This is a genomic window from Pseudomonas sp. LF-5, from assembly GCF_037626295.1.
GTDB classification, from domain to species: domain Bacteria; phylum Pseudomonadota; class Gammaproteobacteria; order Pseudomonadales; family Pseudomonadaceae; genus Aquipseudomonas; species Aquipseudomonas monsensis.
Genome location: NZ_JARKMT010000009.1, coordinates 169,665 through 224,397 on the forward strand (window position 1 = coordinate 169,665; position 54,733 = coordinate 224,397).

General features: G+C 60.4%; 39 protein-coding genes and 2 pseudogenes (1 of these 41 running past the window's edge). 21 read left to right on the forward strand and 20 right to left on the reverse strand.

Annotated elements, in window-relative coordinates:
- Window positions 1-675 carry the 3' portion of an OprD family porin gene (locus PseuLF5_RS22440; RefSeq protein ID WP_150774433.1) on the forward strand. 672 nt of this gene lie to the left of the window's left edge, so only the last 675 of its 1,347 coding nucleotides appear in the window; the start codon falls outside the window, past its left edge; its stop codon occupies window positions 673-675.
- A gap of 119 nt (window positions 676-794) precedes the next feature.
- Here the strand turns inward: PseuLF5_RS22440 and PseuLF5_RS22445 are convergent, their stop codons facing one another.
- Both PseuLF5_RS22445 and PseuLF5_RS22450 read right to left on the reverse strand, forming a co-directional pair.
- The gene (locus PseuLF5_RS22445) at window positions 795-1,637 is read right to left on the reverse strand and encodes a mechanosensitive ion channel family protein (protein WP_123467226.1); all 843 of its coding nucleotides are present in this window, start codon (window positions 1,635-1,637) and stop codon (window positions 795-797) included.
- A 139-nt stretch (window positions 1,638-1,776) separates the two neighbouring features.
- Window positions 1,777-2,262 (reverse strand): YajQ family cyclic di-GMP-binding protein, encoded by a 486-nt coding sequence (locus PseuLF5_RS22450; protein WP_003227548.1) that lies wholly within the window; start codon window positions 2,260-2,262, stop codon window positions 1,777-1,779.
- Between the two features lie 140 nt (window positions 2,263-2,402).
- On the opposite strand from PseuLF5_RS22450, the gene PseuLF5_RS22455 reads away from it, so the two are divergent.
- From PseuLF5_RS22455 to PseuLF5_RS22465, 3 genes are read left to right on the forward strand one after another with little or no spacing between them, the layout of a single operon-like run.
- Window positions 2,403-3,320 (forward strand): putative 2-dehydropantoate 2-reductase, encoded by a 918-nt coding sequence (locus PseuLF5_RS22455; protein WP_340134774.1) that lies wholly within the window; start codon window positions 2,403-2,405, stop codon window positions 3,318-3,320.
- A 45-nt stretch (window positions 3,321-3,365) separates the two neighbouring features.
- Window positions 3,366-5,402: a sensor histidine kinase gene (locus tag PseuLF5_RS22460; RefSeq protein WP_123467230.1), complete on the forward strand. Its 2,037-nt coding sequence runs from the start codon at window positions 3,366-3,368 to the stop codon at window positions 5,400-5,402.
- Between the two features lie 3 nt (window positions 5,403-5,405).
- The gene (locus PseuLF5_RS22465; protein ID WP_340134775.1) at window positions 5,406-5,990 is read left to right on the forward strand and encodes a cob(I)yrinic acid a,c-diamide adenosyltransferase; all 585 of its coding nucleotides are present in this window, start codon (window positions 5,406-5,408) and stop codon (window positions 5,988-5,990) included.
- Window positions 5,991-6,103: 113 nt separating this feature from the next.
- On the opposite strand, the gene PseuLF5_RS22470 is transcribed toward PseuLF5_RS22465, so the two are convergent.
- From PseuLF5_RS22470 to secA, 4 genes are all read right to left on the reverse strand, one after another.
- A complete protein-coding gene (locus PseuLF5_RS22470; protein ID WP_267798965.1) occupies window positions 6,104-7,051 on the reverse strand; it encodes a Nudix family hydrolase in 948 nt (315 codons plus the stop codon).
- Window positions 7,048-7,680, reverse strand: coding sequence for a glutathione S-transferase family protein (locus tag PseuLF5_RS22475; RefSeq protein WP_222832195.1), 633 nt, complete (start codon window positions 7,678-7,680; stop codon window positions 7,048-7,050). The genes PseuLF5_RS22470 and PseuLF5_RS22475 overlap by 4 nt, the downstream gene beginning before the upstream one ends.
- A 179-nt stretch (window positions 7,681-7,859) precedes the next feature.
- Window positions 7,860-9,077, reverse strand: coding sequence for a bifunctional glutamate N-acetyltransferase/amino-acid acetyltransferase ArgJ (gene argJ, locus PseuLF5_RS22480; protein ID WP_128614079.1), 1,218 nt, complete (start codon window positions 9,075-9,077; stop codon window positions 7,860-7,862).
- Window positions 9,078-9,199: 122 nt separating this feature from the next.
- Window positions 9,200-11,938 (reverse strand): preprotein translocase subunit SecA, encoded by a 2,739-nt coding sequence (gene secA / locus PseuLF5_RS22485; protein WP_123467241.1) that lies wholly within the window; start codon window positions 11,936-11,938, stop codon window positions 9,200-9,202.
- 309 nt (window positions 11,939-12,247) lie between these two features.
- Here secA and PseuLF5_RS22490 point away from each other — a divergent pair, with 309 nt between their 5' ends.
- A complete protein-coding gene (locus tag PseuLF5_RS22490; RefSeq protein ID WP_123467243.1) occupies window positions 12,248-12,703 on the forward strand; it encodes a DUF721 domain-containing protein in 456 nt (151 codons plus the stop codon).
- A 76-nt stretch (window positions 12,704-12,779) separates the two neighbouring features.
- Here the strand turns inward: PseuLF5_RS22490 and PseuLF5_RS22495 are convergent, their stop codons facing one another.
- The gene (locus PseuLF5_RS22495; RefSeq protein WP_123467320.1) at window positions 12,780-14,267 is read right to left on the reverse strand and encodes a helicase HerA-like domain-containing protein; all 1,488 of its coding nucleotides are present in this window, start codon (window positions 14,265-14,267) and stop codon (window positions 12,780-12,782) included.
- A 188-nt stretch (window positions 14,268-14,455) separates the two neighbouring features.
- On the opposite strand from PseuLF5_RS22495, the pseudogene PseuLF5_RS28335 reads away from it, so the two are divergent.
- The 5 genes and pseudogenes from PseuLF5_RS28335 to PseuLF5_RS22515 all read left to right on the forward strand — a co-directional run.
- A pseudogene (locus PseuLF5_RS28335) lies at window positions 14,456-15,487 on the forward strand (cache domain-containing protein); the annotation flags it as partial.
- Window positions 15,488-15,580: 93 nt separating this feature from the next.
- Window positions 15,581-16,345 (forward strand): methyl-accepting chemotaxis protein, encoded by a 765-nt coding sequence (locus PseuLF5_RS28340; protein WP_371043227.1) that lies wholly within the window; start codon window positions 15,581-15,583, stop codon window positions 16,343-16,345.
- A 207-nt stretch (window positions 16,346-16,552) separates the two neighbouring features.
- Entirely contained in the window at window positions 16,553-17,665 is a 1,113-nt protein-coding gene (locus PseuLF5_RS22505; protein WP_429540503.1) for a glycosyltransferase family 4 protein, read from the forward strand.
- Window positions 17,658-18,434 carry a DUF2334 domain-containing protein gene (locus tag PseuLF5_RS22510; protein WP_340134776.1) on the forward strand — a complete coding sequence of 259 codons (777 nt, stop codon included), beginning with the start codon at window positions 17,658-17,660 and terminating at the stop codon, window positions 18,432-18,434. The genes PseuLF5_RS22505 and PseuLF5_RS22510 overlap by 8 nt, the downstream gene beginning before the upstream one ends.
- The gene (locus PseuLF5_RS22515) at window positions 18,431-19,426 is read left to right on the forward strand and encodes a lysylphosphatidylglycerol synthase transmembrane domain-containing protein (protein WP_340134777.1); all 996 of its coding nucleotides are present in this window, start codon (window positions 18,431-18,433) and stop codon (window positions 19,424-19,426) included. The genes PseuLF5_RS22510 and PseuLF5_RS22515 overlap by 4 nt, the downstream gene beginning before the upstream one ends.
- A 29-nt stretch (window positions 19,427-19,455) precedes the next feature.
- Here PseuLF5_RS22515 and PseuLF5_RS22520 read toward each other — a convergent pair whose 3' ends face one another.
- Window positions 19,456-19,632, reverse strand: a complete 177-nt coding sequence (locus PseuLF5_RS22520; protein WP_186748189.1) for a hypothetical protein — start codon at window positions 19,630-19,632, stop codon at window positions 19,456-19,458.
- A 102-nt stretch (window positions 19,633-19,734) separates the two neighbouring features.
- Window positions 19,735-20,583: a formyltetrahydrofolate deformylase gene (purU, locus tag PseuLF5_RS22525; protein ID WP_123467252.1), complete on the reverse strand. Its 849-nt coding sequence runs from the start codon at window positions 20,581-20,583 to the stop codon at window positions 19,735-19,737.
- A 336-nt stretch (window positions 20,584-20,919) separates the two neighbouring features.
- Between purU and mvaT the strand changes: the two genes are divergently transcribed.
- The gene (gene mvaT, locus PseuLF5_RS22530; RefSeq protein ID WP_038366705.1) at window positions 20,920-21,297 is read left to right on the forward strand and encodes a histone-like nucleoid-structuring protein MvaT; all 378 of its coding nucleotides are present in this window, start codon (window positions 20,920-20,922) and stop codon (window positions 21,295-21,297) included.
- A gap of 97 nt (window positions 21,298-21,394) precedes the next feature.
- On the opposite strand, the gene sbcB is transcribed toward mvaT, so the two are convergent.
- A complete protein-coding gene (gene sbcB / locus PseuLF5_RS22535; RefSeq protein WP_340134778.1) occupies window positions 21,395-22,825 on the reverse strand; it encodes an exodeoxyribonuclease I in 1,431 nt (476 codons plus the stop codon).
- Window positions 22,826-23,006: 181 nt separating this feature from the next.
- Here sbcB and PseuLF5_RS22540 point away from each other — a divergent pair, with 181 nt between their 5' ends.
- Genes PseuLF5_RS22540 through PseuLF5_RS22565 form a run of 6 tightly spaced genes read left to right on the forward strand, consistent with a single transcriptional unit; the run spans window position 23,007 to window position 29,726 of the window.
- Window positions 23,007-23,732: an RDD family protein gene (locus PseuLF5_RS22540; protein ID WP_340134779.1), complete on the forward strand. Its 726-nt coding sequence runs from the start codon at window positions 23,007-23,009 to the stop codon at window positions 23,730-23,732.
- Window positions 23,729-24,706, forward strand: a complete 978-nt coding sequence (locus PseuLF5_RS22545; protein ID WP_340134780.1) for a stage II sporulation protein M — start codon at window positions 23,729-23,731, stop codon at window positions 24,704-24,706. Before PseuLF5_RS22540 ends, PseuLF5_RS22545 begins: the two co-directional genes overlap by 4 nt.
- Window positions 24,693-26,240 (forward strand): DUF4129 domain-containing protein, encoded by a 1,548-nt coding sequence (locus tag PseuLF5_RS22550; RefSeq protein ID WP_340134781.1) that lies wholly within the window; start codon window positions 24,693-24,695, stop codon window positions 26,238-26,240. Before PseuLF5_RS22545 ends, PseuLF5_RS22550 begins: the two co-directional genes overlap by 14 nt.
- Window positions 26,237-27,400, forward strand: coding sequence for a DUF4350 domain-containing protein (locus tag PseuLF5_RS22555; RefSeq protein WP_340134782.1), 1,164 nt, complete (start codon window positions 26,237-26,239; stop codon window positions 27,398-27,400). The genes PseuLF5_RS22550 and PseuLF5_RS22555 overlap by 4 nt, the downstream gene beginning before the upstream one ends.
- On the forward strand, window positions 27,397-28,398 hold the full coding sequence (locus PseuLF5_RS22560) for an AAA family ATPase (protein WP_123467264.1): 1,002 nt from the start codon (window positions 27,397-27,399) through the stop codon (window positions 28,396-28,398). Before PseuLF5_RS22555 ends, PseuLF5_RS22560 begins: the two co-directional genes overlap by 4 nt.
- The gene (locus PseuLF5_RS22565) at window positions 28,395-29,726 is read left to right on the forward strand and encodes a DUF58 domain-containing protein (RefSeq protein ID WP_186748183.1); all 1,332 of its coding nucleotides are present in this window, start codon (window positions 28,395-28,397) and stop codon (window positions 29,724-29,726) included. Before PseuLF5_RS22560 ends, PseuLF5_RS22565 begins: the two co-directional genes overlap by 4 nt.
- Before the next feature lie 17 nt (window positions 29,727-29,743).
- On the opposite strand, the gene PseuLF5_RS22570 is transcribed toward PseuLF5_RS22565, so the two are convergent.
- From PseuLF5_RS22570 to PseuLF5_RS22585, 4 genes are all read right to left on the reverse strand, one after another.
- Complete coding sequence (locus PseuLF5_RS22570; RefSeq protein ID WP_340134783.1) at window positions 29,744-33,775, reverse strand: hypothetical protein; 4,032 nt, start codon at window positions 33,773-33,775, stop codon at window positions 29,744-29,746.
- A complete protein-coding gene (locus PseuLF5_RS22575; protein ID WP_340134784.1) occupies window positions 33,768-37,847 on the reverse strand; it encodes a Tc toxin subunit A-related protein in 4,080 nt (1,359 codons plus the stop codon). The genes PseuLF5_RS22570 and PseuLF5_RS22575 overlap by 8 nt, the downstream gene beginning before the upstream one ends.
- Before the next feature lie 49 nt (window positions 37,848-37,896).
- Complete coding sequence (locus PseuLF5_RS22580; protein ID WP_340134785.1) at window positions 37,897-41,553, reverse strand: Tc toxin subunit A; 3,657 nt, start codon at window positions 41,551-41,553, stop codon at window positions 37,897-37,899.
- 150 nt (window positions 41,554-41,703) lie between these two features.
- Window positions 41,704-44,841: a hypothetical protein gene (locus tag PseuLF5_RS22585; protein ID WP_340134786.1), complete on the reverse strand. Its 3,138-nt coding sequence runs from the start codon at window positions 44,839-44,841 to the stop codon at window positions 41,704-41,706.
- Between the two features lie 455 nt (window positions 44,842-45,296).
- On the opposite strand from PseuLF5_RS22585, the gene PseuLF5_RS22590 reads away from it, so the two are divergent.
- A complete protein-coding gene (locus tag PseuLF5_RS22590) occupies window positions 45,297-45,665 on the forward strand; it encodes a DUF6124 family protein (RefSeq protein ID WP_123467276.1) in 369 nt (122 codons plus the stop codon).
- A 146-nt stretch (window positions 45,666-45,811) separates the two neighbouring features.
- Here PseuLF5_RS22590 and PseuLF5_RS22595 read toward each other — a convergent pair whose 3' ends face one another.
- Complete coding sequence (locus PseuLF5_RS22595) at window positions 45,812-46,171, reverse strand: PilZ domain-containing protein (RefSeq protein ID WP_123467324.1); 360 nt, start codon at window positions 46,169-46,171, stop codon at window positions 45,812-45,814.
- 233 nt (window positions 46,172-46,404) lie between these two features.
- Window positions 46,405-46,791 carry a tetratricopeptide repeat protein gene (locus PseuLF5_RS22600; protein WP_123467278.1) on the reverse strand — a complete coding sequence of 129 codons (387 nt, stop codon included), beginning with the start codon at window positions 46,789-46,791 and terminating at the stop codon, window positions 46,405-46,407.
- A gap of 173 nt (window positions 46,792-46,964) precedes the next feature.
- Between PseuLF5_RS22600 and pyk the strand changes: the two genes are divergently transcribed.
- The 3 genes from pyk to PseuLF5_RS22615 all read left to right on the forward strand — a co-directional run bounded on the left by pyk (window position 46,965) and on the right by PseuLF5_RS22615 (window position 51,294).
- On the forward strand, window positions 46,965-48,416 hold the full coding sequence (pyk, locus tag PseuLF5_RS22605) for a pyruvate kinase (protein ID WP_123467280.1): 1,452 nt from the start codon (window positions 46,965-46,967) through the stop codon (window positions 48,414-48,416).
- Between the two features lie 240 nt (window positions 48,417-48,656).
- The gene (locus PseuLF5_RS22610) at window positions 48,657-49,940 is read left to right on the forward strand and encodes a hypothetical protein (protein ID WP_340134787.1); all 1,284 of its coding nucleotides are present in this window, start codon (window positions 48,657-48,659) and stop codon (window positions 49,938-49,940) included.
- Window positions 49,941-49,971: 31 nt separating this feature from the next.
- The gene (locus PseuLF5_RS22615) at window positions 49,972-51,294 is read left to right on the forward strand and encodes a hypothetical protein (protein WP_340134788.1); all 1,323 of its coding nucleotides are present in this window, start codon (window positions 49,972-49,974) and stop codon (window positions 51,292-51,294) included.
- A 96-nt stretch (window positions 51,295-51,390) separates the two neighbouring features.
- Here the strand turns inward: PseuLF5_RS22615 and PseuLF5_RS22620 are convergent, their stop codons facing one another.
- The 4 genes and pseudogenes from PseuLF5_RS22620 to PseuLF5_RS28345 form a co-directional block, all read right to left on the reverse strand.
- The gene (locus tag PseuLF5_RS22620; RefSeq protein WP_128613705.1) at window positions 51,391-52,140 is read right to left on the reverse strand and encodes an enoyl-CoA hydratase-related protein; all 750 of its coding nucleotides are present in this window, start codon (window positions 52,138-52,140) and stop codon (window positions 51,391-51,393) included.
- Window positions 52,141-52,346: 206 nt separating this feature from the next.
- Window positions 52,347-53,282: an iron-sulfur-binding ferredoxin reductase gene (locus PseuLF5_RS22625; protein WP_123467288.1), complete on the reverse strand. Its 936-nt coding sequence runs from the start codon at window positions 53,280-53,282 to the stop codon at window positions 52,347-52,349.
- Window positions 53,275-54,381: a GGDEF domain-containing protein gene (locus tag PseuLF5_RS22630; RefSeq protein WP_128613703.1), complete on the reverse strand. Its 1,107-nt coding sequence runs from the start codon at window positions 54,379-54,381 to the stop codon at window positions 53,275-53,277. Before PseuLF5_RS22630 ends, PseuLF5_RS22625 begins: the two co-directional genes overlap by 8 nt.
- Before the next feature lie 210 nt (window positions 54,382-54,591).
- Window positions 54,592-54,733: pseudogene (locus PseuLF5_RS28345) on the reverse strand (IS481 family transposase); the annotation flags it as partial.

A 54,733-nucleotide genomic window follows, 5' to 3' on the forward strand; every position in this document is an offset into this window, starting at 1 on the left:
GAGAACCTGAGCGTCTCGCTCTACGGTTCGAAGTTCAAGGATATCTGGAACCAGTACTACAGCAACGTGAACCTCACCACCCCGATCAGTGGTGACACTTCGCTGAACACCGACTTCAATATCTACCGCACCACTGACAGTGGCGATTCCAAAGCCGGTGACATCAGCAACACCACGTTCTCTCTGGCAACTGCGCTCTCGTTCCTGAAAGCACACACCGTGACTCTGGCCTTCCAGAAGGTCAATGGTGATACGCCGTTCGACTACGTCGGCGTGGGTGACAACAACCGTGGTGGCGACTCGATCTTCCTGGCTAACTCCATCCAGTACTCCGACTTCAACGGCCCTAACGAAAAATCTGCACAGATTCGTTACGACCTGAAAATGGCCGAGTACGGCGTTCCGGGCCTGAGCTTCATGACCCGTTACGTAAAAGGTTGGGACATCGACGGCACCAAAATGGACGCCAGCAGCCCATACAACTCTTACGGTTACGGCGAAGATGGCAAGCATCACGAAACCAACCTTGAAGCCAAATACGTAGTTCAGGCCGGCCCTGCCAAAGACCTGTCCTTCCGTATTCGTCAAGCATGGCACCGTGGCAACGCCGACCAGGCTGAAGGCGATATCAACGAGTTCCGCCTGATCGTCGACTACCCACTGTCGATCTTGTAATCGCCAAACACTAGTTTGCGGTAACAACAAAAAGGCCCATCTTGCGATGGGCCTTTTTTATTACCTGTCACTTGCAATAGTTGCCTGACCGACAAGTCAGGCAATTAATTAGCAACCTATCATTGTGTTGCCGATTCCTGCACAACGCGGATCACGCGTTGCGGAAAAGGAATATCAATGCCGGCAGTCTTTAAACGATCACGCGACTGTTCGTTAAACATGAACAGCACATCCCAGTAGTCTGCGGTTTTCACCCAGACACGCAGGGATACAGTGATTGAACTGTCACCCAGTGTCGAAATCACGGCTTGCGGCGCAGGATCCTGCAGCACACGCTCATCTTTGGCCAGATCCAGCAGCACCTGACGGGCCTTTTGCAGATCGGCTTCGTAATCGACACCCACATCGAACACCACTTTGCGGGTTGGCTGACGATTGGTGTTGGTGATGATGCCGTTCGACAGGTTGCCATTCGGCACGATGATGGTCTTGTTGTCGCCGGTACGCAGCACGGTGTGGAAAATCTGGATGCTGTCGACCGTACCCGACACGCCCTGCGCTTCGATCCAGTCACCGATGCGGAACGGGCGGAACAGCAGAATCAGCACGCCGCCGGCGAAGTTCGCCAGGCTGCCTTGCAATGCCAGACCGATGGCCAGGCCCGCCGCACCAATCGCGGCAACGAACGAGGTGGTTTCAACACCGATCATCGAGGCCACGCTGACGATCAGCAACACCTTGAGAATGATGTTCGCCAGGCTGCTGATGAAGCCTTGCAGCGCTAGGTCAGCATTGCGCAGGGCCAGCAGACCGCCGAGCTTTTGCGTGACCTTGTTGATCAGCCACCAGCCGATCGCCAGGGTAATCACCGCCAGTAACACGCGGCTGCCGTATTCCATGATCATCGGAATCCACGCTTGGGATGCCTTGACCAGGTTGTCTACCTCAGCATTCAAATCCATCTTCTATCTCCTGATTTCCGGCTACCCGGCCTGTAAAAAATCAACGGCAGAAAGACTGAACCTGTTGGGGCTCAATCGTTTCTGCCGCTGCTGGGCCCTCGGACGTTGAAAACGCCGAGAGGTTCCCCGACCGGAAAGCTTAGTCGCGGAAATTGTTGAATTGCAGTGGCATGCCGAATTCCTTGGCACGCAGGGCCGCGATGGCTTCCTGCAGGTCGTCGCGCTTCTTGCCGGTAACACGCACCTGCTCGCCCTGGATGGCGGCCTGAACCTTGAGCTTGGCGTCCTTGATGTGCGCGACGATCTTCTTCGCCAGCTCCTTGTCGATGCCTTCCTTGAGGATGGCGTCCTGCTTCATCAGCTTGCCCGAGGCGTAAGCGTCTTTGACTTCCAGGCACTGCACATCAATCTTGCGCTTGGTCAGGGCCAGCTTCAGGATCTCGATCATCGCTTCCAGCTGGAACCCGGCTTCAGCGGTCAGGTTGACGGTCAGGTCCTTTTCCTTGAACTCGAAGCTGCCTTTGCCTTTCAGGTCATAACGACGATCGAGTTCCTTCACGGCGTTCTCGACCGCGTTGGTCAGCTCGTGTTTGTCCAGTTCGGATACCACGTCGAACGACGGCATGTAATCTCTCCAATAAAAAGGCGCGCCCGATGAGGATGGAGCGCGCTTGGCTTGCGGTTAAAATCGGGCTCATTATAACGGGTCTTTTCCCACCGATACGGCGAGCCTTGCATGCCAGTACCTTACCGAGTGAAAAACTGATGTCCACCCCCTGGCACGTTCTCGGCGCCGGCAGCCTCGGCACGCTATGGGCCACCCGCCTGGCCCGGGCGGGGCTGGCGGTGCGGCTGATCGTGCGTGATACCGAGCGTTTGCGCAGCTATAACGCAGCCGGCGGCCTGACGCTGGTCGAACACGGCGAAGCCAACACCTATGCCGTCCCCGCGCAAACGACCGACGACCCAGAGCCGATCCGCCGCCTGCTCGTGGCGTGCAAGGCATACGACGCCGAAAACGCCGTCGCCGGCCTCGCTTCACGCCTGACAGCCGACGCTGAACTGATCTTGCTGCAAAACGGCCTCGGCAGTCAGGACGCCGTCGCCAACCGCGTCCCGCAGGCACGCTGCATCAGCGCCTCGAGCACCGAAGGCGCCTTTCGCGACGGCGACTGGCGGGTGGTGTTTGCCGGTCACGGCTACACCTGGCTCGGCGACGTCGCGCATGCGGTGGCGCCGATCTGGCTGGATGATCTGGACGCGGCGAAAATCCCTCATGAGTGGAGCACCGATATCCTCACCCGGCTGTGGCGCAAGCTGGCGCTCAACTGTGCGATCAACCCGCTGACCGTGCTGCATGACTGCCGTAACGGTGGATTGCAGGCGCATCACTGTGAAGTCGCTATCCTGTGCGCGGAACTGACCGAGTTACTGCAGCGCTGCGGCCAACCGGCAGCGGCAGACAACCTGCAACAGGAAGTCGAGCGGGTGATCCTGGCCACCGCGGCCAATTACTCTTCGATGTATCAGGACGTGGCCAGCCGGCGCCGTACCGAAATCAGTTATCTATTGGGCCACGCCTGCAAAGTTGCCACGCGCCATCAACTGCACTTGCCCCATCTCAATCAGTTGCAAGTGCGCCTGGTCGCTCATCTGCACAGCCTTGGATTGCCCAGCGACTGAGCACCCGCTACGCTGACCGCTTGTTCCTTTGCTGCGATTACTCTGATGCCATTGCGCCAGCGCCTTGAAAACCTGCCGGTCGGCCAGAAACTGCTGGCCGCCCTGCTGGTGCTGTTGACCACTGTCCTGCTGGTTGCCAACCTGACGTTCATCAGTGCCGCCTACTACATCTCCCAGGAAAGCATGGCGCCGCAGGCACTGCAGACCATCGGCCGGCTGATTTCCAACCCCAGCCTGGTGTCACAAGCCCTGGAATCGCCGCAAAGCGCCGAGCGCCTGCTCAAGGAACTCGACAGCTATTCTCCACTGCGCGCCGCCGCGCTGTATGACGGCAAAGGCGAACGGCTCGCGCAGATGCAACGCGGCGACAAACTCAACTTGCCGGAACGTTACCGGCACATCGAAGCCTGGCAACTCACCGAGTTTCGCAGTAACCAGTTGATCACCCTGCCCCGCCCCGGTACCGCACCGGGCCATTTGCTACTGGTCGCGAGCAGCGAGCTGCCGATGGCGTTCTACACTGGCACGTTGACCGCGAGCCTCGGCATCCTGATCTTCAGTGTGCTGCTGTGGCTGGTGATTGCCCGGCAGATCAAACGCCTGATCACCCATCCGATTCATCAACTTGAAGAGTTGTCGCGCCAGGTGACCCGCGAGGAAAACTATGCCCTGCGCGCCTCACGGGGCAACCACGACGAAATCGGCAGCCTCGCGGAAGCGTTCAACACCATGCTGTCGCGCATCGAAGCCCGTGAGCAACAGCTCAAGCGTGCGCGCGATGACTCGCAAGCCGCCTACGATCAGGCGCAGGGGCTTGCCGAGGAAACCCGCCACACCAACCGCAAACTGGAACTGGAAGTCCAGGTGCGCAGCAAGATCGAGAAGAAGCTCACCGGCTTCCAGAATTACCTCAACAGCATCATCGACTCGATGCCCTCGGCACTGATCGCCCTCGACGAACAGCTTTATGTCACCCAGTGGAACCAGGAGGCCAGTGCGCTTTCCGGTACGCGCCTGGACGAAGCGCTGAACCAGCCGATCTTCCTCGCGTTCGAGCCACTCAAGCCATTTCTGCCACAACTCAAGCAGACTGTGGAAGAACACACCGTGGCGAAAATCGAGCGGGTGACCTGGTTCAAGGACGACGAACCCAAGCATTACGCCCTGACCTTCTACCCATTGATGGGCGGCGCCGGGCGTGGCGTGGTGATCCGTATCGACGACATCACCCAGCGCCTGTCGCTGGAAGAGATGATGGTGCAGTCGGAAAAAATGCTTTCGGTCGGTGGACTTGCCGCTGGCATGGCTCACGAAATCAACAACCCGCTGGGGGCGATCCTGCACAACGTGCAGAACATTCGTCGGCGGCTGTCGGCGGACCTGCCGAAGAACCTCGAAACCGCCGAGCAACTGGGCATCGATCTGGACACGGTCAATCGTTACTTGCAGGGCCGGGAGGTCCCGCAGTTGCTCGACGGCATTCAACAGGCCGGCGCACGGGCCGCGAAGATCGTCACCCATATGCTCAGCTTCAGCCGTCGCAGCACCCGGCAAATGGCGCCATGCGATCTGCCGGCGCTGATTGATCAGGCCGTGGAAATCGCCGGCAACGACTTCGACCTGGCCATCGGCTTCGACTTCAAGGGGCAAGCAATCATCCGTCAATTCGACCCGGCCCTCGGTCCGGTGCCAGGCACCGCCAACGAGCTGGAGCAAGTGTTGCTCAACCTGCTGAAAAACGCCGCGCAGGCCATTCACCAGCGCGAAGATGACAGCGAGCCCGGGCGGATCATCCTGCGCACCCGGCTCAATCCGCCGTGGGCCGAGATTCAGGTCGAAGACAACGGGATCGGCATGAGCGAGAGCGTGCGCAAACGCACGTTCGAGCCGTTCTTCACCACCAAGGAAATCGGCCAAGGCACGGGGCTGGGTTTGTCGGTGTCGTATTTCATCATCACCAACAACCACAAAGGCCAGATGGAAGTGCAATCGGCGCCCGGCCAGGGTACCTGCTTCACCCTGCGCCTGCCGCTGACGCAACCTGCGCCGATAGCGGCCGAAAACAATCAACTACCGAGGTAAAGCATGGGCTTTCGCTTGTCGAAGATTTACACCCGCACCGGCGACACAGGCGAAACTGGTCTGGGCGATGGACGTCGCGTGCCCAAGGATCATCCGCGGATCGAGGCGATTGGCGAAGTCGATACGCTGAACAGTCAGCTCGGCGTGCTGCTGGCCGGGTTGCTGGCCGAGCGCGAGGCCTGTCCGGGGCTGAATGAGCTGATCGAAGTGTTGGCGCCTTGTCAGCACCGGCTGTTCGATCTCGGCGGCGAGCTGGCGATGCCGGAATATCAGGCGTTGAATACGGCGGAAATCCAGCGTCTGGAAGCAGCGATTGATGCGTGGAATGAAGAATTGGGGCCGCTGGAGAACTTCATACTGCCCGGCGGTTCACTGCTGATTGCTCAGGCGCATGTGTGCCGGAGCCTGGCGCGCAGTGCCGAGCGCCGTTGTCAGCATTTGAATGCGCTTGAGCCGTTGGCCGGGGTCGGCCTGGCGTATATCAATCGGTTGTCGGATTTGTTGTTCGTCGCGGCCAGGTTGATTGCGCGGCGGCAGGGGATTGCGGAGATTTTGTGGCAGCCGGCGGTAAAACCTGCAGAAAAGTAGCGTCTGACAGGCCGCCTTCGCGAGCAAGCTCGCTCCCACAGTTGATTCGGTTCATCCAGTTGGAATGCAGTCAAATGTGGGAGCGAGCTTGCTCGCGAAGAGGCCAGCAGCCGTTACAGAGAATCCGGCCAGAACGCGCGAATCCCCGCCACGCCTTGTGCACCGACGCCCCAGGCTTTTTCGCGCTCAGCCGGGCCAACCCCACCCAACAGAAACACCGGCTTGCTGAAGCCGTCGATCAACGTCGACGCTTGCTCCCAGCCCAATGGCTGCGCATCCGGATGGGTCAAGGTCGGCTGCACCGGCGACAACGTGACGAAGTCCACGCCCATCTGCTCGGCCAGTGCCAGTTCTTCAGCGCTGTGGCACGACGCCGCCAGCCAGCGCTCCGCCGGCAACGGCCGCCCCGCCGCCGCGTATTTACGCAATTGCGCGGCCGTGATGTGCCAACCGGCGGACGGGAAATCGCCGAGCCACTCGAACGGCCCCTTGATCATCAACTGCGCCTTGCCGGCACACAGACCGGCCGCGTCCACCGCCAGATCGCGATACTTGGGGTCATAGCCGTTCGGTGCGCGCAACTGGATCAACTTGATCCCGCCGGCAATCGCTTTCTGGATGCCGCGTAACAAGGCCGGGGCTTCCAGGTCTTCCGGAGTGATCAAATAGTCGCCCGGTAAACGCGCCGCCGCGACGATCGGCTGATTGGCGGCGGGAAACTCATAGTCCACCAGCTCCTTCGCGGTGACCCAGGCCAGCGGCTGACCTTCGGCACCGTGGGGTTCGCCGCTGAAGCTCGACACTTCCCAGACATCCAGCAACACCTGCTTGTCGGGATAGTCGTGGTGAACCTTGATCAGTGGACGGGCAGCACCGACGACAATGCCCAACTCTTCGTGCAGCTCACGGGCCAGCGCGGTTTCCACCGACTCGTCGGCCTCGACCTTGCCGCCGGGAAACTCCCACAAGCCACCCTGATGCTGGGTGTCGGCACGGCGGGCGATGAGAACTTTGCCGCTGTCGTCACGAATGACGGCGGCGGCGACGTGTACGCGTTTCACGGATTCAACTCCTCCAGTCCAGCCTTTTGCCACGCCTTGAAGGCCGGCCATTGGTAGACGGTTTCAACATAGGCTTCGTCGGCCGCTGGCAGCTTGACCTGATAGGTGCGCAGGCGCACGGCAATCGGCGCGAAGAAGGCATCGGCCAGACTCACCCGACCAAACAGGTACGGCCCGCTCTCGGTGGCAGCAGCACGGCATTCGGCCCACAGCGCGAGCATGCGTTCGATATCGACCTTGACCTCTGGCGGCACCGGGTTCAACGGTGCGTCGTGGCTGAGGTTGAACGGCATGTGATTGCGCATGGCGAAGAAGCCGCTGTGCATTTGTGCGCAGGCGGATCGTGCCTGGGCGCGGGCGAATATATCTGTCGGCCAGAGTTGCTCGGACGGAAACTGCTCGGCGAGGTACTCGGCGATGGCTAATGAGTCAGCGATGGTGCCGCGCGAGGTTTGCAGCAGCGGGACCTTGGCGGTCGGCGAGTGCTTGAGCAGCAGCGCGCGGGTGTCGGGCTTGCCGAGTTTGATCAGTTCTTCGCTGTAGGGTGCGCCGGTCAGTTCAACGGCCAGGGCGGCGCGCAGGGACCAGGAGGAAAGCAGTTTGTCGCCGATGATCAGGTGCAGGGACATGGGTGTGGCGCCTTTTCGTCAGAGGAAGCTTCTAAACTTGTCGAGTCTGAACCATCGCTTTCGCGAGCAAGCTCGCTCCCACAGGTTCTTGGGTGTACACAGCATGTGTGAACGGCCGAAACCACTGTGGGAGCGAGCTTGCTCGCGAAGAGGCCGACAGCCCGCCCCCACCTTTTAGATCAAGTGCGGTATTCAGCGTTGATCTTCACGTATTCATGCGACAGGTCGGTGGTCCAGATGGTTTCGCTGCAATCACCGCGACCCAGCTCGATGCGGATGGTGATTTCTTCCTGCTGCATCACCGCCGAACCCTGCGCCTCAGTGTAGGTGCTTGCGCGGGCGCCACGGCTGGCGATGCACACGTCACCGAGGAACACGTCGATCTTGCTCACGTCCAGATCCGGCACACCGGCACGGCCGACAGCGGCCAGGATACGGCCCCAGTTCGGGTCGGAGGCGAACAGTGCGGTCTTGATCAGCGGCGAATGCGCCACGGTGTAGCCGACGTCCAGGCATTCCTGGTGATTGCCGCCGCCGTTGACTTCAACAGTGACGAACTTGGTCGCGCCTTCGCCGTCACGCACGATGGCCTGGGCCACGTCCATGCACACTTCGAACACCGCTTGCTTCAACTTGTTGAACAGCTCGCCTTCAGCGCGAGTGATTTCCGGCAGCGCAGCCTTGCCGGTGGCAATCAGCATGCAGCAGTCGTTGGTCGAGGTGTCGCCGTCGATGGTGATGCGGTTGAACGACTTGTTGGCGCCGTCGAGCATCAGGTTGTGCAATACATCACGGGAGACTTTGGCGTCGGTGGCGATGTAGCCGAGCATGGTCGCCATGTTCGGGCGGATCATGCCCGCACCTTTGCTGATACCGGTCACGGTGATGGTCACGCCATCATGCTGGAACTGGCGGCTGGCACCCTTGGGCAGGGTGTCGGTGGTCATGATGCCGGTGGCTGCGGCTTCCCAGTTGTTTTCCGACAGGTCGTCCAGCGCCGCTTGCAAGGCGCCTTCGATCTTCTCGACCGGCAGTGGCTCGCCGATCACACCGGTGGAGTACGGCAGGATCTGGCTGGCATCGACACCGGTCAGCTCGGCGAGCTTCGCCGTGGTGCGCTCGGCCGCAGCCAGGCCCGGCTCACCGGTACCGGCATTGGCGTTGCCGGTGTTGGTCAGCAGGTAGCGCACAGCGTTGTGCACACGTTGTTTCGCCAGGATCACCGGCGCCGCACAAAAGGCGTTCAGGGTGAACACGCCCGCCACCGTAGAGCCTTCGGCGCAACGCATCACCACCACATCCTTGCGCCCCGGGCGCTTGATGCCGGCCGAGGCGATACCGAGTTCAAAACCGGCAACCGGGTGCAACGTTGGCAAAGGACCAAGACCAACAGCCATGAATGCGCTCCTTACTCAATGATGTCAGCACCGCCAATCGTAGGGACGGTGGCTTGAATGGCAAAACGCCGCGACGGCAGGAGCCGGTCGCGGCGCGGGTATTTCAGCGATTGAAACGGGTTTTACTGGATCTGCCCGTGGCAATGCTTGAATTTCTTGCCCGAACCGCAGTAGCACAGTTCGTTGCGGCCCAGCTTCTGCTCGTTGCGAACCGGGGCAGTGGCGAGGGCGACATCGACCTCTTCACCGACCAGGGCTTCCGGCTGGTCCAGGCCCGGGGCTTCGGCGTGTTCGAACTGCATGCGGGCGGCCAGTGCTTCGGCCTCCTCACGCAGGCGTTGTTCTTCGGCTTCCGGATCTTCGCGGCGGACCTGAACGTGCGACAACACACGGATCGAGTCACGCTTGATCGAATCCAGCAGCTCGGAGAACAGCGTGAACGACTCGCGCTTGTATTCCTGCTTCGGGTTCTTCTGGGCGTAGCCACGCAGGTGGATGCCGTGACGCAGGTGATCCATGGTCGACAGGTGGTCTTTCCACAGATCGTCCAGTACGCGCAGAACGATTTGTTTCTCGAAAGAGCGCAGTGCGTCGGCACCGGCCTGGTCTTCTTTCTCGTTGTACGCGGCGATCAGCTCCTGCATCAGCTTCTCGCGCAGGGTTTCTTCGTACAGGTGATCGTCTTCGTCAAGCCACTGCTGGATCGGCAGTTTCACGCCGAAATCGCTGGCAATCGAGGCTTCCAGACCGGCGACGTCCCACTGCTCTGGCAGCGATTGCGGCGGAATGTGGGCACTGACGGTGGCGTTGAGCACGTCCTGACGGAAATCGGCGATGGTTTCACCGATGTTGTCAGCGGCCAGCAACGTGTTACGCATGTGATAGATCACTTTACGCTGTTCGTTGTTGACGTCGTCGAACTCGAGCAGTTGCTTGCGGATGTCGAAGTTGCGGCCTTCAACCTTGCGCTGCGCCTTCTCGATCGCGTTGGTCACCATGCGGTGCTCGATCGCTTCGCCCGGCTGCATGCCCAGGGCCTTCATGAAGTTCTTCACCCGGTCAGAGGCGAAGATGCGCATCAGGCTGTCTTCCAGCGACAGGTAGAAGCGGCTGGAACCGGCATCGCCCTGACGGCCGGCACGGCCACGCAGCTGGTTGTCGATACGACGGGATTCGTGGCGCTCGGACGCGATCACCTGCAGACCGCCGGATTCCAGCACTTGCTGGTGGCGCTTCTGCCAGTCGGCCTTGATCTGCGCGATCTGCTCGGGGGTCGGGTTCTCCAGCGACGCGACTTCCACTTCCCAGTTACCGCCCAACAGGATGTCGGTACCACGACCGGCCATGTTGGTGGCGATGGTCAGGGCGCCCGGACGACCGGCCTGTGCGATGATCTCGGCTTCTTTTTCGTGGAACTTGGCGTTCAGAACCTTGTGTTCGATGCCTTCCTTCACGAGCAATGCGGACATGTGCTCGGAGGTTTCGATGGTGGCAGTACCCACCAGCACCGGACGACCGGCGGCCATGCTTTCCTTGATGTCCGCCACGATCGCCGCGTACTTCTCTTCGGCGGTGAGGAACACCAGGTCGTTGAAGTCCTTACGCGCCAACGGCTTGTTCGGCGGAATGACCATGACTTCCAGACCATAGATCTGGTGGAATTCGAACGCTTCGGTGTCGGCGGTACCGGTCATGCCGGACAGCTTGGTGTACAGACGGAAGTAGTTCTGGAACGTAGTCGAGGCCAGGGTCTGGCTTTCGGCCTGGATGTTCAGACCTTCCTTGGCTTCGATAGCCTGGTGCAGGCCTTCGGACAGACGACGGCCCGGCATGGTACGACCGGTGTGTTCGTCGACCAGCACGACCTGACCGTCCTGCACGATGTATTCAATGTTGCGGTTGAACAGCTTGTGCGCACGCAGACCGGCATACACGTGGGTCAGCAGGCCCAGGTTGTGTGCCGAGTACAGGCTTTCGCCTTCAGCCAGCAGGCCGACGCGGGTGAGCATGTCTTCGATGAACTGGTGACCGGCTTCGTTGAGCTCGACCTGGCGGGTCTTCTCGTCAACGGTGTAGTGGCCGGCCTTGGTGACTTCGCCTTCGACTTCTTCGACGTGCAGTTCCAGCTGCGGGATCAGTTTATTGATCTCCATGTACAGCTTGGAACTGTCCTCGGCCTGACCGGAGATGATCAGCGGGGTACGCGCTTCGTCGATGAGGATGGAGTCGACTTCGTCGATCACGGCAAAATTGAGTTCGCGCTGGAATTTTTCTTCCATGCTGAACGCCATGTTGTCGCGCAGGTAGTCGAACCCGAATTCGTTGTTGGTGCCGTAGGTGATGTCGGCGGCGTAGGCGGCGCGCTTCTCTTCCGGCGGCTGGAACGGCGTCACGACGCCGACGGTCAGGCCGAGGAATTCATACAGCGGACGCATCCAGTTGGCGTCACGACGGGCCAGATAGTCGTTCACCGTCACCACGTGCACGCCCTTGCCGGACAGCGCGTTGAGGTAAACACCCAGGGTCGCCACGAGGGTTTTACCCTCACCGGTACGCATTTCGGCAATCTTGCCTTCGTGCAGGGTCATGCCACCGACGAGCTGTACGTCGAAGTGGCGCATGCCCATGACGCGCTTGCCGGCTTCGCGGGCGACCGCAAAGGCTTCTGGCAGCAGCTTGTCGAGGGTTTCCCCTTTGGCGATGCGGGCCTTGAACTCGGCGGTCTTGGCACGCAATTGATCGTCCGAAAGGGCCACCATTTGCTCTTCGAAGGCATTGACGAGCTGCACCGTCTTGAGCATGCGTTTGACTTCACGCTCGTTCTTGCTTCCAAAAAGTTTCTTTAACAAAGGCGCAAACATATCGGCAGGATCTTCCACACTAAAGGGATGGAGGGCGGCCCCGTGAGCGTCGCCCGTGCAGCCCTCATGGCCGCATGCGAACGAGCATTCTACCCGGAAACGGAAGTGAGGAAAGTGGCGATGTTCCACGATGCTGGCACTGCGCTTTGACGGGGCTCACTTAAGATAGGGGCTTTTTGCTCAACTTCAACCCGTACAGGAAAGAAGTTAGTCGTTGATTTAATGGGTAAAGCAGGGACAAAAGCAATGGGCGAGTGATTTTGCCGCTTTCTGCTACCATGGCGTTTCTGTTACTTCAGGTGTTCGATCATGGCATTCCGCCCTCTTACGGCCAGAGCACCCGCCGTTCTGCTGCGCGAAGCCAAGCCGCTCAAAGCCATTCTCGGCCATGCCCAACGTCTGGGGCATCTGCAACGCTTGCTCGAAAGCCAACTGCAACCCGCCGCCCGCGAACATTGTCATGTGGCGTCCTGGCGTGAAGGCAGTCTGTTGCTGATTGTCACCGACGGCCATTGGGCCACCCGTCTGCGTTATCAGCAGAAACGCTTGCAGCGGCAATTGCAGATGTTCGACGAGTTCGCCAGCCTGACGCGCATTCTGTTCAAGGTGCAGCCGCCTACCGTGCAGCGCGGGGCGACCGGACATACGATGGATTTGTCGACGGATGCGGCGGCGACCATTCAGGCCACGGCCGACGGGATCAGTGATCCGGGGCTGCGGGCGGCACTGGAACGGCTGGCGGCGCACGCTAAAGACAAGTCCTGAAATCTATCTGAACGTGGGCGCAGATCCAATGTGGGAGCAGCCTCGCTCCCACATTTAGCTCGCCGGCAAAGAATGGTCAGCGGCGTTTGCTGCCTCCAAGCAAAGAGCCCATCAAGCCGCGCACCAGTTGTTTACCCAAATTATTGGCCGCCTGGCGCATGGCGGATTTCAACGCCTGCCCGGCCGCCGTCCCGAGAAACTCCCCGGCCCTGTCGGCAAGACTCGGCTCTTCGGGCACCGGCTTACCTGCCGGGACCTCAGTTTCTGGCGCCAGCCCCTTGCGCCCCATCAGAATTTCATACGCCGACTCGCGGTCGATCGGTTTGTCATACCGGCCCTTGAACGGCGACCCGGCGATCAATACCGTGCGTTCGGTTTCGCTCAGCGGCCCGATCCGCGACTGCGGCGGCGCCACCAGGACGCGCTGGACCATTTCCGGCGTACCTTTTTCCGTCAGCGTGCCGACCAGCGCCTCGCCGATGCCAAGCTCCGTCAACACCGCCAGGCTGTCGAATGCCGGGTTCGGCCGGAAGCCATCGGCCACTGCCCGCAGGGATTTCTGCTCCTTGGCGGTGAACGCACGTAAACCGTGCTGAACGCGCAGACCCAGCTGCGCCAACACGTCATCCGGCAAGTCCGCCGGCGACTGGGTCACAAAGTACACGCCGACGCCTTTCGAACGAATCAGCCGCACCACTTGCTCCAGGCGCTCCTGCAAGGCCTTGGGCGTGTCACCGAACAGCAAGTGCGCCTCATCGAAGAACAAGGCCAGCAGGGGTTTATCGGCATCGCCGCGCTCCGGCAACTGCTCGAACAGCTCGGCCAGCAGCCACAACAGGAAGGTCGCGTAGACCTTCGGTGCTTCATGCACCAGGCGACTGGCGTCCAGCAGGTGAATGCGTCCACGGCCGTCGGCGGTCGGTTGCAGAATGTCTTCGAGTTGCAGCGCCGGCTCGCCAAACAGCGCCTCGGCGCCCTGCTGTTCGAGGATCGCCAGTCGCCGCAACAGCGCCTGACTGGAACCGGTGGTCATCAGCGCCGCGTCTTCGCCAAGCAGTTGCGGATTGTCCTTGAGGTGGTTAAGCAGGGCCTTGAGGTCCTTCAAGTCCAGCAGCAACAGCCCTTCGCGGTCTGCGACCTTGAACGCGGCATACAGCGCCGACTGCTGGCTGTCGGTGAGTTCCAGCAGGCTGCCGATCAACAGCGGACCCATTTCGCTCAGTGTGGTGCGCAACGGATGACCGGACTCGCCGTGGATGTCCCACAACGTTACCGGGTAAGCCTTGGGCTGGTAATTGAGCCACGGCATGCCGGCAATACGCTCGGCGACCTTGCCCTGAGGGTTGCCAGCGGCGCCAAGGCCGCACAGATCACCCTTGATGTCGGCGGCAAACACCGCCACGCCGGCGTCGCTGAACGCTTCGGCAAGGCGCTGCAAGGTGACGGTTTTACCCGTACCGGTGGCGCCGGCGACGAGCCCGTGGCGGTTCGCCAGGCGCATGGCCTGCCCCACCTGCTGTCCTGTGAGTTCGGCACCGATTACGAGTTGCGAGGAGTCAGGCATTTTGTCACCCAATGGTTAATCTTTGATTCTGCATGGCCGATAAACAGAGGTGAGAGCCCGATCACAAGTCGGGCCGGACATTTCCCTAAGGAGAGACGGAAATATCAGCTTACTTTCACCCTTGCCCATTACGCGCGCTTCTATAAAAGCACGCCCTGGACATTAAGACCTTAGCGGAACCCCAAGCCATGAACAAAAATCTGCGCTTCAGCCATAAAATTTTGCTTGCCGCCGCCCTCATCGTCATCGCCGCCTTCGCCTCGTTCACGCTGTACAACGACTGGCTCCAGCGCAACGCGATCCGCGATGACCTGAAGAACTATCTCAACGAGATGGGCGAAGTCACTGCCGGCAATATCCAGACCTGGCTCAACGGCCGCATCCTGCTGATCGAAAACGCCGCCCAGAACATCGCCATCAACCCCGAGTCCGCCAACGTCGCCAGCCTGCTGGAACAGAAAACCCTGACGTCGACGTTCATGGCCACCTATCTGGGTGACGCCACCGGTCACTTCACCATTCGCCCGGATACGAAGATGCCGGACGGTTTCGACCCTCGGGTTCGTCCCTGGTACAAGGGCGCCGAGAGCAGCAGCACCTCGACCCTGACCGAACCGTACATCGACGCGGCCACCGGCCAGTTGATCATTTCCATCGCCACCGCCTCGAAGAAGGCCGGCCAGAGCGTTGGCGTGGTCGGCGGCGACCTGAGCCTGCAATCGCTGGTCGACACCCTCGCCGCGCGGGATTTCGACGGCATGGGTTATGTGTTCCTGGTCAGCTCGGACGGCAAGATCCTCGTGCACCCGGACAAGGCACTGGTGATGAAATCACTGAAGGAAGCCTATCCCCAGGACACCCCGCGCATCAGCGGCGATTTCAGTGAAGTCACCGTCGATGGCAAGACCCGTATCGTGACCTTCGCGCCAATCAAAGGCCTGCCGTCGGTGAACTGGTACATCGGCCTATCGGTGGACAAGGACAAAGCCTTCGCCATGCTCAGCCAGTTCCGCACCTCGGCGGTGATTGCGACCGTCATTGCGGTAGCGATCATCATCGCCCTGCTCGGCATGCTGATCCGCCTGCTGATCCAGCCGCTGCACGTCATGACCCGCGCCATGGAAGACATCGCCGACGGCGAAGGCGACCTGACCAAACGGCTGACCATCGTCAATCACGATGAATTCGGTGTGCTGGGTACGGCGTTCAACCGTTTCGTCGAGCGTATTCATGGCTCGATCCGCGAAGTGTCGTCGGCCACCGGACAGGTCAACGAAGTCGCGTTGCGCGTGGTCGCGGCGTCGAATTCGTCGATGTACAACTCCGATCAACAGGCTTCGCGCACCAGCAGCGTAGCCGCCGCGATCAACCAGCTCGGCGCCGCCGCCCAGGAAATCGCCCGCAACGCCGCGCAAGCCTCGAACCAGGCCAGCGACGCCCGTGGCCTCGCCGAAGACGGCCAACAAGTGGTCGATCGCAGCATCAAGGCAATGAATCAGCTGTCGAGCATGCTCAGCGCCTCGAGCAGCAACATCGAGTCGCTGAACAGCAAAACCGTGAACATCGGTCAGATTCTCGAAGTGATCACCAGCATTTCCCAGCAAACCAACCTGCTGGCGCTCAACGCCGCGATCGAAGCGGCGCGTGCCGGTGAGGCCGGCCGTGGCTTTGCCGTGGTGGCGGATGAAGTGCGCAACCTGGCGCACCGCACCCAGGAATCGGCGCAACAGGTGCAGACCATGATCGAGGAGCTGCAAGTCGGTGCCCGCGAATCGGTGAGCACCATGAGCGACAGCCAGCGCCACAGTCAGGACAGCGTCGAGATTGCCAACCTCGCCGGGGAGCGCCTGAACAGCGTGACTCAGCGCATTGGCGAGATCGACGGGATGAACCAGTCGGTGGCCACGGCGACCGAGGAGCAGACGGCGGTGGTGGAGTCGATCAACGTCGATATCACCGAGATCAACACGCTGAACCAGGAAGGCGTGGAAAACCTGCAGGCAACGTTGCGCGCCTGTTCCGATCTGGAACAACAGGCTTCGCGGTTGAAGCAACTGGTCGGCAGTTTCCGCATCTAGCGTCTGCACGCCCCTCATCGCCAGCAGGCTGGCTCACACATGGGAGCTGCGTTATCGCAAATCCCTGTGGAAACCCGCCTGCCAGCGATTACGGACCGCAAAACACGGCAAAACTTCACTAACCGCCCCACCGCGCAATCCCGACCGAACATCTATTCTTGATAAAGGTCAACCAAGGGAGTACCACGCAGCGGAGGGACAGTCACCGTGCACATCGCCGACATCACCATGTTCTACGCCCCGGCCAGCGGCGGCGTGCGGACTTATCTGGATGCCAAACACCGCCGGCTGGGCGTTAAACCTGCAACTCGCCACAGCCTGCTGATCCCTGGCGCCCACTTCAGTGAACACGATGGTGTTTACACGGTTCCCGCCCCCGCTCTGCCCTTTGGCAAAGGCTATCGTTTCCCGGTGCGGCTGGCGCCGTGGCGCAACGTCCTGCAGGATTTGCAGCCCGATCTGATCGAAGTGGGCGATCCGTATCTGACCGCCTGGGCTGCCCTGGATGCGCGGCGGCAACTGGATGTGCCGGTGATCGGCTTTTATCACTCGGACCTGCCACTGCTGGTCAGCAACCGCATGGGCCATTGGGTCACGCCGAATATCGAAGCCTATGTCACCCGGCTCTATGGCAACTTCGACCGGGTCCTGGCGCCGAGTCAGGTGATGGCCGACAAACTCATCGGCCTTGGTGTGCGCAATGTGTTCGTGCAACCGCTGGGCGTCGATTTGCAAACCTTCCATCCTGACGCCCGCGACCCCGGACTGCGCGCAGAACTGGGCATCGGTGGGGACACTCGCCTGTTGATCTTCGCCGGGCGCGGCTCGAAAGAAAAAAACCTGCCGATCCTGCTCAAATGCATGCAGCGCCTGGGCCCACGCTATCACTTGTTGCTGGTCGGCTCGTCAATGCCCGCCGGGGTGCCAGACAACGTCAGCGTGATCGACAGCTTCTGCCCGGCGGCGACCGTCGCGCGCCTGATGGCCAGCGCCGATGCGCTGTTGCATGCCGGCGATCAGGAAACCTTCGGTCTGGTGATCCTTGAAGCCATGGCCTGTGGCATTCCGGTGGTGGCCGTGGCGGCCGGCGCTTTCACAGAGATCGTCAGCGAATCCTGCGGCCTGCTCTGTGCACCGAATGACCCGCAAGCCATGGCCAATGCCGTGCGCGAGCTGTTCAGTCGCGGCGCTGAAAAGCTCGGTCAGCAGGCACGCCAGCATGTAGAGCGGCATTACGCCTGGGACACGGTGGTCGACAGCCTGCTCGGCCACTATCACGCCGTGCTCGGCCACGCGCTGCCCAAGGTTGCCAATGGCTGAGCCACTGAATCGTCCCGCCGTGTTACTGGTGCTGCACGACGTGGCACCGCAAACATGGGCGGACTACCAAGCGTTTGTCGAAGCCGTCGACGCCATGGGTGACGTGCCGATGACTTGGCTGGTCGTGCCGGATTTTCACCGCCGTAACGCGCTCGACGCCCATCCGGAGTTCTGTCGCTTGCTCAGCGAACGCGTTGCCCGTGGCGATGAACTGGCCCTGCACGGCTATTTCCATGACGACCAGGAACCCGGCCCGAGCACGCCGCGCGACTGGTTCATGCGTCGTCTCTACACCCATGAGGGCGAGTTCTATCAGTTGCCACACGAGGCCGCCCTCGCCCGCCTGCATGCCGGCATTGCAACGTTCCAACGCCACGATTGGCCGCTGCACGGTTTTGTCGCCCCGGCGTGGCTGATGAGCGACGGCACCCGTCAGGCCTTGCGCGAATTGCCGCTGAGCTACACCAGTGATCCGCAACATCTCTATCGGTTGCCGGATTTCACCCCCATCGCTGCCCCGGGGCTGGTCTGGAGCGCGCGCAGTGCCTGGCGTCGGGGCGTGTCAAAAATAGTCAGTGCCCAGCGCGAACAGCGCTGGCGCCAGGCACCGGTGATTCGTCTAGGCTTGCACCCGGTGGACATGCGCCACCCCTTCTCTCGGGATTACTGGCTGCACACCCTTGAACGACTGCTGGCTGAAGGACGAGTGCCAATGACCAAGATCGACTGGCTGACGCAACAGCGCCAGTGCCTGGAGCACGCCGCATGAGCCGCGGCATTCTGTTGTTGATCGGTCTGCTCGCGGCGCTGCTGATCCCTGTCGTGCTTGGCGGCAGCGACACCTGGGCGCGCCTGCAAAGCTTTCCGCTGAACTGGTTGCTGATTATGTTCGGCATGATTCTGCTGTGCTGGGGGATCAACACCCTGCGCCTGAGGCTGTTGCTCGACGATCAACGGGAGCGCGTCACACCGCTGAAGAGTCTGGGGGTGGTGATGGCCGCCGAATTCGCCTACTGCGCCACCCCCGGCGGCAGCGGCGGACCGCTGACGATCATGGCGCTGCTGGCCCGCTGCGGGGTGCGCCCGGCCCGTGGCAGCGCGGTGTTTGCCATGGATCAGTTGAGCGACTTGCTGTTTTTTCTCTGCGCCCTGAGCGCGATTCTGATCTACGCGTTGTTTCAGCACCTCAGCGATCGCCTGGAGTGGCTGCTGATCGTCAGCGCGGTTTCCCTGTTCGGCGGCCTGCTCAGTTGCGTCGTCCTGGCGCGCTACCATCGCCGCTTGATTCGCCTGAGCGGACGCCTGCTCGCCGGCATGAATGTTCAGCACCGTACGCGCCGGCGCTGGGCGCGCAAACTCCTGCACTTTCTCGCGGCGTTCATCGACACGCTGAAACTGCCGACACAGACCTTGATCAAGGTTTTTGCCCTGACCTGCGTGCATTGGCTGCTGCGCTACAGCGTGCTGTATCTGGCCCTGCGCGGGCTGGGCGCGGACCTGCAGTGGGCGTGGAGCTTTCTGGTGCAGATGCTGTCGCTGGGTGCCGGGCAGTTCAGCCTGTTACCCGGCGGCGCGGGCGCTGCGGAGTTGACCTCGGCGGCACTGTTGACGCCCATGGTCGGCAAATCCACCGCCGCGGCAGCGATCCTGATCTGGCGGGTGGTGACGTATTACTTCTATTTGCTGGTGGGTGGGCCGGTGTTTCTGTTGATGTTGGGGCGGCCGCTGTTGCGCAAATTGATGAAGGTGTCGCAGACGTAAAAAGATCACAGACTTCGGCAGTGATCTTTTCAGCGTCTGGAATCTGAATCGTCGGATTCTTCCTTTAACTGCTCCCACAACTCGGCAGCCCCGGGAAACTCCGTACCATCCTCCGGGCTCATATCCTCCGGGTCATAGCGGCTCAGACAACCTTCGCCCAATGTGGCGGGCGCTTTGGAAGTGGCTTTGTCCAGTGGATCGCTCATCAGCATGTCCTCGGGTCGGAAACGGCGAAGGGGCCTGAATGAAGAAGGGCCTGAGCGATTGAACGCCCAGGCCCTTCAGAATTCAAGCGCACGTGCGTTCGATCAGAACACCACGGTCTTGTTGCCGTGCACCAGCACGCGATCTTCGAGGTGATAACGCAAGCCACGGGCCAGCACCATCTTCTCGACATCGCGACCGAAACGCACCATGTCTTCGATGCTGTCGCTGTGGCTGACACGGACCACGTCCTGCTCGATGATCGGGCCGGCATCCAGCTCTTCGGTCACGTAGTGGCAGGTCGCACCGATCAGTTTCACCCCACGCAGGGAAGCCTGGTGGTACGGCTTGGCACCGACGAACGATGGCAGGAAGCTGTGGTGAATGTTGATCACCTTGTGCGCATATTCGCGGCACAGCTCCGGCGGCAGAATCTGCATGTAGCGCGCCAGCACCACCACCTCGGCATCGTGCTGTTTGACCAGGCGCGACACTTCGGCGAACGCCGGTTGCTTGTCCTGCGGATTGACCGGGACATGGTAATAAGGAATGCCGTGCCACTCGACCATGCTGCGCAGGTCATCGTGGTTGGAAATCACGCAAGAGATTTCGCAGTCCAGTTCATCGCTGTGCCAGCGGTGCAGCAGGTCGGCCAGGCAGTGGGATTCGCGGCTGGCCATGAGCACCACGCGCTTTTTCTGCTCGGTGTCGGTGATGCGCCAGTCCATCGAGAACTCTTCGGCGATTGGCGCAAACTTCTCGCGCAATACTTCAATACCGAAGGGCAGCGAATCGGCACGAATTTCGTGACGCATGAAAAACCAACCGATCTGATTGTCGGAGTGGTGGCTCGCTTCAGTGATCCAGCCGTTGTGGGACGCCAGAAAGTTACTGACTTTGGCAACGATGCCAACGCGGTCCGGGCAAGAGATCACCAGCCGATAGGTGCGCATGAGGGGGAAACTCCAGAACTTCGCAAAGGCCGCCATTCTAGCGACTGCGCAGGAAAACTGCAGTATTGATGACCGTTACCGTGGCTGCCGCTGCGAATTACGGCTTTTTGGCGGAATGATTCGTCAGGACAGTGGCGCGCCGATGGCCTGATTGATCAGGCAACTGTGAATATCTGTGATGACTGCATCACACTATTTAACGGGGCATTCAATTTATCGCTAACTCTTGTAACTAAATTAAATAAAAAGCCCGGTTAAATGTTTACTTGATGAAACAGCCTGACTATTATTGCCGCACTGTCCCCTGTCATTCAGCACTCTACTAAGGTAGTAATCATGTCCTTGATCAACGAATATCGCGCCACCGAAGAAGCAATCAAAGAGCTGCAAGCCCGTTTGAAGAACCTGTCGCAAGACGACAAACTGCAAGCCGAGCTGGAATTCGAAGGCAAACTGCGCACCCTGATGGGCGAATACTCCAAATCCCTGCGCGACATCATCGCACTGCTGGATCCGGATGCAAAAACCAAGGCACCACGTGGCGGTGCAGTAAAAACTACTGGCACCAAGCGTGCACGCAAAGTTAAACAATACAAAAACCCGCACAATGGCGAAGTCATCGAAACCAAAGGTGGCAACCACAAAACTCTGAAAGAGTGGAAAGCCAAGTGGGGCGGCGACGTGGTTGAAGGTTGGGCTACCCTGCTGGGCTAAGCCGCAACGCCTTCGCAGAGCAATCCGCGAAAAAAACAACGCCAGCGAATGCTGGCGTTTTTTTATGTGCGTTTTTCAGAGCCGGCCATGTTCGTTTTCAAAGATCCAAACGTTTGCGTAATGCCTGGACATAATTCTGCCATTGATTGAGCACCTCTTTCTGACTCGCCGTCGCACTATGCATCCATTCGCCGGCCGCCTCTGTAAAAGATGCCAAGGTATTCGGAGCGCCCCATTCCGGCGCAGACAAACGCTGCTGACAAAATATCCGCCAGCGTTCTTGCTCTTCAGAATTCAACGTATCGGGAAAGTTGCGCGCTCGATATCGAAAGAGCAATTCGGGCAAACGTTCATCATCGAAAGGCCATTGCTCTTGCGCTAGTTGAGCAGGGTCAGCGCTTCTGACTTGCTCACATAGACGTCGATCGCGGTCACCGATAAATCCGTCGTACAACTGTTGCTCCGGATCTTCGCTGGGGATGAAATCTTCGCTGGCATAAATGGCCGCGACTTTATCTTTCCAAACTTGTTGTGCGTCAGTTAGTCGCAGTGCTCGTGCCTGATACAACGCCATGTCCAGCCCCAGACGCTGCAGATCTTCGCCACGCAACACCGCCAGGGGCGCGACCACCGGGCAACGATTGATGTGAATCAGCTTGAGCGGCACCGGCAGTTGGCCTTCGGGCAAATCGTCACGACGGGTGTACAGCCGCTGGCGCAGGGTCTGCGCGTCAAGATCGAGCAAGCCCTGCGGATCGAGGTGCAGATCGCAGACGATCAAGGCATTGCGATTCTTCGGGTGCCAGGCCAGTGGCAGCACCACACCGACGTAACTGCGCGCCGCCGAGAAGCGCCCGGACACATGCACCAAAGGCTGTAACAGGCGAATCTGATCCATCACCTTCTGCTTGCTGCGCAACTGAAACAGCCAGTCATAGAGTTTTGGCTGCTTCTCGCGGATCAAGCGCGCCAGGGCGATGGTCGCGCGCACGTCGGACAACGCTTCGTGGGCATGCCCATGATCAATGTGATTGGCGGCGGTCAGGCGTTCGAGCTTGAGGGTCACCCGGCCTTCGTCATCGGTCGGCCAGACCAGACCGTCGGGGCGCAAGGCATAGGCCGCACGCACCACATCAATCAGATCCCAGCGACTGTTCCCGCCCTGCCACTCGCGGGCATAGGGGTCGAAGAAATTGCGATACAGACTGTAACGCGTCATCTCGTCATCGAAACGCAGGGTGTTGTAACCCGCGCCACACGTGCCTGGCGCAGCAAGCTGCGCGTGCACGCGGGTCATGAAATCGGCTTCGCTCAAGCCCTGTTCGGCGAGCTGGCTCGGGGTGATACCGGTGATGGCACAGGCGGCCGGATGCGGCAGGATGTCTTCGCTGGGCTGGCAGTAGAGGTTGACCGGCTCGTCGATTTCGTTGAGCGCGTGGTCAGTGCGAATCCCCGCCACCTGCAACGGGCGATCGCTACGGGGATTGATGCCAGTGGTTTCGTAGTCGTACCAGAAGATAGAAGTCACGGGCGGTTCCTGAACTGAAGATCGGCGAAGTCTAGGCGTTCAACTGCGGTCGCGGCCAGCCTCGCGTCATTCAGGCACCCTGCGACACACGATGTGCAATACATAGTTATGTCGTTTTCCCCCGAGAGACTGCTAGCATCGGACTCACTTGCACCCCGAACAGGCGAACATCAGGTAGCCCATGCTCGAGCCTACAGCACTGCCAAGGAAAGCACCGCTGACCCCGCCGCTGGATACGCGGTATCAGGTCGAAACGCCGGAAGGCATCGACCTGCCATTGCGCCCGGCCGGGCTGATGGTGCGGGCCGTGGCCTTCACGATCGATCTGGGCATTCGCGGCGCGATCATGGCCGTGCTGTTTATCGCTCTGGCGTTTCTCGGCAAGCTCGGCATGGGTCTGGGCTCGCTGCTACTGTTTGCGATCAGCTGGTGGTACATGGTGCTGTTCGAAGTGTTGCGTCAGGGCCGCTCGCCGGGCAAACAGTGGATGGGCCTGCGCGTGGTGCACGACGACGGCACGCCCGTCGGCTGGTCGGCTTCGCTGCTGCGCAACCTGCTGCGCTTCGTCGATCTGCTGCCGTTCGGCTACTTCCTCGGCGCGATCAGTTGCCTGCAACACCCGACCTTCAAACGGCTTGGCGATATGGCAGCGGGCACGCTGGTGGTCTACAGCGAGCGGCCACTGACTCGCCCGGCATTGCCGAGCGCCGAACCTCGTCGATCACCCATTGCCCTCAGCCTCAACGAACAACGCGCCATCCTCGGCTTTGCCGAACGTCAGGGCGAGTTGTCAGTGTCGCGGGTCAATGAACTGGCAGCATTGCTGGCCCAGCCGCTGCATATCTCCGCGCCGAAGGCAGTCGCGGAACTCAATGGCATCGCCCGTGGCTTGTTGGGGCCGACATGAAGCAAAGCCTTTTCGAAAGTCGTCACAAGGCCGAATGGGAGCGTTTTGCGCTGACCCTCGAACGTCTCGAGCGCGGCAAGGACACCTCGCAAGTCGCCGGTTTCCCCAAAGCCTATCGCAGCCTCTGCCACCACCTGGCACTGGCCCGGGAACGCGGTTACAGCAGTTTCCTCATCGACTCGCTGCAACAGCAGGTACTGCGCGGGCACCAACAGCTATACCGGCATCGCAGCCGTTTGGGCGCCAACCTTTTGAGTTTCATTCTTGCCGACTTCCCCAGGCTGGTGCGCGCCGAATGGCGCTTCGTACTGGTCGCCGGCCTGCTGTTTTTCGGGAGTCTGATCGGCGTTGGCGTGCTGGTGTATGCCTTTCCCGAACTGGTCTACAACCTGATCCCGGCCGACCAGGTGCGTGAAATGCAAGGCATGTACGACCCGGTGGCCGGTCACCTCGGGCGCCCCGTCGAACGTGCCGCCAGTGAGGACTGGGTCATGTTCGGTTACTACGTGATGCACAACATCGGCATCGCCTTTCAGACCTTTGCCAGCGGTTTGCTGATGGGCGTGGGCAGTGCGTTTTTCCTGTTCTACAACGGTCTGGTGATCGGCGCGGTGGCCGGGCACCTCACCGAAATCGGTTTCGGCCAGACCTTCTGGTCGTTCGTGATCGCCCATGGTGCCTTTGAACTGACCGCGATCGCGCTTGCCGGCGCAGCCGGTCTTGAACTCGGCTGGGCCTTGATCGCCCCTGGCCGCCTGACTCGCGCCGAGGCGTTGAAACGGGCGGCGCGCAAAAGCGTGTTGCTGGTCTGCGGCGTGATGCTGTTCCTGCTTATTGCGGCGTTCATCGAGGCGTACTGGTCATCCAGAATCAGCGTTGCACCGCACACCAAATATCTGGTGGGTGCGGGACTGTGGTTAGGGGTCGCCGCTTATTTGCTGTTCGCCGGAAGGACACGCCATGCGCCTGAGTGACGCCACCGTGGTGATCCGTCCGCGCACGACCTGGGAAGCCATGGATCTGGGCGTGCTCATGTGTCAGCAACATCGACGTTTGTTGATGACCAGTTGGGCGATCGTCACCCTGCCGCTGTTTGCCTTGCTCACGGTGGTGTTGTGGGACTCGCCGTCACTGGCGGTGTTTATCTTCTGGTGGCTGAAGCCGGCGTATGAACGACTGCCGCTGTACATCCTGTCCAGGGCGCTGTTCGGGGAAACGCCGACACTCGGACAAGCCTTGCGCGAATGGCCGCGCCTGCTCAGGCCACAACTGCTGGCCAGTCTGACCTGGCGACGCCTGAGTGTCAGCCGCAGTTTTCTGATGCCGGTGATGCAACTCGAAGGGCTGGACGGCAATGCCAGGCAGCAACGTCTGCACGTACTGCTGCAGCGTAACGCCGGCGCCGCGCAATGGCTGACCATCATCGGCGTGCATCTGGAAACCGCACTGTGGATCGGCCTGATGGTGCTGTTCTACATGCTCTTGCCGCAGCAGATCGAAACCGACTGGGACTGGCAGTCGCTGATCCTCGCGGCGGATCACGACTGGCGCTGGCTCGAACACCTGACCAATGCCTTGTATGCGCTGGTGCTTGTGGTGTGGGAACCGATATATGTCGCCTGTGGTTTCAGCCTGTATCTGAACCGCCGCACGCAACTCGAAGCCTGGGACATCGAACTGGTGTTCCGCCGCTTGCGCCAGCGTCTGAACCACAGTGTGTTGGGGCTGATCCTGGCGGTCTGTCTGGTGTTGCCGAATGTACCGTCAGTCCGGGCTGGCGAACCCGACACCGGCCCCGACGCCCCACGACTGCTGAATCAGCCCCTGACCAGTCAGGCGTCGCGCGACAGCATCAAGGCCCTGCTTGACCAACCGCCGTTCAAGAACAAGGAAAGCGTTACTCGTTACCGCTTCGGCGATGACCCGGCGGCCCCGGCCAAAGAGCAAACACCCGGTGAATTGCCGCAGTGGCTGAAAACCCTGTTGGGCTGGCTCGACGGTCAGCACCTCAACACCCTCGCCAAGTTTATTGAAGTGCTGCTGTGGGGCATTGTCATCGCCTTGCTCGGCGGGTTGATCTGGCGCTATCGCGAGTTTCTGCAAGCTTTTGTCAGTCGCCGCCCGACACTGCCGGCCAAGCCTGCACGAGCCCTGCCAGCGCAGGCGTTCGGTCTGGATCTGAACCGGGACACCCTGCCTGACGATATCGCCGGCAGTGCCGAACAACTCTGGCACAGCCAGCCCCGTGCAGCGTTGAGCCTGCTCTATCGCGGGCTGCTCAGCCAACTGCTCCATGACTTCGATCTGCCGCTGAAATCCGCCGACACCGAACATCAGGTACTCGCCCGGATCGAACAGCTGCAGCGCCCGGAACTGCTCGCCTTCAGCCGCACCCTGACCACGCATTGGCAAAACATGGCCTATGGGCATCGCCTGCCGGCGGCGCATCTGCAACAACAATTGTGCGATGGCTGGCGCGCGTTGTTCGACCACGGAACTGCGCGTTGAGCCGGCGTACGGTGTGGTGGCTTGGCGCACTGATCGTCATGCTGCTCGGCGTATTGAGCGTGTTTATGTATCTCAAGGCCAGGCCTTATCAGGAAGTGGTCGATCACGGCCCATCGCCGGCGGCGCAAGCCAATCCCTATCTGGCAGCTGAGATGTTTCTGCGTGAGCGCGGCCTCAATGTCAGCCACGCTGAAAGCCTCACCGTATTGCCGCAGATCGACCCGCGTCGACACACGCTTCTGCTGTTCAACGACCGTTCACGGATGACGCCGCGTCAGGTCGATCAGGTTTTGAACTGGGCGCGCGCCGGCGGACGCCTGGTGTTCGTGGCGGAGTCGATATGGGACGAGCAGACCAAGCAGAGCAACGACCTGCTGCTCGACCGGGTGCAACTGCATCAGTCCTTGAGCAAGGATCTGAAAGACTCCCCCCCTGTTCCGGAATCAGAGCGCTTCCCGAAACTGACCAGGTTGTACCTGGAAGATGAGGACGCACCGGCCTACGCCGGGTTCGACACCGACTTCCATCTCGATGACCCGAAGAACCTCGCACAGGCCTGGGCCAACAGCGCCAAGGCCACGCACATGATGCAACTGCCCTACAGCCTCGGCTCGATCACCGTGGTCACCGATGCCGACCTTTGGAAAACCACCGCCATCAGCCAGTACGACAACGCCTGGCTGCTCTGGTATCTGAGCGCCGACACCGACGTCACACTGATTTACAACACCGTGCACGACGGCCTGTTGACCTTGCTCTGGCGCTATTTCCCCCAGGCCATCGTCGCCCTGCTCGCGCTGATTGGCCTGTGGTTGTGGCAGGCCGGCGTACGTCATGGTCCGCTGCAGGCGCCGGCGCCGAAGGGGCGCCGACAGTTGCAGGAACACCTGCGCGCGAGTGCCGACTTCACCCTGCGCCACTCGGGCCAGCAGGCGTTGTTGCAGGCCTTGCAACAGGACGTCCTGCGCCGCGCCCGCCGCCGACATCCCGGTTTCGCTCAACTGAACGTCGCCGAGCAATGGCTGGTGCTGTCACGTCTGACCCGGCAACCCACCCGCGCCATCAGTCAGGCCCTGAGCCCGGTGTCGAAGCGGCGCCTGTCCAGTGCTGACTTCTGCCGTCAGGTCGCCCATCTGCAAACCTTGAGGAACACGTTATGACTGAACAGATCGAGCCCGGCAGCGCCAGCCACGCCGCCCAGCAGCGCCAGCGCGCCAGTCAGTTGGCGCAGGCCGTGCGCGGCGAATTGCAGAAGGCACTGATTGGCCAGAACGCCGTGATCGACGACGTGTTGACCGCGCTGATTGCCGGTGGCCACGTCTTGCTCGAAGGCGTGCCGGGGCTCGGCAAGACCTTGCTGGTGCGGGCACTGGCACGCTGCTTTGGCGGCGAGTTTGCGCGCATCCAGTTCACCCCGGACCTGATGCCCAGCGACGTCACCGGCCACGCCGTGTACGACCTGCAGACCGAACAGTTCAAGCTGCGCAAAGGCCCGCTGTTCACCAACCTGCTGCTGGCCGACGAGATCAACCGCGCCCCGGCGAAAACCCAGGCGGCGTTGCTGGAAGCGATGCAGGAGCGCCAGGTCACCCTCGAAGGCCGGGCCCTGCCGATCGCTCAACCGTTCATGGTCCTCGCCACGCAAAACCCGATCGAACAGGAAGGCACTTATCCGTTGCCGGAAGCCGAGCTCGACCGCTTCATGCTCAAGGTGCGCATGGACTATCCCGATGCCGATCAAGAGTTGAACATGGTGCGTCAGGTCAGCCGTTCGACCCGCGCCGACATGCTCGACGTGCAGCCGCTGCGCACGGTGTTGCAGGCCAAGGATGTGCAGGCACTGCAGCGCATCGCCAGCGATTTGCCGCTGGACGATCAGGTGCTCGACTATGCTGTCAGACTCGCACGCAGCACCCGCACCTGGCCGGGCCTGAGCCTTGGCGCCGGGCCGCGCGCCTCGATTGCACTGGCACGTTGCGCACGCGCCCGCGCCCTGTTGCGTGGCGGTGAATTCGTGATTCCCGACGACATCAAGGGGTGCGCCCTGGCCGTGCTGCGCCATCGTGTGCGCCTCGCCCCGGAGCTGGATATCGAAGGCTTGCAAGTCGATCAGGTGTTGCAGCAATTGCTCGATCAAGTCCCGGCGCCGCGCCTGTGAAACCCTCGCGCCTGCTGCTGATCTGGCTGCTGATCCTGGCGGCCATCGGCATCGTGCTGGGCACCTTGCAAGCACTGGAGATCAATGTCCCGGCGAGCCTGCTGTCGATCAACTGGGGGTTGCTACTGGCCTTGCTCGCCTTGGCGACGCTCGATGCAATGCGCCTCAAACGCCTGCCCGCAGTGCGCATCAGTCGGCAGATTCCCGGCAGCCTGGCGCTCGGTCGCTGGAGCGAGGTAAGTCTGGAGGTCGCGCATGAATTTACCGAGCCGTTGCAGGTTCAAGTGTTCGATCACGTTCCCGAGGGTTTGAGTTTCGAGCACTTGCCGCTGTCGGTCGAATTGCAACCCGGCCAGCGCAGCCTGATCGGCTATCGCCTGCGCCCGCTCAAACGCGGTCACTTCAGCTTCGAACATTGCGAGATCAACCTGCCGAGCCCACTGGGATTATGGTCAGGCAAGCGCCTGCTCAGCGTCGTCGACAACACCCGCGTCTACCCGGATTTCGCCCGACTTTACGGTGGCGAACTGTTGGCCGTGGACAACTGGCTCAGCCAGCTCGGCGTACGCCAGCGGCAGCGTCGCGGTCAGGGGCTGGAATTCCATCAGCTGCGCGAATTCCGCGAAGGCGACAGCCTGCGTCAGATCGACTGGAAAGCCACCGCCCGCCAGCGCACGCCGATTGCCCGGGAGTATCAGGACGAGCGCGATCAGCAAATCATCTTCATGCTCGACTGTGGCCGACGGATGCGCAGCCAGGACGATGAGCTGTCGCATTTCGATCACGCACTCAATGCCTGCCTGCTGCTCAGCCATGTGGCATTGCGTCAGGGCGATGCGGTGGGGCTGAGCACCTTCGCCGGCGATCAACCGCGCCATCTGGCGCCTGTCAAAGGCAGCGGCCAGCTCAATGTGTTGCTCAACAGCGTCTACGATCTCGACAGCACGCAACGCCCTGCCGACTATCAGGCTGCAGTCAATCAGCTACTGCTTCGGCACAAGCGCCGGGCGCTGGTCATTCTCGTGACCAACCTGCGCGATGAAGACGATGATGAACTGCTGAACGCGGTCAAACGCCTGAGCACGCAACATCGGGTGCTGGTGGCCAGCCTGCGTGAAGAGACGCTGGATACGTTACGCCAGACCACGGTGCAAACGCTGCCTGAGGCGTTGGCTTATTGCGGGACGGTGAATTACTTGAATGAGCGGGCAGAACTCCATGAGCGCTTGAGTGCGCATGGCGTTCCGGTGGTGGATGTTCGGCCCCCGGAGTTAGGGGCCGAGTTGGTGACGCAGTATCTGCAGTGGAAACGAGCGGGAAACCTGTAGCGTCTTCGCTCCCAGCCTCAGGGCCGCTCGACCACGGTGAATACAAATTGCTTACTGTCGAAAGGCTTTCCTTTGGGGTCACGAATTTGTGCCTGGATGGTCATGCTTCCCGCTGCATAGGCCCTGAAGTGTTGATACGCCTCGCCTCGAATATCGGTTTCAGTTGGCCACTCTTGCTCGACACCGTCCCTGATCCAGACTACCTCCACGCCCTCAAGGGGCGCTTGACTGACAGCAGAAAAGACCGTCGCATAGATGAGTGCAAATTCTCCCACCTGAATCACTTGATTTCCCGGTACAGTCAGTCGCTGCACCTGGGGAACATCAATTGGCACCGCCAGAGATTGTATTTCCCAGCCGGCAAGGCCGCCCTTGACCAAGGCTTGTAAAAAACCCTGCCTGATAAAGGGACATTCGAAGCTGACCAGTGCGATCCCGTCTTCATTCGTTTTGCTCGGTAAGAGCGAGACGTTTTCAAATGTCCACTCCACCCACACATCCGGCAGAGGTTCCCCCGTCAAGGCCGAAACAACAGTCACACTCGCATGGGCTTGCTGCCCCGGTGAACCCGCTGAACCGACGCTGGACAGCGACTTTATTTGACGAGGTTCATCAAGGAAAAACGCAAACGAAACCGATTCCGAATACTGCGCATCGCCCACCGTCGCCGTCAGCTCAATGGCCCCCGGCGTAGTGGGCACAAAACGGATCTTCGCAACCCCGTAGAAGTTCGTCACCGTGGTAACCACGCCCAGCTCCGGGCTGCGCCAGGTTACCGTCAGGCCCGCCATCGGCCTGCCACTGACAGACGAGACCACGCTGATCTGTTCAGACACCGCCTCGCCCCACTGCAGCGTCTGGGTGGCTCGCTGACTGGCAAGGATTTTCAGCACTTGAGTTCCCGACCCCAATGACATTGCATTGGCCGGGGACAGCCTGGCCAGTTTCGATGAGGACAGGCGCAGGGCAAAACTGGCGTCCTTCAGATCGCCGGTCATGAAGGTGTAAGGAAAGCCCGCGTTGCTGAAAGATATAGGCGTTCCAAGGCCGGGATATTCGAAACGGATCCCAGACTCGGCAGGCCCTGCCCCGCTCATCCCCAGGGTCAGTTGATGATCGAACAAGGGGCTGTTTTGCGCAGCCATCACATGGATGGTGTGCTGAGCGCGGCGGCGCGGGAAGCAGGTTACCTCCCCCCAAGGCTGCGCTGGCTGACCATCGAAACTGACCGTCACGCCCTTCCACGGATCGACCTCCAGCGCTTCGACGGTCATTGACTGCGAATCCCGATAGCCGTCATAGCGGCTGAACAGCGAAGCCTGCACCGTTTTCAGCCCGGCAGAGGTGGGCACAAACGGGAACCCGCTCCAGCCATCGGCGGCGGTATTCATTTCGTGGGTTTTTTCCTCCGCCACCCAACTGACGGGGGCCTGATCGACGGCACGGTCGGTGAAATGCGAAACCACCTGGACCCACATCCACGCCGAATCCTCGCTCACTACGGGCTCGATCGGCGATTCACGCCACGCTTCGATGCGTACTTTGTTGTGCGCCAGGTCCATTGGTTTGGGCGCGGCAGCAAAGTCCAGCTGAGGAAGCGCCAGCGACAATGAAAACTGGCCAGGTTGCTCGCTGGCGGAAAAATCCAATGTCCACAGCGCCCCGCCATCACTCAACGGTTGCCCGGCATTCAGCGCTGGCTGCACTGTCGCGGCCAATGCTTCGGCGGAGGTACCCGACCATACCAGCCATGCCTGCAAACCCACCAACGGGCTCAATGCATTGGGCAAAACGTTGAAGCGGTGCCGCGCGCCCAGGCATGGATAAAGGCTGAGAGAATCCAGCTCAGCGTGGATTTGATCGAGCACCAGACTCAGCTCTTCAGTCAGGTCTGCGGCGATCAGACGCCCGGACAATTCCCGTGGCAGTTCAACGCTTTCAAGGCGCAACACCAGATCGAACAGGCTGCTGATGCTGGACTCCGCCGTTGAGGCGAGTTGCCATTGCACCCCTGCCTGTACCAATGCCTTGGGCATGTCCAGATCGGCAGGTTGCAAGCCGATCGCGGGCGCCTCATCTCGCCAGTGCAAACTGATGTTTTTACCGATCCACGGGCTGCCGCTAACCGGTTCGACTCGCAGCGTATGGATCTGCCCGCGACGGCACAGCACGCCCAGCGTATTGCGCTCGACTTCCACCCCGTCCAGAAAAATGTTGACCTGGTTCTTCCACGGACTGGTCGCGACAGCTGTGACATCGAACGACTGCTCGATCGCACTGGCCTCGGCATGTGCCTTGACGCTGGCCGTGACCGTCCTGGCCCCGGCGCTTTTTGGCGTGTAGAGCAAACTGGCCCAGCCACCGGCTCCGGTGACAGTGCGCACGATGTCGTCCTCGGGTGTCTCCCAGTCGACCAACGCATTGGTCACCGGATCGCCATCCCCCAGGGCCACGTCGTGTAATACCTGCAGGCGCAGCAACACGCTTTCTTGCTCATCGACAATCGGAAACTTATTGGCGCCGCGCACCTCGCCGACCTTGACCCGGTTGCGCGCCAGTGACATGGGTTTATCCGGTGACGGCAACAGCAGCTTCGAGCAGACCAGTGACAATACAAACCGGCCGTCACTGCTGTCGTCGCTGGTCAGCGTCCAGACCGTGTCGACGCTGTCGACCGGCACGGGTTGTTCAAGCGCCGGGCTGACCACGACGCCCAATTGCGTCTGGCTATCGCCGCGCCAATGCAGCGACAGTTCAGAGTCCAACAACGGACTGTCGACAGGCACGCGGATCTGCAAGGGATGGGCACTGCCACGATTCGGATAACCGGTCGCCTCCCAGCCCGTCGCGTTTTCGTCGACAATCACCGACAGCTCACGCCACGGGTCCGTGGCCAGTACCCGGACATCGAAGCGGCGTGAAACCACACCGCCAGCGTAATAAGGGCTGACAACCGACGCTTCGATGACGAACTCACCGGCCTGCGTTGGCTGGTAATCGAAATACGCCCAACCATCGTCACCGGAAACAGCGGCGCCTTTGACGCCTGCACCCGCTTGCGCCCAGGTCACGGTGCGCCCGCTGATGGCCTGCGCGGTGTAAAACGACACCACTCGAACCCCCAATTGCACCTGTTGCCCGTATTCGAAAATCGGGTAGTAAGCCGCGTCCTTTTCCGCCCCGAAAGCCAAACGGTGATGCCCCAGCGATACGGGAATGGTGTAAGCCTCGGCGCGGTACTGGTTGAGCAGGTTCAGCGTCAACTCATGCTCTTGGTCATCGCCGAGGAAGGGGCAGTCGAGCAACCATTGGTCTTGCAGCGGCTGATCAACCTGCCAGTCGGGTGTCGCCAGAATTGCGTCTTGCGGATTGCCTTGGATGATCAGTGCAGCCTTGGTTTCACGCCAGCTATTGTCCGGCTCAGGCACAAAGGTCAATCGGTGAGAATCGGTGTCTGTCGCGCCAATGCACAGGTGCAACGTACGGCCTGGCGCCAGGGTCTCTTGGTCTATCTGCAACGCCTGCAACGCCAGCGGCGCCAGACGCAATTGGATGTCGACGTGGGTGATACGCAGTCTCGAAGCCTCAATATGCGCTTCATTCAGAGGGCTGGTAATTTCAAGACGAAGTATGTCGCCACGCGCAATCGGCAGTTCCAGCGCCTGTTCGTATTTAATCGGCCTGAACTCCAGCGGTTGTCCCGCTGCCAGTCGGGCCCGGTCTTGCTCGCTATTGCGCGAGTCTCCAGGCTTGAGTTCAATCTCCAATAACAACTGCGTATCTCTCCAAAGGCGCAGCCAGCCTGATTCCTCGTGCCGTATCTCACAGAGGAAAGTCAGGGTGTAATGCGCGTCGACGCCGGGGTCTTTGGGCAAGGTCATCTCTTGTCTCACCCAGCCTCCGTCCACGGCTTGCAGAAAGGAGGTGACGTTACCCTCATACATTTCACTGCCGGTGCCGACCAGGCCACTTCTGTCCCAGTGCTCCAGATCGGCAAATTCGCCGTTGCGCACCAGACTCTCGTTCGCTTGAATCACCGGTTCATTCATGATTGCGCACTCCCTTGAGCATTGTGTTTTGACCGGTACGTTCAGCTTTGGTCACCATGTCTTCGACCGTTCGGGCAAAGGTCCGCTCGCCGGCCTTTGCGGTGTAGCGAACACGCAAGATGATGTCCGTCAGCGAGTTCAGCGTGGCCGCTTGCGGGCTTTTCAACGGCCAGGGAAAACTGATTTTCCAACTGGAAACCACCCCGGTATTTTCAAAAGGATTGAGCAAACCCTCGTCGGGTTTCATCGCCGTCAGGCCGTTGTCGGCAACGCCTGTGGACAAGGCGATCTGCTGACCGCTACGCAGGTTGAACAACACATCCGAAGGCGCCGTGCCTGTCGGTTTGTGCAAATAGGCCACCGACTGCGCCGTGGCTCGGGTCGCCGTCATGCTGCCGATCTGCAGCAAAGTGGCCCGCACGTCCTCGTAGGGACCGGTCAACACCGGCAGATCGACTTCTACCCCACTGATCTGGCGGCAGTAGTGCCCCGGATGATCACGATCAAACAATAGCTGCGTCAGTTTGAATTCCAGCGTGCCGCTCTCGCGCAATGTTTTGAGCGCACTGGCCCAGTCGTCAGCGCCGGTTTGCAAGTCCACCCGGTCCTCGAACAACTGCCGCAGGGAGACGGTCTTCACCAGTTCCAGCCGCCGCTCGTGGCGCTGCAGGTATTCACGCTCCATACGCAGCAAATGCCCACGCAGGTGCTCGCCGGCCGTCAGACCATGCCGATGATCAAGCCAGACATTGGGCAGGGGAATCTGCGCATCGTAATCACCGGTCTCGGCGCTCAGGGATGCCTGGGCGTTGAGGCACAGGCTGATGACGGCATCGTAAGCCTGATAGTGCAAGGCCTTGAGCTGGCCCAACAGCCAGCCGTACAGCTCGGCATTGCTCGCGCGTTTTTTCAGAAAGTTGTAAACCGTCAATGCCTGATCGTTGGCCCTGAGGGTTTGCTCAAGATTCAATCGGGCCGCCGTGATGGCGTAACCCTGCGCCACGATTTGCGCGTCGATGGCCCGCACTTCCGCCAAGGCCTGATCACGTTGCAGCGCCCATTCGTTGCGACGACGGCGATACGCTTCGGTGGTGGCTTGCCTGTCGGCATCCAGCTGCTTCATGTTCGAGGCGATGCCCAGTCCGAAGCTGACGGCTTCAAGCACCTGGTCGGCGCGGTGCCCGCCATTGGCGAAGCCGAAAATATTCGGCAGCGCCGCCATCAACGCCGCAGCGGGCTTGATACTGGAGGACGTCACCGCCAGGACTTTCGCTGTGGCCAGGTTGTCCATGACCTCATATTCGTATTGCGAAATATTTTCGACATAGCGTTTTTTGTAGGCTTCGGCGCGCTCGCTGGCCACCAGGCTGCTTTGCTGCAACGCGGTCACATTCGCCTCCAGTTGGGCGATGGATTGCTCCTGCATGGACCGGGCGTAAGCGCCCAATTCGACGATATGGCTTTGCTGCGTCTCTTCCTGCTCGGCACGATCCCTGCGTTCCAGCAGGTTCAGCACCTGGCTGCCGTAATCCTGCAGCGACTGCACCGCACGCAACGCGACCTCGAATATCACCCGCCAGCGGAACGCGTTGACGACCAACCGCCCGCCCATCGGCCGCGGCCCGGCGACACCGCCCGCCGCCAGATCACGCAGTAATTGATTGGGATCGGTGGGCGGGCTGAACAACGGGATATCCAGTGGTTTGCCATCGAGGGTGAGATTGTTGCGCAGGTTATCCAGACGCTGTTGCGGTGCCGCGAACAGGTCCAGCAGTGACTGATTGATCGGTATTTCAAAAGGCCCGCAACCCACCACCCCGAGAATGGGCGGGGTATCGGAAGCGGCAGGAAGATCCGCCAGGCTGTAATCCAGCGTTTGCTCGAACTCATCCAGCGCCGTGCGCGCGCCGCACTGGGTCAGCAAGCTCTCAACCGTCGCGGTTTGCCAACGGGTCACGGTGCGTGCCGTCGGTGCCTTGCCCATCAGAAACCCGGCCTGCACATAGCACAACTTGGCCGCCACCAGACTGTCACGGGTCAGTTGCCGGTAATACCAGTCGCCCCATGCCATCAGGTTTCTCACGTAGTCGCTGAACACCAGAATCTTGAAGTGTTCCGGTGCTGCATAACCGATGGCATCCGGGTCGGTGGGGGCCATGGCCTCAAAGCCCGGATTGCCCAGGTCCGCCAGTGGACGGCAGCGCCAATACCGCGGTTTCGGATTGACAAGCTTCGACGGCGTTTGTGGATCGGCGACGGCTTGCGGATCAAACAGGTAATGCAGCCAGACCTGCGCTTCACCAAAGCGCTCCTCGTCGCGCATACGCGTGGCCATCAAGTGCGGCAGATGAAAAAACAACTCCCAGAAGAACAGACCGTTGGCACCGTCGAAAGCACCGTTGGGCTCGGTGAAGACGACGCCGGTAGGTGGTGGTTCGGACAGAAACTGGGTATCCCAATCCAGTACCGCATCCACGGAAATACCGGCGCGCTGTACCAGTTCCGGAGCGAACAGTGAATTCAGACGGGAGAATTTCAGCGCCAGGCCGGGCTGATTGAGAGACAGAAATTGCGCGGCGTCGATGCTGTTTTTTACCAGTGTCGGCGCGGAGAAATCCATGAGATCGACAATGGTCAGGTCAAATTCCTTGCCTCCAAGTTCGCCAGCAGCATCGCCGAAGGAGAAGGTGGTTGCCCCCCAGCTACCGGCTCTTCGCGAGTAGGTCAGCACATCAGTTGTCCAGCCGCCCGCTATTGGAAAGTTTTGAACAACATCCGCAGGGTCATCCTCGGTTCTGAAGTTCAAGGCCAGTTTCATGCTCGCATTGCCGGCGCCCAGTCCCGTTGGCCGGCAAAAACCCTGAACTGTCAGCACATCTTTGCCATCCACACGCAACGCCGTGAATTGCACATCCAGATAGGGCGTCATGGCGCCCAGCGTCGTCACACGAGAGACCACCGTTACCTGACTGCCGATTGGGTGCTGCACCGTCTCGGCGCTGACAAAACGATTCTGCAGCGCCGATTCCAGCCAGGCACCACCATCGTCAGTGACAGGCTGCATCAGCACATCACGGATGACCTGCGCGCTCAGCTTATTGTCTTCACCCGTCTCGTCGTTGGTGATCAACACACCCAGCTTGCCCTTGGGGTGCAGATAGTTCTCGCGCACCGTCGCAATCAGCCGCGCACCGGCACTGCGATCCTCTTCATACTCCGCACTGTGCACAGCCAACGGCGCCGACCATTGGCCGTTCTGCGTCATGAATGCCAGGTTGATCTCCAGTTTGTAGGGCGTGTATTCGTCCGCCGGCTTAAGGGGCACCCGGTCGCGCCACTCTGCCCAGACCAGACACAAGCGGCCATTCCAGAACACCGGGCGAATATCCAGCACGCGATTACCCGCCGGGATGTCCACCGCCTGCCATTCGCTCCAGGCCGCCGGATTGATGGCCTTATCCGTGGAAGTGAGTTCAACCTCGACCTTGCGCCAGAAATACTGGAACGGCTGCTCGCGCTGACGCCCGACAAAGTAATAATCGGCGCGGGCCGGGGTCTTGCCGTCCATGTAGCCGCTGATGACATCCAGATTGCAGGTCTGCTCGAACGTTTGCAGGTAATCGCGCAGCGCCGCCTGTGCCGAATCGCTGCTCAAGCGGCTCTGGGTGAGAGCGCTCTCCAGGGTTTTGAACAGGCTGGTCTTGCGCTGCCGTACAAAAGGATTGATGAAGTTTTCCGGGTAGCACGCGATCAACTGCACGGCGGCCCAGTCCGGGTAATTGTTGGTGAGTTCCCACTCGGCCAGATGGCGCGGGTCGAACTGGTGCGTGGCAAAACCTGGCTCGAGTTTGCGATAAGCGGCATGGATGTACTGCTGCGCGCAACTGGTCGCTTCGGCCACCCAGGAGCTCTGCACCGGGTAGGTGTCCAGCGGGTCCATGCGCAGTAGTTCAAACAGGTCATCCGGTGTTTCCAGAAAATCATAAGTCTGTGCGCCGAACTGTCCGATGCAGTATTCAAGCAGCGCCAAACGACGTTTTTCCAACAGCCCGCCAACATTGCTCAATGCCATGATCTTTGCTCCCTGGGGGTATCACTCGGGGTGAAACTGTTGCGCAGGCTCATGCCGGCACCTCATCGCCTTCAAAGGTGATGGCCTCAAAATTGGCAGAGGTCTCGCCGGTTTGACTGAGGACACTGAACGTGAATGTCCCGCCGGTAGCGCTGGAGACAAAGACACGCGTCAACCCTTCCTGATTGGTGAAGCCATGCGCAGGCCGGATGCTCACACTCTGTCTTTTATTCGAATTGACAGGCCTGTAACTCCAGTCCACCAGCAGGTTTTGGCCAAGATTTCCATAGTTATCCCGCAGCCTGGCGTAGAGCTCGACCTCTTGGCCCCGCGGCACGGTTTCCAGGGGCACTGGGGATTTGTCCCTCTCCGAAAAACTCAGCGTTTTGAAATCGACCATCACCTGGATGGGCGGAGCGTTCTCGGGCTCAAACAAATCCAGCCAGTATTGCGGCGTGTCCGTTCCCATGACCTTGCCCGGAACAAAATCGGTTTCAAGGACGCCGTTTACCTCGGTTTTTTTAGTTTCAACCGTGCCGAGCGTCGCACGCCAATAAACCGTAACGTCCTTCAACGCCTGCCCCTCAGCATCCGTGAGGGTCACGGTGTAGGTGGCTTTCGAATCGGGCTTGTTGGCTACAACGGTCGAGTTGTCGACTGTGCACGTGATCGTGACCAGTTGTTTCAGGTCGCCCTGCGCCTGGATAACCGGCACTCGCGCCCGAGTCTCGCTCAGCAAGGCCAGTTCCGCCGCTTCGGCGTAGGCCGCTTTGTCGAGCGTCGCGGGCAACCGGCCCATCAGAAAAATCGTCAGCGCATCCATGCCGCTGTCGGCTGACAGCACACGCACGCGCATCAACAGATCCAGCTGTGTCAGGTCCTTCAACACTTTGAGCTCTGACTCGTCAACGCGGCTGACACACTCATTGACTTCCTGCACGCTCCAGCCGAAGAACCCGGCCAGTTTGATCGCGGCGGCCTGTTGCGCCAGACGCGCAGCATGGCCGGTGACTTTCGGCAGTGCATTGACCTGACGCAGATAGTCCAGAAGCGCCTGCTCTGGCTGTTCACTCAGGCTGAACGCCCGTGTGAGCGTGGTGAGGTAATAAAGCGTACGCACGGTGAACGCATATTTGTCCGCCTGATTGAGCCAGGCCAGATGACCGTAATCCAGATAGTCCTGCAACAGCGTGGCGCTCAACCCCAGCGTCGTCGTCACCTCCGCCCGCCGGCGCACCTCGCCCAACAGCGTCAGTAACGGATCCGGTTCTTCGTTGCGCCCGCGGAATGTTTCCTGCACATCGAGACCGACGTGTTCGATCACCTGTCGCAGTAATTGGTAGACCGTAGCGTTTGACCAATCGAGCAGGGCAATGGACCGATCGACCGGAACGCCTGCATAGACAGCCAGGGTCTCCCTGACCAACGACACCTGAGCGTCCCGCGCCTGCAAGACCACACTGAGCATGGTTTCGACAATCGAATCGCGCTGCGGCGTGCCGATGTCACCCAGAGCACTTTCAACCGCCCACGCCAACTTGGCACGCAGGAAGCTCAAATAAGCGTCTGCTGTTCCCACTGGGGCCAATACCAGGCCGTCAGCATCCACGACAGGGTCGAGGTTGTCCGCGTGACTGGTGAGAAAGTCCAGCCAGTTGGCCGCGCCTGCAGAGGGTACGCCGGCCATCAACAAGGCACCGTTGCTCAACAGCGCCGTCGACAGCAGATTGCGAATCTGCTCGAAAAACTGCCGATCCGACTCCGACGCCTCGCTCACGGGCTGCGCCGGTGCCACGTGTTGCAGCATCCACGACACCGACAGCCCGCTGTCCTCGCACCATTGCACACAGCTGGACATGGCCTCGATCAGGTTCAACACATCCGGTGTGCCCGAATTGGGCGCGTGGATGGCCGGCTCGCCTGCGAAAGCGGGAAGCCATTGCTCGTGCTCGCCACCGAGCAATGTCAGCATCAGCAAACCTTCCATCGGGGTAATGTTCAACAGCCGAGGCAACTTCACCAGCCGATAAAAACTGGAAACGATCGCCGCGGTGCGCGTCAGGTTTTGGGAGAGCCCGTGTGCAGAGGCCACCGCTAACGCCAGGTAATGATAAGTCTGCAGGTCGATCGCCAGACCCTCGCACAGTTGGCTGATGGTCAGGTCCGAGACGCCCGGTAGCGGCATCAGCGGAAACGTCGCGCCATCGAGCTTGAACGGTTGGCGGTAGTCGCCCTGATGATTGAAGACCTGATCAAACGGTGACAGCACCTCGGCGCGACCGTAAACCGCCAATTCGTCAATAAACACCGCGAAGTCCGCCGGCGTGCATTGGTAGCGCTCGCGCAGGCTCTGGTAAAGGCCGAGAGCCCGCACCACGCCTTCGGTAATTTCCCAATTGTTCGCCGTTTCGGTGCCGCGACTTTCAGCGCGCATGGCAGCCGCCAGAAGCGCGTCCACCTGATCGAACGGCAACTCCAGCCAGTTGGCCAGACGCACCATTCGGTTCATTCGGTCATAGCCGTTCAGCCCTGCGGCGTCGCTGGGACTTGCTGTCAATTTGTGCAGAATTGACGGGGTTGAACTGTCTTCGGTGAGTCCGATCGCCGGATGCTGGTTCTTATTGATGTAAATCGAACCGGAATGACCGCTTTCCGCCTCATTGGGCGGTACTTCAGGGGTGAATTTCACATTGGCCGAACGCACCGGAGCAAAGGTGCGCACCGACAACAGGCTTTCGATTGCCCGGGTATCGAGCTTTGTCCGTCCACCGAAGAATGGCACCTGGTTGAGGTTCTGCCAATCCAGCACATCGGCGCCATAGTTGTCCCGGTAAAAATCGTTACGTTCGCCCACCACTACGGCTGGCTCAGTCAGCACTTCCCGCTGCCTGGGCCCCAGCCGCGATGTATGGATCATGGCAGCACGCGCAGAATCGGTATCGCCGGGGAGCGGCGACAAAAAATAGGGATAGATCAGATCAACCCGTCGGGAAAAATCACCGACCGACAATCCGTGGTGACGGGCGACCGTGTCGATCGTGACCCAGTGCTGGTAATAGGGCAGACCGTTGGGGTAACGCGCCGCGAGCAACGCATCTTCCAGTGGCACGCCGGGTTGGTGTTCGGAGATGAACGTTTCCAGCACCGCGACAATGATGTCGACCGACGATACCGAGCGGTACACCGCATTGAAATCGACCGACAGCCGCTTCAGATCCTTGCGTCGATCATGCAGCGGAAACTTTTCTGTCTCGACGCCGTAAAGTTCGATACGGTCGCGGATCCAGCGCAACAGATCGATCAGATACGCCACCGGCGAGGTGATCGACTCCAGGCCATCCGGTGGGCACAGCGAATCAAAAGAGGTGGGGAACAGGCGTTCATAACTCGGACCATCGACCATCGCCAGAATCCCGCTCGACCGCGCTGCCTGCGCCCCTTTATCGCCGCTGAGGGTCCGCTGAATGAACTGGCGACGCACGTAGGTGGCCATGCTGTTCAACCGGCGCAGAATTTGCCGGGCATCCTCCGCACCCAGCGTGTGCTCCAGCACCAGGCCCTGAACGCCTTTTTCCACCAGTGGAAAAATCGAGCCTCCCTCCTCAAGGTACTGCCTGAGACTTTCCAGCCCAGCATCCCGGGATTGTTTTTCTTCGCCAAACAACTGCTCAAACAGTTGCACGGCAGGACGGCGCGAATCAGCCATGATCAGGGTTCCTTGAGGCGACAGAAGGTCCGAGCAACCTGACACTTGGTGTCAGGTTGCACATTCGATGAGGAAGATTGAGCGCTTCGACAGCGGCGCCGTCTACTGTCAGATCTGACAGGTTCACAGACCGTTAGTCGGAAACAGACTTCAGGAATCCTTGCGGAGCGGGCGCGCGGACTCCACTTCAAAACGCGCACTGTCGACCCAGTCAGACATCGTTGCGTCGTCCGCGCCGTCAGTCAGGGTCTGTCGGAATCGGTACCAGTGACCCGCCTCGGGCAATGTCTGCGTCGCCTCTGCGTCCCACTGCCCACCGGTAACGGGCAATTGCGCCACCCACTGCACATCCGGGTTGTACCAACTGACGGCGACGCCCATGCCCTCCCGGCCGCGACCGGAAAACTGCACCGGCTGGCTGACCCACTTGCCCGCCGCCGGCCGCTCGAGGCTGGGCAAAAACGTACCCAGCATGACCAGTCGCAGTGCCTCGACCGATTCGAACTCCTGCAGTGACGCTACCGCTTGCAACCGGTAATGCCCCCCGGTGAGGGGGTCGACATCGCTCGCCACCGACCAGGTGCGATCGTCCTGCACGATAGCGCTTGCCAGCACTGCCCGCGCAGCCCCGGCCAACGTCACACTGACGGTATCGCCGGGTACACCGAATCCCGACACCACCACCCGCCGTCCGATGACGTCGCCCTCGACCGGGGTTTCGATGAACGGGGCGGCCGGGACGACCTGATAGTTCACAGGTTCGGTATTGTCCGACTCGCGCCGCTTGCCGGTGTCATCCGTGAACCATTGCCGGGCCCAGATGGTTTTGTGGCCCACCGGCAAGGTTACTTCGGCTTTCCAGTAGCCCTCCTGGTTCACCGCCACATCCTTGAGCCAAGGCTCGGAGAGCCCTTGCAGAAACACCTCGACCTGCGCATTCGCCATCCCCGTCCCCTCCAGCATCGCGGTACGTGGCAGCTTGCCGTTCATCGTCGGCTGGGTGATGAGCGGAGGCTGCAGTACCACCTCGAACGAGCGCCGGTCACTGTACGCAGAGTGCCGTCCGGCCAGTGTCTGCCGAGCATCGATGGTGTAGCGCCTGAATTCCAGATCACTCAGATCGATCGACCAGTCACCGTCCTCATCCAGTTCCTTGGGCGCCCCCAGAGGTGTCTCGGAAAGGAAGTCACGCAACTGCAACGTGGCGCCTTGCATACCTTTCTCGCCTGCGACCGTCGTGACGCGGCCGACTTTCGCGTCGCCTTCGGGCTGAGTGATCACCGGCACCAGCATGGGTAGATGGACGGTAAAGCTTTTCGATGCCGGATCCGAGGGTTGCTCGTCGACGAATTGAGTCACGGTCACGGTATGTGCCACGTCCGCGGCAAACGCCTTGTCACGCCGAAATTGCCAGGTGCCGTCACTGACAATGCCCGGGTACACAACGTGCTCTTCGTCGCTGAAGCGGATGTTGACGTCTGCTCCCGGCCAGCATGTGCCACGGAACACGGGTGAGAGGCCATCCTCGAGCGGATCATCCACGCCGGGAGCCCGTGGCGGGATCGTGACCTTCAGTGCCACCCAGGTCGGCGACCACGCTTCACCGATGAACTGCTTGATATGAACTTCCCGTTTGTCCGTCGGCCCCCATTGCTCGATGGCCCTGCTGGACCACTCCCCGCCCTTCACGACGACATCGGGGGCGGCCAGATGTATGCCGCCGGGATGGTAGAGCCTGACAGTGGCGCCGTTGTAACCTTTGCCGCTGAAGGTGGGTTGGTACTCCCTTGAGAAGTCCGTTTCATACACATCAGGCATATGCTTGTCGACCGTGAACTCCAATTTGACTGACTCGATCCAGCCATTGGCTCCGTCCTGAACCTTTTGAATGACCTTGAGCTTATAAGTGCCGAATGGCCAGCCTGTCGCGGTTGTTTGCCAGATGCCGTCTCTGACTACAACAGACGGCGGTACAGTGACTCCCGAGTCTGAGAGCAGAGTGAATTCGACCGTTGCACTGGAGTGGCCGCTGCCTGAGAACCGAATGCCGCCATCCGCGAGAACGGTCATTTGTGGTTCCAGCAGCGCCGGGGGGCGGATCTTGAAGGCGCGGGGACCGCTGCGCCCGGATTCGTATTCGTCCCGCACGTTTATGGCCACCAACGAGACGCGCCCTACGGGCACTTGAACCAGGGCTCTCCAATTTGCCTGCGTCAGCACGGCGCTTTCACCGACCTGGGTTGACGTCCCGTCGATGAAAATTCGAACAATCCCCCCGACCCCGCCATTCGATCCAGTCAGGGTAAAACTCTGATTCTGCTCCGTGACAGGAAGCAAGGAATCTATTGCAGGGGTACCGGGCGGAAATTTGGCATTGACCGTCACCAGATTCGACCAGCCGGGCAATACAGAATTGCCCATCGACTGTTGAGCGATAAACGTAAAGGATCCATAGGGCAAGTCGTGCTGCAAATACGTCGACCAGACCCCGTCATCGCCAACCTGGGCCTCACCATAGGTAATGGCGCCCGAGCCTGATTGATAAATTTTCACGGTTGCAGACGGAAACCCTTGGCCTTCAACCCTGGGTCTGCTTTCCCTTACGACATCATCCTGTTTCGGCTCACGGATGGTAGGGACGCCGTAATAATTGAAACTGATCGGCTTCGAGTAACGAGTAGCCCATCCAGTTTCCGAATGCCTGACCTTGATGCTGTAAGTCCAGGGCTTTAAACCCTCGCGCAATTTGAGGGTCCAGTTGGCCTGGTTGCCGAGAATCTGCTGACTCATCGAGACGTTAGTGCTGTCTTCGACGATTTCAAGATAGCCACTCGTAACACCCGTGCCGAGGACTGTTGCTGTCAGTTCATCTTTACCGGTGATAACCGGTAGCTTTCTGACGAATACCGGTTTGTTTCTTGTCTCGGACCAAACGGTTTTGTATCTCCATATCGTGGAATACTCGCCATAACCCTCCGGAAGTCCAGTAGCCCGGCATTCGTTCCATTGTTGGCCCAAGTACCAGGCCCCCTCAAGCAATTTCACGTGATATCCGTTGGGGCCGTAGTAATCAATCCAGACCTGATGCTCTCCGTCAGACTGCGGGACATTGAAGATGATCGAACTGTTGGTATCGACGATTTCGGAAAACTCCCAATCCCGAATTTCCAAAGGCCCGACATACTGTCCGTCCGGACTCATTCCGTCCGAGAGAAGCGGTGGTTCTTGATTGGCGCCAAACACGTCGGCCTCGCCGGGTGCACCTTCCAGATCCGTATCCTTTGACATGACTCTGCCCTCATCGTCGCTATGTCCGAGAGGTATGTGTACGCCGCCGGATAACCGGCTGCCTACCTGTAAAATCTGACAGTCCCGACAGACGGTAGCTTTTCCTACAACGCAGGCTGGCAACGTCCTTCAGCCATACGCACATGGCTACAGTGCCTTGCGCCGTTGCCTACACATCCCTCAGAATCCGCCGACTTGTGCGCTTTGGTGATGCCCCGTAACTTGGTCCGTGCCGCTGCCAATCAGTGGTCGGGTTTAGTCGCCCGGTGGTTGAAATGATGCGTGTAAGTGTCATCAAGTCGGGTATTCCCTATCCCCGCACTCGATGGTGGCTGTTCGCAGGGCGCCTCCGGGCGCGCCGGGATTCATTTCTCCAGCGGTCGACTAACCTGCGTCCAGCCGCCACCCACTCGTTTAGTCGCGAGCGGTTGGCAGCACATACCGGAGAAATGACCATGTTCAAAGACACACCGAATCCCCCGGCAACCGACCCGGTTTCCCCCTACACCTCAGCCGATTCAAAAAAACTCAACGAGGCCGCCGAGCGCGCCCTCGACCACTACCTCAAACCCGAACCCCCATCGCGCAACTCCGTGGATCGCGGCATGCAGATGTTCATGGTCAGCCCCGACCTCAACCCCGAAGCCGTGGCCATCCAGACTTACGAAACCTTTTCCTCGGTCAGCATTCTGCTGCTCGACCTGGCCGACAGCCTGGACGACAAGCCGCGCCATCTGGCGATGGCGATCTATCAATTGAGTGAAATGGGCCTGTTGCTGGCGGAGAAGACGCTCGACCGTGAGCGGGCGATTGCCGTGACCTGATCGTTAACCCTGCGGCGCCTGCACTGCCGCCATCGCGGGCAAGCCCGCTGCCACAGGTTCTGCGCACGGACACACCCTCCGAGCGCGACGAAAACCCTGTGGGAGCTGGCTTGCCAGCGATAACAATAATGAAGGCACCGCAGCACTCAGGCCGAGGCCGGCAACGGCTGAAAGCTGAAGTACTGACGCAACGCCTCGACCAACTGCCCGTATTCGGGCGGCGCTCGCAGCAGACTGAAACCGGCGTCGTAATGCAGCGGCGTCGCATCCTCGTGGCACCACAGGCATGACGCGGCCAGGTCGATCACCTGCTGGCAACCGTCACCGCAGGGAATTTTCAGGCGCAGATGGAAATCCGCACCGACCATCATCGGCAACTGGCTGATCAGCATCAGCCCGTCTTCGGACACATTGCCCAGAAAACCGATGGGTTTGTCGGTGACGCTGTTGAACACTCTGAGGAAGTACGGCAGCTGATGCCGTTCGATCCGGCGGTCGGTAAACATGATGCGCAGTTCGTCCTGCAAGGCTCCCTCACAGAGCCGCACCCTTGCTTCGGAACGCGCCTGTGTCGCAGGCACGCTCTCCCCGCTTCCGGTGTGACGGTCGCTAATACGCCATCACCTTACAACTGCCAGTCGCAGGTGTTGCACGGGTCATCGCGGATTCACCGGCGACCCGATTCATTCGACTATAGCTCAGCCTGTACAACCGGCCAGCTTTTGTATGACAACTGTCATCAAGAGCCCGTCGGGCGCACCACCGCTGCTGCGCTGCGGGTCGGGTAATGACCCAGGCTCTGCAGGGTTTCCAGACGGGCGCGGGCGCGGAAGGCGTATTCGCTGTTGGGGTACGAGGCGATGATGAACTGATAGGTTTGCGCCGCATCGACAAACATCTTCTGCCGCTCCAGGCACTGGCCGCGCATCATCGACACTTCCGGCCACACATACGGGCGGGCACGGCTGGCGCGTTCGACCTTGGACAGTTCGAGCATCACCTGCTCGCAATTGCCACGGTCATAGGCACTGTAAGCGTTGTTCAAATGATGGTTCATCGACCAACGGGTGCAGCCCGTGACGGCGAGGACGCTGAGGGCAAGGGCGGCAATGGGCAACAATCGCATGGGGGTTCTCCTGTCTTGAGCTCTGTATCGACCCATGGTCGGAAATCTTCAGGCGCGTTTGTCCCAAAGTTGCCGCGTTCAATAAAGAAAATGATAAGTAGTGCAAACGAACAATGACTACACCCAAAGAGCATAGTAGCCTTCGCTGGCGCTTGAACCTGAGGAGTCTTTGCATGTCCGTCCGTCGTACCAAAATCGTCGCTACCCTTGGCCCGGCCAGTAACTCGCCGGAAGTTCTCGAACAGCTGATTCTGGCTGGCCTGGACGTCGCCCGTCTGAACTTCTCCCATGGCACCCCCGACGAGCACAAGGCTCGCGCAAAACTGGTGCGTGACCTCGCTGCCAAGCACGGCCGCTTCGTCGCCCTGCTCGGTGACCTGCAAGGCCCGAAAATCCGTATCGCCAAATTCGCCAACAAGAAGATCGAGCTGAAGATCGGTGACAAGTTCACCTTCTCCACCAGCCATCCGTTGACCGAAGGCAACCAGCAAGTGGTCGGCATCGACTACCCGGACCTGGTCAAGGACTGCGGCGTGGGCGACGAGCTGCTGCTCGACGACGGCCGCGTGGTGATGCGCGTCGAAACCGCCACCGCCACCGAACTCAACTGCGTGGTGACCATCGGCGGCCCGCTGTCCGACCACAAAGGCATCAACCGTCGCGGCGGCGGCCTGACCGCGCCGGCCCTGACTGAAAAAGACAAGGCCGACATCAAGCTCGCAGCGGAAATGGAAGTCGACTACCTCGCGGTGTCCTTCCCGCGTGACGCGGCCGACATGGAATACGCCCGTCAACTGCGCGACGAGGCCGGCGGCACCGCCTGGCTGGTGGCGAAGATCGAACGCGCCGAAGCCGTGGCGGACGACGAAACCCTCGACGGCCTGATCAAGGCGTCCGACGCGGTGATGGTTGCCCGTGGTGACTTGGGTGTGGAAATCGGCGACGCCGAGCTGGTGGGCATTCAGAAGAAAATCATTCTGCATGCACGCCGCCACAACAAGGCAGTGATCGTCGCGACCCAGATGATGGAGTCGATGATCCAGAACCCGATGCCGACCCGCGCCGAAGTGTCCGACGTGGCCAACGCCGTGCTCGACTACACCGACGCCGTGATGCTCTCGGCCGAATCCGCCGCTGGCCAGTACCCGCTGGAAGCCGTGCAGGCGATGGCGCGTATCTGCGTCGGCGCGGAAAAGCACCCGACCGGCAAGACCTCCAGCCACCGTATCGGCAAGGAATTCACCCGCTGCGACGAAAGCATCGCACTGGCGACCATGTACACCGCCAACCACTTCCCGGGCGTCAAGGCGATCATCGCCCTGACCGAAAGTGGTTACACCCCGCTGATCATGTCGCGCATCCGCTCCTCGGTGCCGATCTACGCCTACTCGCCACACCGCGAGACCCAGGCGCGCGCGGCGATGTTCCGTGGCGTGTACACCATTCCGTTCGACCCGGCTTCGCTGGAACCGCACGAAGTCAGCCAGAAGGCGATCGACGAACTGGTCAAGCGCGGCGTAGTGGAAAAAGGCGACTGGGTCATCCTGACCAAGGGCGACAGCTACCACACCACCGGCGGCACCAACGGCATGAAGATCCTGCACGTGGGCGACCCGCAGGTCTGAGTGACCGGTTGCTGAAAAACCAAAGCCCCGCCGTGTGAACGGCGGGGCTTTTTGTTTTCCGGCCCATCAAAAAATCGCAGCCTTGTGCAGCACCTGCACGTGATTGGCGGGGTCCTTTCAGGCGCGGCCGCAGCTGCAATTTTGTGGCAAGCACTGTGTCAACTGTCAGATCTGACAGTAGACGGGGCAAGCATTCGGGCAGTTACTTGAGTCGAGAATCCTCTACTCAAGGAGAACGCCATGAATCACTCGAACCGACAGGCACCAAAAGCAGGAACGCTGGATGAAGACTTTGCCGACGCTGGCGTTTTCCGGCTGACGCTGCCGGCCCTCGGACGGCAAAGCCATGTGGGGGGGATCAGTTCGGACAACACCTCGACACGCTTGTATTTCGCAGGTCAGGCAGGCTCCGGGGTCGCTGACCAGGCTTACGTTCTGGGCTGCCTGACGCTGGACGGCAAGCTGGACCCGACCTTTGGAAACGAGGGCATTGCCAGTGGTGCTTTTACCGTCAGAACCGAGTCCAAGGGGCAATCGGTCATCTGCCTGAGCGACGGCAAGAAGCTGCTTCTGGGCATCGTCGCTGAAAGCAGACCTGCACTGGCGCGCTTTACATCCGCAGGTGTGCTGGATAGCACGTTTGGAGACCAGGGCTACGTCATCCTCCGGTTGCCCGCAGGTGCTGACGAACAGACCGCGAAGGCAGCCAGTGGTAGCGAACAGGCTTCATCGGGCAGCATCGTGTCGCTGGACGACGGAAAAATTCTCGTGGTGTACACCTACGCCATTACGCACGGAGAGGACACACAGGCGTTCCTGTACTTGCTCAACAGCGATGGTTCTCTGGACACCTCCTTCAATAACAAAGGCTATGTTCAGGTCCTCTACCCGGGTGCGGCGCCTGCCGATGTAAAGGTGCGCAACGGCTTGATCGATCAGGATGGCAAGCTCGTCATCTGCGGCGCACTGGCGCCCCGCTCAGGCACATCCGCCGCCCTGTTTGCACGCTACCTGCGCGACGGCAGCCTCGATCCGCAGTTCGGCAACAACGGGTTTGTCATTGAGCCGATGTCGGGGTCGCCGGTTCTTGAGTGCGTGATCCAGCAACCGAACAAGCGGCTGCTGGGCATCGGCAAAACCGGCACTGAAGGTCTCCTGATCAGCCTGGAACCGGATGGTGAATACAATATCCAGTTCAATCGCGGCAAGCCTCTGCTGACCCGATTGGAGTACGCATCCACCTACTGGAGCAGCGGGGTCATGCAACCGGACGGCAAGATCGTGCTGGTCGGTAAATACCAGCAGTCCGACCAACCGTCCCCCGCCGTCATCGGCAGAATGTTGAGCGACGGCTCGTTCGATTCAACATTCGGCAACGCCGGCTGGGTGGGCACGCCATTTACCGGGGCGCTTTCTTTCGACAGCCTCGCGCTCCAGGCGGATGGAAAAATCGTAGTGGCCGGAACCTACCTCAAAGACTCGACGAATCAAGGATGGGTCCTGCGTTACCACGGGCGTGACTGAACAAGGGGCGGGCTCTTTCAAGGAGATGAACATGAGCATTGATTCAAAGGTTTTGCGCAATGAAGGACAGCTCGACCCCGCCTTTGGTGACGGCGGCCTGGTCTTGTTGAATGCTCCCAGCGCTCCCGAAGGCAGCGTTAACCCCAAAGGCATGGGCGTTGATGCTGACGGTCGACTGTATGTGGTCGGCGATGTGCAGCTCAAGCGTCAGCGGGTTGATTACTACTGCGTGAGGCTAACGGCAAACGGGATGATCGACCCGACATTTGGCAAGGCCGGTTATGTCATCGCGGCGTTTGTCGAAAACGATGAAGGGCGCTCCTACTCGCAGATCAGCGAGGTGGTTGAACTCAGCGATGGAAAAATCTTACTGATCGGCCACTATTACGATGGCACTTTCAACACCTGGAAAGGCCTGATCCGTCTGCATCCCGATGGCACTCCAGACTCGGCATTCGGCAATAACGGCACAGTGCTGATTGCACTTGGCAGTATCGGCGAGATTCAGGCGCACGGTTTTGAAGCGCCGTCGACCTCCTCCGACGTCGCAGCCGCGGGTAACAGTGTGATTCTGCCTGACGGCAAAATCCTGTTGCATGAACCTGTGTATGACGGCGTGGAAGAAACCCAAACGGCGATCATTCGCCTGACACCGGACGGTGCGCTCGATCCCGACTTCAACCAGACGGGCATCGTCCGGATTGCCTTTGCCGATTTTGCGCATACCCACCTCACCGACGTTCTGGTCAGCGCTGACGACAAATACGTACTCAGTGGTTATTGCCAGAACCCGGCTAATGAAGGATCCCGTGCGCTCTTCACGAGATTGCTTGCCACTGGCGCAACTGACGTCTCATTCGGGGACGCTGGCTATGTGTTGATTGAACCGCAGAAAGCGCCAATGAGCTTTCTGTTAGAACGTCTTGTTGCGCAGACGAACCAACGCTTGCTTGGCGTCGGTTACACGCTGGATGACGCAGAATGCGGTTTGTTGGTCAGTCGTGAATCCGATGGCAGTACCAACATCCAGTTCAATCGCGGCAAGCCGCTGCTGACCAGGCTGGACGACCGTGACACTTACTGGCATCACGCGTCTGTCCAGAAGGACGGAAGCATTCTGGTGTATGGCCACATTTATAAGCCCGCGCAGGTCGTCGTGGCCCGATTCACCGACGCCGGCATCCTGGACAAAAGCTTTGGTGCGGGCACGGGCTGGCTGCAGTTCGATGCCGACCCCTTCGGGATGGCGTCCGCCTTGATCACGGATCGCACGGTGCTGTTTTTTGCAGCAGTCCGCGTCAATAATCATCACCAGTTGGGGGTTGCCAGGGGCCTTATCGCCCCGCAAGCATGACTGAGCGAACCCTGAAAAACCCATAGGTCGCCACCTTCGCCAGCGCTGTCGGGTCAACCCACACCCGCGGCCGTTGCTGTCGAAGGCGGCGATCTTTCACTGCCGCTTGATAAACCCGGTCAACGCCGCCAGCGCTTCCGGCGAACGCAGCCGCTGGGTGAACAGCGCACCCTCCTCCTCGATCACCTGGCGGATCAATTCACGATCCGGCGCCTTCATCAGTTGCTTGCTGATCCGCACCGCTTGCGGCGGCAATTCATCGAAGCGCAGCGCCATTTCCCGGGCCTTGGCCAACGCCGCAGCGCCACTGCCCAACGCCTCACTGGCAATGCCCCACGCCGCCGCTTGCTCGCCGGTAAACCCTTCGCCGAGCAGCAACAACTGCGCCGCCCTGGCCTGACCGAGCAGGCGCGGCAGAATCAGGCTGGACGCAAACTCGGGGCACAGGCCAAGATTGACGAACGGCATGCGCAGCCGTGCGTCGCGGCTGACGTAGACCAGATCGCAATGCAGCAACAGCGTCGTGCCGATGCCCACCGCAGCCCCCGCCACGGCCGCGATCACCGGTTTGCGGCATTCGAGCAGGTTGAGCATGAAGTGAAACACCGGGCTATCGAGGTCGCTCGGCGGTTGCTGGATGAAGTCGGCAATGTCGTTGCCGGCGGTGAAGCACTCGGCACTGCCGGTGATCAGCACGGCGGTGATCGCAGGATCGCTGTCGGCCTGTTTCAGCGCCTCGGCGAGCCGGCTGTACATGGCGCGGGTCAGGGCGTTTTTCTTGTCCGGACGGTTGAAGCGCAGGGTCAGTAAACCGCGTTCGCGCTCCAGCAGGATGGCTTCGGTCATGGCATCTCTCAACAGTGCCGGGTTGCGAAGTTCAGTGAGGGTGAAGGGAGGCTGTGGCGAAGGGGTTTATCGCCGTTTGAGTGCGCAGCGCTCACAAAATCATGGGGCCACTGCGCAGCCCGGCGGGAATAAATTCTCTCGCCACAGACACTTCCACAACACAGGCCCCCTCATCAGAGGCTCTTCGAACCCATGAATATCAGCGCTTAACTGCGGGACAGAAACACATCGGCCAGCAGTTGATTGCGCGGCAGTCCGGCCAGATACAGACGCTTTGCAAAGGCATCGACACTGGCGGTTGAGCCGCAGACTAAGGCCAGGGTTTGCCGGGATACAAGGCGCAGTTGCGCCAAAGCGGCGGCTGACTCGGCCGCCGTCCACAGCTCGACACTGAGGTTTTCGCGCTGCGCGGCCAGTGCCATCAGGGGTTTGGCCAGATAGTGGTCGCTCGCCTCATGGGCCACATGAATGATGCGAATCGCGCCCTGGTGATCCTGGCGCAAGGCTTCGCGCAACACCCCGAACAATGGGCCCAGGCCAGTGCCGGCGGCCAGCAGCCATAGCGGCCGGCTGTGCCAGTCCGGGTCGTAATGCAACGCGCCGCCGCGCAGTTCGCCGAGGCGCACCGGGTCGCCGATCTGCAGCCGTCGAGCGGCATCGCTGAATTCGCCGGGCTGGCGGCAGTCGAGGTGAAATTCGAGAAAGCGGTCTTCTTCCGGCAGACTCGCCAGCGAATACGGCCGGGCGATGTGATCTAGCCACAGCACCAGGTGTTGCCCGGCGCTGTAGCGCAACGGGCGTTGCGGGGTCAGACGCAGGCGCAGCACGCTGTCACTGAGCCAGTCCAGCGCCTCGACTTCGGCGGGGCGTCCGTCGGTGAGCGGATCGAAGGTGTGCACCTGCAAGTCTTCGACCACCTGACACTGACAGGCCAGCCGCCAGCCCTGCTGGCGTTGCTCGGCGCTCAAGGCGTCCGGGCGATTGTCCGCCGGCAGGCCTTGCACACATTGCACCAGACAGGCATGGCAACTGCCGGCGCGGCAGCTATAAGGCACGGCGACACCGTTCTGATTAAGGGCGTCGAGCAGGTTGCTGCCCGCCGCCACCGACCACTGTCGTTCACCGACACGAAGTTCAGGCATCGACATTCTCCCAGGCCGCCGCACAGCGATTGCGCCCGTCACGCTTGGCCCGGTAAAGCGCTTGATCGGCACGTTGCAAGGCGTCGTCGAGATCGTCACCCAGGCCGAGCAAGGTCATGCCCGCCGACAGGCTGAGCGAGCCCACATTCAGACCGACCAGTTCGACATCGGTGAAGGCGATGCGCAAGCGCTCGCAGCAGGCGGTCAGGCGTTCGGCGTCGCAATCGGGCAGCAGCAGCACAAATTCCTCACCACCATAACGCGCCAGCACGTCGCCGTCGCGCAGACAGGCCTGAGCGACACCGGCGAATGCCTGCAACACCTGATCGCCGGCGGCATGACCGTGCAGGTCATTAATGCGTTTGAAATGATCGAGATCGATCAGCGCCAGGCCGTGCACGACATCGCTGTCCATCGTATTGAGTTCGCGCGAGGCCAGGCGCAGAAAGTGCCGGCGGTTGAACAACCCGGTCAGCTCGTCGGTGGCAACCAGGTCTTCGAGCTGACGCATCATCCCGCGCAGGGTGTCCTGATGCGCCTGCAAGGCAAACCGGCGCTGACGCATGCGTTGGCGCGAGACTTGAACGAAGCGCGCGTACAGCACCAGCCACGCCAGCACCATGGCCAGAATGCACACCTGCAACGCGGCGAGTGCCGGCTCGCGCAGGCGAAACTGATAGGCGTCCCACAGCGTGATCGTGCAAAAACTGAAGAACACCAACAGCGCACAGCGGATAAACGCCCGCCGACTGAGGTGAAACAGGCCGAACAACAGGATCAGCACGTAAAACACCAGAAACGCGCCGCGGGCTTCATCCAGATGCGCCATCAGCCAGGTCTGCCAGCCGAGCCCGAGCAGCACCTGCGCTTCGGTCAGGCTGGGGTCGGAAAAGCGCTGGTTGCGTCCGCTCCAGAACAGCGCGAACAGCGTCGCCTGACTGATCACCACCAGCGCGCTGCCAGTGGCCACGGAGCTCAGGGACTGGTCGTAATGACCGGTGAAAAACGTCAGCCACAGCAGCAGCAAAGCCAATCCATAGGTGGCCGCAGCAAGGGCGAAGCGTTTGAGCAAAAGACGTTGAATGGCGTTATGGGTCAATCGTTGACTCACCGTGCGATAAGAGGCTGACCGAGTGTCCTACTCTACAGACCGGCTGCCACTTTAGTGGCGTAGTCGATAAATGACCACCGATTTTCGGGCTCGAAAATTGACGTCAAATGCATGACCTGAAAAGCCCCTCACCCTAACCCTCTCCCTGTATGTACCGGAGACATGGTGGACACATGTTCGGAGACATGGTGGACGGTTTTAGATCTTCTTACCTGCTGTAACGATCTGCAAGTTCAAGTCGATTCGGGCGATGCGATGTCTACTCCAGTAGACATCGTGGATGCCGTCCTCCGTCGTTTCCCGGATAGCTACTGACTTCCCGTAAAAAGCTTTCCCGACT

What these genes read in the sequence shown, in the direction of transcription:
- PseuLF5_RS22495 (WP_123467320.1), bottom strand. Translation starts at nt 14,267, where the DNA reads ATGCCTGACTCCTCGCAACTCGTAATCGGTGCCGAACTCACAGGACAG.
- PseuLF5_RS22625 (WP_123467288.1), bottom strand. Translation starts at nt 53,282, where the DNA reads ATGCCTGAACTTCGTGTCGGTGAACGACAGTGGTCGGTGGCGGCGGGC.
- PseuLF5_RS22560 (WP_123467264.1), top strand. Translation starts at nt 27,397, where the DNA reads ATGACTGAACAGATCGAGCCCGGCAGCGCCAGCCACGCCGCCCAGCAG.
- pyk (WP_123467280.1), top strand. Translation starts at nt 46,965, where the DNA reads ATGTCCGTCCGTCGTACCAAAATCGTCGCTACCCTTGGCCCGGCCAGT.
- purU (WP_123467252.1), bottom strand. Translation starts at nt 20,583, where the DNA reads ATGCGCACCTATCGGCTGGTGATCTCTTGCCCGGACCGCGTTGGCATC.
- PseuLF5_RS22615 (WP_340134788.1), top strand. Translation starts at nt 49,972, where the DNA reads ATGAGCATTGATTCAAAGGTTTTGCGCAATGAAGGACAGCTCGACCCC.
- PseuLF5_RS22490 (WP_123467243.1), top strand. Translation starts at nt 12,248, where the DNA reads ATGGCATTCCGCCCTCTTACGGCCAGAGCACCCGCCGTTCTGCTGCGC.
- PseuLF5_RS22610 (WP_340134787.1), top strand. Translation starts at nt 48,657, where the DNA reads ATGAATCACTCGAACCGACAGGCACCAAAAGCAGGAACGCTGGATGAA.
- PseuLF5_RS22465 (WP_340134775.1), top strand. Translation starts at nt 5,406, where the DNA reads ATGGGCTTTCGCTTGTCGAAGATTTACACCCGCACCGGCGACACAGGC.
- PseuLF5_RS22550 (WP_340134781.1), top strand. Translation starts at nt 24,693, where the DNA reads ATGCGCCTGAGTGACGCCACCGTGGTGATCCGTCCGCGCACGACCTGG.
- PseuLF5_RS22575 (WP_340134784.1), bottom strand. Translation starts at nt 37,847, where the DNA reads ATGGCATTGAGCAATGTTGGCGGGCTGTTGGAAAAACGTCGTTTGGCG.
- PseuLF5_RS22475 (WP_222832195.1), bottom strand. Translation starts at nt 7,680, where the DNA reads ATGTCCCTGCACCTGATCATCGGCGACAAACTGCTTTCCTCCTGGTCC.
- PseuLF5_RS22570 (WP_340134783.1), bottom strand. Translation starts at nt 33,775, where the DNA reads ATGAATGAACCGGTGATTCAAGCGAACGAGAGTCTGGTGCGCAACGGC.
- PseuLF5_RS22540 (WP_340134779.1), top strand. Translation starts at nt 23,007, where the DNA reads ATGCTCGAGCCTACAGCACTGCCAAGGAAAGCACCGCTGACCCCGCCG.
- PseuLF5_RS22590 (WP_123467276.1), top strand. Translation starts at nt 45,297, where the DNA reads ATGTTCAAAGACACACCGAATCCCCCGGCAACCGACCCGGTTTCCCCC.
- mvaT (WP_038366705.1), top strand. Translation starts at nt 20,920, where the DNA reads ATGTCCTTGATCAACGAATATCGCGCCACCGAAGAAGCAATCAAAGAG.
- PseuLF5_RS22545 (WP_340134780.1), top strand. Translation starts at nt 23,729, where the DNA reads ATGAAGCAAAGCCTTTTCGAAAGTCGTCACAAGGCCGAATGGGAGCGT.
- PseuLF5_RS22445 (WP_123467226.1), bottom strand. Translation starts at nt 1,637, where the DNA reads ATGGATTTGAATGCTGAGGTAGACAACCTGGTCAAGGCATCCCAAGCG.
- PseuLF5_RS22455 (WP_340134774.1), top strand. Translation starts at nt 2,403, where the DNA reads ATGTCCACCCCCTGGCACGTTCTCGGCGCCGGCAGCCTCGGCACGCTA.
- PseuLF5_RS22515 (WP_340134777.1), top strand. Translation starts at nt 18,431, where the DNA reads ATGAGCCGCGGCATTCTGTTGTTGATCGGTCTGCTCGCGGCGCTGCTG.
- PseuLF5_RS22595 (WP_123467324.1), bottom strand. Translation starts at nt 46,171, where the DNA reads ATGTTTACCGACCGCCGGATCGAACGGCATCAGCTGCCGTACTTCCTC.
- PseuLF5_RS22580 (WP_340134785.1), bottom strand. Translation starts at nt 41,553, where the DNA reads ATGGCTGATTCGCGCCGTCCTGCCGTGCAACTGTTTGAGCAGTTGTTT.
- PseuLF5_RS22450 (WP_003227548.1), bottom strand. Translation starts at nt 2,262, where the DNA reads ATGCCGTCGTTCGACGTGGTATCCGAACTGGACAAACACGAGCTGACC.
- argJ (WP_128614079.1), bottom strand. Translation starts at nt 9,077, where the DNA reads ATGGCTGTTGGTCTTGGTCCTTTGCCAACGTTGCACCCGGTTGCCGGT.
- PseuLF5_RS28340 (WP_371043227.1), top strand. Translation starts at nt 15,581, where the DNA reads ATGTACAACTCCGATCAACAGGCTTCGCGCACCAGCAGCGTAGCCGCC.
- PseuLF5_RS22520 (WP_186748189.1), bottom strand. Translation starts at nt 19,632, where the DNA reads ATGAGCGATCCACTGGACAAAGCCACTTCCAAAGCGCCCGCCACATTG.
- PseuLF5_RS22600 (WP_123467278.1), bottom strand. Translation starts at nt 46,791, where the DNA reads ATGCGATTGTTGCCCATTGCCGCCCTTGCCCTCAGCGTCCTCGCCGTC.
- secA (WP_123467241.1), bottom strand. Translation starts at nt 11,938, where the DNA reads ATGTTTGCGCCTTTGTTAAAGAAACTTTTTGGAAGCAAGAACGAGCGT.
- PseuLF5_RS22510 (WP_340134776.1), top strand. Translation starts at nt 17,658, where the DNA reads ATGGCTGAGCCACTGAATCGTCCCGCCGTGTTACTGGTGCTGCACGAC.
- PseuLF5_RS22620 (WP_128613705.1), bottom strand. Translation starts at nt 52,140, where the DNA reads ATGACCGAAGCCATCCTGCTGGAGCGCGAACGCGGTTTACTGACCCTG.
- PseuLF5_RS22585 (WP_340134786.1), bottom strand. Translation starts at nt 44,841, where the DNA reads ATGTCAAAGGATACGGATCTGGAAGGTGCACCCGGCGAGGCCGACGTG.
- PseuLF5_RS22460 (WP_123467230.1), top strand. Translation starts at nt 3,366, where the DNA reads ATGCCATTGCGCCAGCGCCTTGAAAACCTGCCGGTCGGCCAGAAACTG.